Source organism: Rhodococcus sp. NPDC003322 (assembly GCF_053589555.1).
Map to the genome: position 1 here is coordinate 112,754 of NZ_JBSFSC010000007.1, position 57,671 is coordinate 170,424.

At 66.7% G+C, this 57,671-nt stretch carries 46 protein-coding genes and 1 tRNA gene (2 of these 47 running past the window's edge); 27 read left to right on the plus strand and 20 right to left on the minus strand.

Annotated features, from left to right (window positions below; all coding sequences use genetic code 11):
- Positions 1 to 329: the beginning of an IclR family transcriptional regulator gene (locus ACWDUM_RS25455; protein ID WP_450136124.1), read on the minus strand. 490 nt of this gene lie to the left of the window's left edge; 329 of the gene's 819 nt are visible here — the first part of the coding sequence; it begins with the start codon at positions 327 to 329; its stop codon lies off the left edge, out of view.
- Between the two features lie 223 nt (positions 330 to 552).
- On the opposite strand from ACWDUM_RS25455, the gene ACWDUM_RS25460 reads away from it, so the two are divergent.
- The 5 genes from ACWDUM_RS25460 (at position 553) to ACWDUM_RS25480 (ending at position 6,527) form a co-directional block, all read left to right on the plus strand.
- Positions 553 to 1,539 carry a MaoC family dehydratase gene (locus ACWDUM_RS25460; protein WP_450136125.1) on the plus strand — a complete coding sequence of 329 codons (987 nt, stop codon included), beginning with the start codon at positions 553 to 555 and terminating at the stop codon, positions 1,537 to 1,539.
- 44 nt (positions 1,540 to 1,583) lie between these two features.
- The gene (locus ACWDUM_RS25465) at positions 1,584 to 2,501 is read left to right on the plus strand and encodes an HpcH/HpaI aldolase/citrate lyase family protein (RefSeq protein ID WP_450136126.1); all 918 of its coding nucleotides are present in this window, start codon (positions 1,584 to 1,586) and stop codon (positions 2,499 to 2,501) included.
- 7 nt (positions 2,502 to 2,508) lie between these two features.
- Positions 2,509 to 3,657: an acyl-CoA dehydrogenase family protein gene (locus ACWDUM_RS25470; RefSeq protein WP_450136127.1), complete on the plus strand. Its 1,149-nt coding sequence runs from the start codon at positions 2,509 to 2,511 to the stop codon at positions 3,655 to 3,657.
- Positions 3,658 to 3,702: 45 nt separating this feature from the next.
- The gene (locus tag ACWDUM_RS25475) at positions 3,703 to 5,121 is read left to right on the plus strand and encodes an aldehyde dehydrogenase family protein (protein ID WP_450136128.1); all 1,419 of its coding nucleotides are present in this window, start codon (positions 3,703 to 3,705) and stop codon (positions 5,119 to 5,121) included.
- Between the two features lie 182 nt (positions 5,122 to 5,303).
- A complete protein-coding gene (locus ACWDUM_RS25480; protein ID WP_450136129.1) occupies positions 5,304 to 6,527 on the plus strand; it encodes a CaiB/BaiF CoA transferase family protein in 1,224 nt (407 codons plus the stop codon).
- A 795-nt stretch (positions 6,528 to 7,322) separates the two neighbouring features.
- On the opposite strand, the gene ACWDUM_RS25485 is transcribed toward ACWDUM_RS25480, so the two are convergent.
- The 8 genes from ACWDUM_RS25485 to ACWDUM_RS25520 form a co-directional block, all read right to left on the minus strand.
- Entirely contained in the window at positions 7,323 to 8,465 is a 1,143-nt protein-coding gene (locus ACWDUM_RS25485; RefSeq protein WP_450136130.1) for an acyl-CoA dehydrogenase family protein, read from the minus strand.
- Positions 8,465 to 9,319: an alpha/beta fold hydrolase gene (locus tag ACWDUM_RS25490; protein ID WP_450136131.1), complete on the minus strand. Its 855-nt coding sequence runs from the start codon at positions 9,317 to 9,319 to the stop codon at positions 8,465 to 8,467. The genes ACWDUM_RS25485 and ACWDUM_RS25490 overlap by 1 nt, the downstream gene beginning before the upstream one ends.
- Entirely contained in the window at positions 9,316 to 9,714 is a 399-nt protein-coding gene (locus tag ACWDUM_RS25495) for a hypothetical protein (RefSeq protein ID WP_450136132.1), read from the minus strand. The genes ACWDUM_RS25490 and ACWDUM_RS25495 overlap by 4 nt, the downstream gene beginning before the upstream one ends.
- A gap of 424 nt (positions 9,715 to 10,138) precedes the next feature.
- Positions 10,139 to 10,465 carry a hypothetical protein gene (locus tag ACWDUM_RS25500; RefSeq protein WP_450136133.1) on the minus strand — a complete coding sequence of 109 codons (327 nt, stop codon included), beginning with the start codon at positions 10,463 to 10,465 and terminating at the stop codon, positions 10,139 to 10,141.
- A gap of 240 nt (positions 10,466 to 10,705) precedes the next feature.
- Positions 10,706 to 13,741 (minus strand): protein kinase domain-containing protein, encoded by a 3,036-nt coding sequence (locus ACWDUM_RS25505; RefSeq protein WP_450136134.1) that lies wholly within the window; start codon positions 13,739 to 13,741, stop codon positions 10,706 to 10,708.
- A gap of 668 nt (positions 13,742 to 14,409) precedes the next feature.
- Positions 14,410 to 15,912: an aldehyde dehydrogenase family protein gene (locus tag ACWDUM_RS25510; RefSeq protein WP_450136135.1), complete on the minus strand. Its 1,503-nt coding sequence runs from the start codon at positions 15,910 to 15,912 to the stop codon at positions 14,410 to 14,412.
- Positions 15,909 to 17,144, minus strand: a complete 1,236-nt coding sequence (locus ACWDUM_RS25515; RefSeq protein WP_450136136.1) for a cytochrome P450 — start codon at positions 17,142 to 17,144, stop codon at positions 15,909 to 15,911. The genes ACWDUM_RS25510 and ACWDUM_RS25515 overlap by 4 nt, the downstream gene beginning before the upstream one ends.
- A 25-nt stretch (positions 17,145 to 17,169) precedes the next feature.
- Positions 17,170 to 18,060, minus strand: coding sequence for an SDR family oxidoreductase (locus tag ACWDUM_RS25520; protein WP_450136137.1), 891 nt, complete (start codon positions 18,058 to 18,060; stop codon positions 17,170 to 17,172).
- Between the two features lie 351 nt (positions 18,061 to 18,411).
- Between ACWDUM_RS25520 and ACWDUM_RS25525 the strand changes: the two genes are divergently transcribed.
- Both ACWDUM_RS25525 and ACWDUM_RS25530 read left to right on the plus strand, forming a co-directional pair.
- A complete protein-coding gene (locus ACWDUM_RS25525; RefSeq protein ID WP_450136138.1) occupies positions 18,412 to 18,732 on the plus strand; it encodes a 2Fe-2S iron-sulfur cluster-binding protein in 321 nt (106 codons plus the stop codon).
- Entirely contained in the window at positions 18,732 to 19,973 is a 1,242-nt protein-coding gene (locus tag ACWDUM_RS25530; RefSeq protein WP_450136139.1) for an NAD(P)/FAD-dependent oxidoreductase, read from the plus strand. Before ACWDUM_RS25525 ends, ACWDUM_RS25530 begins: the two co-directional genes overlap by 1 nt.
- 62 nt (positions 19,974 to 20,035) lie before the next feature.
- Here ACWDUM_RS25530 and ACWDUM_RS25535 read toward each other — a convergent pair whose 3' ends face one another.
- Positions 20,036 to 21,238 carry a LuxR C-terminal-related transcriptional regulator gene (locus tag ACWDUM_RS25535; RefSeq protein ID WP_450136140.1) on the minus strand — a complete coding sequence of 401 codons (1,203 nt, stop codon included), beginning with the start codon at positions 21,236 to 21,238 and terminating at the stop codon, positions 20,036 to 20,038.
- Between the two features lie 501 nt (positions 21,239 to 21,739).
- Here ACWDUM_RS25535 and ACWDUM_RS25540 point away from each other — a divergent pair.
- From ACWDUM_RS25540 to ACWDUM_RS25575, 8 genes are read left to right on the plus strand one after another with little or no spacing between them, the layout of a single operon-like run.
- Positions 21,740 to 22,123, plus strand: a complete 384-nt coding sequence (locus tag ACWDUM_RS25540) for a Zn-ribbon domain-containing OB-fold protein (protein ID WP_450136141.1) — start codon at positions 21,740 to 21,742, stop codon at positions 22,121 to 22,123.
- Complete coding sequence (locus ACWDUM_RS25545) at positions 22,120 to 23,256, plus strand: thiolase family protein (RefSeq protein ID WP_450136142.1); 1,137 nt, start codon at positions 22,120 to 22,122, stop codon at positions 23,254 to 23,256. Before ACWDUM_RS25540 ends, ACWDUM_RS25545 begins: the two co-directional genes overlap by 4 nt.
- A 10-nt stretch (positions 23,257 to 23,266) precedes the next feature.
- Positions 23,267 to 23,812, plus strand: coding sequence for an SDR family oxidoreductase (locus ACWDUM_RS25550; protein WP_450136143.1), 546 nt, complete (start codon positions 23,267 to 23,269; stop codon positions 23,810 to 23,812).
- 17 nt (positions 23,813 to 23,829) lie between these two features.
- Complete coding sequence (locus ACWDUM_RS25555; RefSeq protein ID WP_450136144.1) at positions 23,830 to 24,642, plus strand: SDR family oxidoreductase; 813 nt, start codon at positions 23,830 to 23,832, stop codon at positions 24,640 to 24,642.
- Positions 24,643 to 24,659: 17 nt separating this feature from the next.
- Positions 24,660 to 25,427: an enoyl-CoA hydratase/isomerase family protein gene (locus ACWDUM_RS25560; RefSeq protein WP_450136145.1), complete on the plus strand. Its 768-nt coding sequence runs from the start codon at positions 24,660 to 24,662 to the stop codon at positions 25,425 to 25,427.
- Between the two features lie 5 nt (positions 25,428 to 25,432).
- Positions 25,433 to 26,932, plus strand: coding sequence for a CoA transferase (locus ACWDUM_RS25565; RefSeq protein ID WP_450136146.1), 1,500 nt, complete (start codon positions 25,433 to 25,435; stop codon positions 26,930 to 26,932).
- Positions 26,929 to 27,909, plus strand: a complete 981-nt coding sequence (locus ACWDUM_RS25570; RefSeq protein ID WP_450136147.1) for a CoA transferase — start codon at positions 26,929 to 26,931, stop codon at positions 27,907 to 27,909. The genes ACWDUM_RS25565 and ACWDUM_RS25570 overlap by 4 nt, the downstream gene beginning before the upstream one ends.
- On the plus strand, positions 27,906 to 29,174 hold the full coding sequence (locus ACWDUM_RS25575) for a CaiB/BaiF CoA transferase family protein (protein ID WP_450136148.1): 1,269 nt from the start codon (positions 27,906 to 27,908) through the stop codon (positions 29,172 to 29,174). Before ACWDUM_RS25570 ends, ACWDUM_RS25575 begins: the two co-directional genes overlap by 4 nt.
- Positions 29,175 to 29,548: 374 nt before the next feature.
- On the opposite strand, the gene ACWDUM_RS25580 is transcribed toward ACWDUM_RS25575, so the two are convergent.
- Complete coding sequence (locus tag ACWDUM_RS25580; RefSeq protein WP_450136149.1) at positions 29,549 to 33,289, minus strand: YobI family P-loop NTPase; 3,741 nt, start codon at positions 33,287 to 33,289, stop codon at positions 29,549 to 29,551.
- Between the two features lie 330 nt (positions 33,290 to 33,619).
- Here ACWDUM_RS25580 and ACWDUM_RS25585 point away from each other — a divergent pair, with 330 nt between their 5' ends.
- From ACWDUM_RS25585 to ACWDUM_RS25600, 4 genes are all read left to right on the plus strand, one after another.
- Positions 33,620 to 34,246: a hypothetical protein gene (locus ACWDUM_RS25585; RefSeq protein ID WP_450136150.1), complete on the plus strand. Its 627-nt coding sequence runs from the start codon at positions 33,620 to 33,622 to the stop codon at positions 34,244 to 34,246.
- 917 nt (positions 34,247 to 35,163) lie between these two features.
- Positions 35,164 to 35,994, plus strand: coding sequence for a hypothetical protein (locus tag ACWDUM_RS25590; protein WP_450136151.1), 831 nt, complete (start codon positions 35,164 to 35,166; stop codon positions 35,992 to 35,994).
- Between the two features lie 146 nt (positions 35,995 to 36,140).
- Positions 36,141 to 36,923, plus strand: a complete 783-nt coding sequence (locus tag ACWDUM_RS25595; RefSeq protein WP_450136152.1) for a hypothetical protein — start codon at positions 36,141 to 36,143, stop codon at positions 36,921 to 36,923.
- Between the two features lie 59 nt (positions 36,924 to 36,982).
- Positions 36,983 to 38,653, plus strand: coding sequence for a hypothetical protein (locus tag ACWDUM_RS25600; protein WP_450136153.1), 1,671 nt, complete (start codon positions 36,983 to 36,985; stop codon positions 38,651 to 38,653).
- Positions 38,654 to 38,897: 244 nt separating this feature from the next.
- Here ACWDUM_RS25600 and ACWDUM_RS25605 read toward each other — a convergent pair.
- A tRNA-Gly gene (locus tag ACWDUM_RS25605) sits at positions 38,898 to 38,971 on the minus strand.
- 93 nt (positions 38,972 to 39,064) lie between these two features.
- Here ACWDUM_RS25605 and dcd point away from each other — a divergent pair.
- Positions 39,065 to 39,643 carry a dCTP deaminase gene (gene dcd / locus ACWDUM_RS25610; RefSeq protein ID WP_450136154.1) on the plus strand — a complete coding sequence of 193 codons (579 nt, stop codon included), beginning with the start codon at positions 39,065 to 39,067 and terminating at the stop codon, positions 39,641 to 39,643.
- A gap of 388 nt (positions 39,644 to 40,031) precedes the next feature.
- On the plus strand, positions 40,032 to 41,324 hold the full coding sequence (locus ACWDUM_RS25615; RefSeq protein WP_450136155.1) for an Hsp70 family protein: 1,293 nt from the start codon (positions 40,032 to 40,034) through the stop codon (positions 41,322 to 41,324).
- 86 nt (positions 41,325 to 41,410) lie between these two features.
- Here ACWDUM_RS25615 and ACWDUM_RS25620 read toward each other — a convergent pair whose 3' ends face one another.
- A complete protein-coding gene (locus ACWDUM_RS25620) occupies positions 41,411 to 42,805 on the minus strand; it encodes a YibE/F family protein (RefSeq protein ID WP_450136156.1) in 1,395 nt (464 codons plus the stop codon).
- A 323-nt stretch (positions 42,806 to 43,128) separates the two neighbouring features.
- Positions 43,129 to 43,737 carry a 5,6-dimethylbenzimidazole synthase gene (bluB, locus tag ACWDUM_RS25625; RefSeq protein ID WP_450114047.1) on the minus strand — a complete coding sequence of 203 codons (609 nt, stop codon included), beginning with the start codon at positions 43,735 to 43,737 and terminating at the stop codon, positions 43,129 to 43,131.
- A gap of 239 nt (positions 43,738 to 43,976) precedes the next feature.
- Between bluB and ACWDUM_RS25630 the strand changes: the two genes are divergently transcribed.
- Positions 43,977 to 45,092, plus strand: a complete 1,116-nt coding sequence (locus ACWDUM_RS25630; protein WP_450136157.1) for a beta-mannosidase — start codon at positions 43,977 to 43,979, stop codon at positions 45,090 to 45,092.
- A gap of 2 nt (positions 45,093 to 45,094) precedes the next feature.
- On the opposite strand, the gene ACWDUM_RS25635 is transcribed toward ACWDUM_RS25630, so the two are convergent.
- The 5 genes from ACWDUM_RS25635 to ACWDUM_RS25655 all read right to left on the minus strand — a co-directional run bounded on the left by ACWDUM_RS25635 (position 45,095) and on the right by ACWDUM_RS25655 (position 53,093).
- Entirely contained in the window at positions 45,095 to 46,744 is a 1,650-nt protein-coding gene (locus ACWDUM_RS25635; RefSeq protein ID WP_450136158.1) for an ArnT family glycosyltransferase, read from the minus strand.
- Between the two features lie 2 nt (positions 46,745 to 46,746).
- Positions 46,747 to 48,273, minus strand: coding sequence for a glycosyltransferase (locus tag ACWDUM_RS25640; protein ID WP_450136159.1), 1,527 nt, complete (start codon positions 48,271 to 48,273; stop codon positions 46,747 to 46,749).
- Complete coding sequence (locus tag ACWDUM_RS25645; RefSeq protein ID WP_450136160.1) at positions 48,270 to 49,769, minus strand: hypothetical protein; 1,500 nt, start codon at positions 49,767 to 49,769, stop codon at positions 48,270 to 48,272. Before ACWDUM_RS25645 ends, ACWDUM_RS25640 begins: the two co-directional genes overlap by 4 nt.
- A gap of 12 nt (positions 49,770 to 49,781) precedes the next feature.
- Positions 49,782 to 51,725 carry a hypothetical protein gene (locus ACWDUM_RS25650; protein WP_450136161.1) on the minus strand — a complete coding sequence of 648 codons (1,944 nt, stop codon included), beginning with the start codon at positions 51,723 to 51,725 and terminating at the stop codon, positions 49,782 to 49,784.
- A 111-nt stretch (positions 51,726 to 51,836) separates the two neighbouring features.
- Positions 51,837 to 53,093, minus strand: coding sequence for a pyridoxal phosphate-dependent aminotransferase (locus ACWDUM_RS25655; RefSeq protein ID WP_450113935.1), 1,257 nt, complete (start codon positions 53,091 to 53,093; stop codon positions 51,837 to 51,839).
- A 196-nt stretch (positions 53,094 to 53,289) separates the two neighbouring features.
- Between ACWDUM_RS25655 and ACWDUM_RS25660 the strand changes: the two genes are divergently transcribed.
- Genes ACWDUM_RS25660 through ACWDUM_RS25670 form a run of 3 tightly spaced genes read left to right on the plus strand, consistent with a single transcriptional unit; the run spans position 53,290 to position 54,704 of the window.
- The gene (locus ACWDUM_RS25660; protein WP_450136162.1) at positions 53,290 to 53,601 is read left to right on the plus strand and encodes a type VII secretion target; all 312 of its coding nucleotides are present in this window, start codon (positions 53,290 to 53,292) and stop codon (positions 53,599 to 53,601) included.
- Positions 53,601 to 54,320 (plus strand): WXG100 family type VII secretion target, encoded by a 720-nt coding sequence (locus ACWDUM_RS25665; protein WP_450136163.1) that lies wholly within the window; start codon positions 53,601 to 53,603, stop codon positions 54,318 to 54,320. The genes ACWDUM_RS25660 and ACWDUM_RS25665 overlap by 1 nt, the downstream gene beginning before the upstream one ends.
- On the plus strand, positions 54,321 to 54,704 hold the full coding sequence (locus ACWDUM_RS25670) for a hypothetical protein (protein WP_450136164.1): 384 nt from the start codon (positions 54,321 to 54,323) through the stop codon (positions 54,702 to 54,704).
- On the opposite strand, the gene ACWDUM_RS25675 is transcribed toward ACWDUM_RS25670, so the two are convergent.
- Positions 54,688 to 55,326, minus strand: coding sequence for a hypothetical protein (locus ACWDUM_RS25675; RefSeq protein ID WP_450136165.1), 639 nt, complete (start codon positions 55,324 to 55,326; stop codon positions 54,688 to 54,690). The genes ACWDUM_RS25670 and ACWDUM_RS25675 overlap by 17 nt on opposite strands.
- A gap of 96 nt (positions 55,327 to 55,422) precedes the next feature.
- On the opposite strand from ACWDUM_RS25675, the gene ACWDUM_RS25680 reads away from it, so the two are divergent.
- Positions 55,423 to 56,823: a carotenoid oxygenase family protein gene (locus ACWDUM_RS25680; protein ID WP_450136166.1), complete on the plus strand. Its 1,401-nt coding sequence runs from the start codon at positions 55,423 to 55,425 to the stop codon at positions 56,821 to 56,823.
- 124 nt (positions 56,824 to 56,947) lie between these two features.
- Positions 56,948 to 57,671, plus strand: the 5' portion of a protein-coding gene (locus ACWDUM_RS25685) for an alkane 1-monooxygenase (protein WP_450136167.1). It continues 419 nt past the right edge of the window; the window shows 724 of its 1,143 coding nt (coding positions 1-724); its start codon is at positions 56,948 to 56,950; the stop codon falls past the right edge of the window.

The window sequence follows — 57,671 nt, forward strand, 5'->3', positions numbered from 1 at the left end:
CGTGGCATTGCCGCATCCCGCAGGCTGCGTGATGGGGCGCTGCGGCGACCGAGTGCGAGCAAGCGGGAGCTCAGTTGCCAGCGGGTGACCGGGTCGTTCGAGGTTTCTGCCCATCCCTCTTGTTGCAGTGTGCGGAGCAGGCGTTGCACCGTCGACTTCGGTAACGCGAGCTGTCGTGACAGTTCACCCACGCCGATCGGTTGGTCCTGACTCGCAATCGATTCGACGATGCGAAGTCCGCGGATCAACGTCTGTGTCCCGGACGGAGAACCAGCAATGTCGTCTGGCTGGCTCAGGGGCGGGTCGGCCTGGGTTCCAGCACTGCTCATGTCAGCCCTACTTTCAGCTTCGGTTCCATGATGAACCGGCCCCTCCATAGGGACAGTGGTTCATTCTATGGCACAGATGGGGCACTGGCCAGAGTTCGCAGTATCCCTGGTTCTCGAATGTCGCAGCGTGGCTCCGTGCTTGACATTTATGTGAGGGGGACTACACACTGGCCGTGCCGCTATGAAGAACGGCATGCCATCTATTGATCCACTGGAGCTCTCTATGGAAGCAGATGTGACGCGTTGGCCCCTGATTCCGAGGGGGACGTACTTCGAAGGTCATGAGGTTGGTCGGGTGTTCGAGCATCACTGGGGCCGCACTCTCCACACCAGCGACAACGTTTCCTTCAGTACTCAGACGCTGGCCTTCAATCCTGTGCACTTCAACCGCGAGGCGGCTCGAGCCGCCGGCCATCGTGACGAAGTGATCAATCCTCTACTGTTGTTCTCGATGGTCTTCGGCCTCAGCGTCGAAGATCTGAGCGAGGTTGGTGGCCCCTTTCTCGGTGCCTCCGACATCCAGTACCTGCGCGATGTCTACCCGGGCGAGACTGTGTACGCCACGAGCACTGTCCTGGATGCGCGCTTGTCGGATTCTCGCCCCGACACCGGCATCGTCACCTGGCATACGGCGGGGACCGACAGTGCCGGCCTGCCTGTGATCACGTTCAACCGCACCAATCTGGTTCGCTGCCAACCTGATTCGGGTGATCTTCGGGAGGTTCCCGATGGCTACGCAGAAGATTTCGGAGTCGGGGATCGGTTCCGTCATGCCCGCACGCGCACGATCACCGACCTCGATCTCAACGGTCTGACGCTTCTCGTCATGAACACTGCACCGGGACACTTCAGCGAGCAGGAAATGGCGAACACCCCGTTCGGGGAGCGCATCAACTTCGGTGGGCTGACCCTTTCACTGACCGTCGGCCTGGCCACACAGGACACAACGGGACAGGCGGTGCGTGAACTCGGCCTCGACGACATACGGTTCCCGGCACCGGTACGACACGGCGACACCATCGGGGCCGCGACCGAGGTTCTTGCCGTCGAGCCCGCCGACGGTGGCGACGCAGTTGTGACGTTTCGGCACGTCGGTGTCAACCAGCGTGGCGAGATCGTCTGTCAGGCCACCCGCCGGGTTCAGATCCGCAGCCGGGCCGCACTCGCTTCCGCGACCACTTCCTCCCATCTCATCTCGACAGAAAGCTGATCACTGTGCTGCAGAATCGCCCCCTCCGCCCGCGTCGTTCCTGCATGGCCGTCCCCGGCAGCAGCGACAAGATGATCAAGAAGGCCCAGGGCTTGGCCGCCGATCAGATCTTCCTCGACCTCGAGGACTCGGTCGCCCCCATTGCCAAGCCTGCCGCCCGTGCGACCATCGTCGAGGCACTCAATCACGGAGACTGGACCGGCAAAACCCGTGTGGTGCGCGTCAATGACGCGGATACCGAATGGGCCCACAACGATGTCCTCGACATCGTCCGTGGCGCCGGAGCCAACCTGGACTGCATCATGCTGCCCAAGGTCGAGACGGTCTCTCACGTCCACTGGCTCGATGTTCTCCTCACCCAGCTCGAACGCGAGCTGGGTCTACCGGAAGGCGGCATCGGTATCGAGGCACAGATCGAGGGCCCCGCCGGCCTGAGCGAGATCGAAGCCATCGCAACCGCCACCGCACGCACCGAAACTCTGATCTTCGGTCCCGGTGACTTCATGGCCGCCATGAAGATGCCCGCCCTGACTATCGGTGCTCCGGGTTCGTCCGGATTCGACCCGTTCGACACCGTCCTGATGACGATCGCCATGACCGCACGTAAGCACGGGCTGCAAGCTATCGATGGCCCCTATGCGCTGATCCGCGATGCCGCAGGCTATCGGGCCGCCTCGGAACGGGCCGCCGCATACGGCTACGACGGCAAGTGGGTGCTCCATCCGGATCAGCTCGCCACGGCCAACGAGGTGTTCGCGCCGACCCAGGAGGATTACAACAAGGCCGAACTGATCCTCGAGGCCTACGCCTACTACACCTCGGAAGCTGGCGGCGGCCGCGGCGCGGTGATGCTCGGCGACGAGATGATCGACGAAGCGAGCCGCAAGTTGGCGGTGCCCACCGCCGAACGCGGTCGGATTCTCGGTATGCAGCGGACTACCCGCTTCGAACCGGGAGCTTGAGCTGGCCATGAAGCGCAACCTGTACGACACCGACCATCAGGTTTTCCGAGAGACTGTGCAGGAGTATGTCACTCGCGAGGTGGCGCCCCACCGAGAACGCTGGGAGCACGCGGGCCTGGTGGACCGGTCGGCGTGGTCGATGGCCGGGTCGCTGGGACTGCTCGGTATCGGTGCTCCCACCGCTCACGGCGGCGGTGGCGTGGCTGACTTCCGGTACCGAATGGTGATCATCGAAGAGCTCTGTGCAGCCGACTCAGCCTCTTTCAATGCCGGACTGTCCGTACAGGACGATCTCGTCCTGCCGTACCTGATCGATCTTGGGACTACCGACCAACAGTCGCGGTGGATATCGGCGATGTGCGCTGGAACTGCGATCGGAGCACTCGCCTTGACCGAGCCTGGTGCCGGAAGCGACCTTCAGGGGGTGCGCACCACAGCCCGAAGAACCGCCGGCGGCTGGATTCTGGATGGGCAGAAGACGTTCATCACCAACGGAATCCTCGCCGACGTGGTCGTGGTGTTCGCACGCACCGATTCCGATGTAGGGGCAAAGGGTTTCACTCTGTTCCTCGTCGATGCAAAATCGCCGGGGTTCCGTCGGGGCCGCAAGCTCGAGAAATTGGGTCTGCGCGGCAACGACACCGCCGAACTGTTCTTCGACGGAATAGTGCTGACCGACGCCGACGTCCTCGGAACCGTCGGGGGAGGATTCGGCCACATCATGGAGAGGCTGCCCCGAGAGCGGTTGTCCATCGCCGCCACCTCTCTCTCGAGCGCCCAGGCGGTGTTCGACTGGACGAAGGCCTACGCCCGCGATCGCAAGGCGTTCGGCCAACGGGTCGACGGTTTCCAGAACACCCGCTTCGTCCTCGCTGAGATAGGCACCGAACTGGATGTGGCGTGGACCTACTTGGATCGACTGATCGTGCTTCTCAACGAGGACACACTTTCCGCTGTCGATGCGGCGAAGGCCAAGTGGTGGCTATCTGATCTGCAACAGCGCGTCGTCGACCGGTGCCTGCAATTGCACGGCGGCTACGGCTACATGCTGGAGTATCCCGTTGCTCGTGCCTATGCAGACGCACGTATCCAGCCCATATACGGCGGTACGAACGAGATCATGAAGGAAATCATCGGTCGCGAACTTGTCCGCTGACACCAGACGCGAGCAGGGAACACCCGAAACAGAGAGATCACAGACATGACGATCAGGTTTGATCACTGGATCAACGGCAAGAGCTCGCCCAGCCGTGGTAGCGACCGTTTGACCACCCACAGCCCAGCCGATGCCAGCCCGGCCGCGGATATCGCGCTGGGCACGGCCGAGGACGTCGAGGACGCCGTCAAAGCGGCGTCCGCCGCGGCCGATGGCTGGCGCCGGCAGAAGCCGATCGAACGCGGCCGCGTGCTGATGCGCCTGGCGGCGACAATCCAGTCCAACGCCGAAGAACTCGCCGCACTCGAGAGTGCCGAGACTGGTAAACCCGAGTGGCACGCGCCCTTGGAGATTGCCGGTGCAGCAGGCTATTTCGAGTTCTACGGCGGGCTGGTGAATTCGCTGCACGGAGAGACGATCGATCTCGGCCCGGGGCATCACTGCTTCACCCGCCGCGAGCCGTTCGGCGTCGTGGGAGTCATTACGCCATGGAACGCGCCGCTCAACCAGGCTGCTCGCGCTGTCGCCCCGGCGCTCGCCGCAGGCAACGTGGTCGTTCTGAAACCCTCAGAGTTCACCTCCAGCACTTCTGTGAGGCTGGCCGAACTTGCGACCGAAGCGGGCATTCCGGATGGAGTCCTCAACGTGGTCACCGGCGATGCCGTCGCTGGCCGAGCGCTCGTGGAGCACTCGCAAGTCCGGAAGCTCGTGTTCACAGGCTCGGTGCGCGCAGGCCGCGACATCGGTCACGTCGCTGCAGACCGCATCATCCCGCTCACGCTCGAACTCGGTGGCAAATCTGCGAACATCGTCTTCAGGGACGCAGACCTGGACCGCGCAGTGAAGGGAGCACTGAACGCATTCTCTCTCAACACCGGCCAGGTGTGTTCGGCCGGCACGCGACTACTGGTTGAACGCGCCGTTCACGACCAGTTTGTCGACAGGCTCGTCGACGCATGCAGATCCCTGACCTCGAGTGGCCGGCTCGGACCGCTGACCACCGCTGCCCAGTACGACAAAGTTCTGGAGTACTTCAAGGTCGCCCACGACGATGGCGCGACGGCAGCACTTGGCGGCGAGCCCTTTTCCGACGACCGCAGGGGCGCTGGATTTTTCGTCCCACCCACCATCTACACCGGTGTCGACAATTCCATGCGGATCGCTCGCGAAGAGGTTTTCGGTCCCGTGCTTGCGGTAATCCCGTTCGACACCGAGGACGAGGCTGTTCAGATCGCGAACGACAGCGATTACGGCCTCGCCAGCGGAGTGTGGACGTCGGATATCTCTCGTGCGCTGCGGATGGCGGACCGACTCGAGGCCGGCCAGGTGTACGTGAACACCTGGCTCGCTGCAGCCATCGAAACTCCATTCGGTGGCTACAAGCAAAGCGGATACGGCCGCGAAAAGGGCGCCGAAGCGCTGCACCACTACACCCAGGTTAAGTGCGTGACGGTGGAACTGTGACGAACCTGCCGCTGTAGGACGCCCTGGATGAGGGGACTGAGGTTTCAAATACGAGCAATTGGTCTCGAAGGCGACCTTGCACACTGCACCCCTTTGTGCGCCCATCCACTGCGAATTGGACGCATTCGTGGACGAGCAGCCGCTCGATCCGCCAGACCCCATCCCTCCCGCTACTGAAACAGGTGATCACATTGACCGGACCGCTCGACGGTGTACGCGTCGTCGATCTGACACACGCGCTGGCCGGACCGTACTGCACCATGTTGCTTGCCGATTTGGGCGCTGACGTGGTGAAGGTGGAGCCGCCAACTGGAGACCTCTCGCGCCGTGCTGGCCCCTACCCCTCGGACGACCGCACCCGTTCATTCGGCGGCTACTTCCAGAGCGTGAATCGCGGCAAGCGCAGTGTGGTGTTGGATCTCAAGTCGCCCGAAGGTGCTGCGACACTTCGCGCTCTCGCCGCCGACGCCGATGTGCTTGTGGAGAACTTCACCCCCGGCGTAATGGAACGACTTGGTCTGTCCTACGAGTCGTTGTCGGCGGAGAATCCCCGGCTGGTCTACGCCGCCCTCCGTGGCTTCGGCGATCCACGCTCCGGCGACAGCCCCTACCAGTCCTGGCCGGCCTTCGACGTCGTAATCCAGGCGATGGCTGGGATCATGGGGATCACCGGCACCGAGGACGGCACCCCTATCAAGGTGGGGCCAGGGGTCGCCGACATTTTCCCCGGAACGATGCTGGCGCTCGGCATCACCTCGGCGCTCTACGAAGCACGGGGCAGCGGCGAGGGCCAGTTCGTCGATGTGGCGATGTACGACGCGGTGCTTTCGCTGTGTGAGCGCATCGTCTACCAACATTCCTACACCGACACTGTTCCCCGGGCCGAGGGGAACAAACACCCACTGCTCAGCCCGTTCGACATCGTGCCGGCAACCGACGGGTGGATCGCGATCGCAGCGCCGAACGACAATCGATGGCGCCGGCTGTGTGAACTCATCGACCGCCCCGACCTCGCGGTCGATCCTGGCTTCGCCACCAATGACCTCAGAGTTTCGAGACGCGATGCGGTCTACGATGCGCTATCCGCGTGGACGCGGTGTCGATCGAAGGACGAGATTCTCGCGCAGCTTGGCGGGCAAGTCCCGGTGGGCGCGGTGCGAGATGCCGCCGAGATCATGGCGGATCCTCATGTGGCAGCCCGCAACATGTCCATCACACTCGAACATCCAGGCAGTTCAAAGTCGTTCGTCGTGGCTGGACAGCCATTGAAATTTTCTCGCACACCGGCCGATCCCCAGAACCGGGCTCCTTTGCTCGACGAACACGGCGCCGAGGTTCGCGCCGGATTCGAGACCGCAGGGGGCCCGTTCGGCGATGCTCACCACCGAGAGCAGCCGGCCGTCTGATCATCGCCCATTCCTGATCTTGTGCGACCCTTGAGAGCGGCGCCGACATGCCTGATGTCGGCGCCGCTCTCAAGGTCACTGGCCGACAGTCTTCACGGACGTCCAACGGCGGAGTGGTATGCGTGGTTGAACGACCTTCGCGAATGAGCTCGCCGCTTGTGCCAGCGAAGGCAGACAGACTTGGTCGACAACCAGACCCTCCGGGTTGCCCAGATGTATGACGTCGTTGCTTGGCGACCGCCGTACAAATGTCCACTGCGCCGCCGCGAAGGACGGACAAGCGTTGAGATCGGCTCGCTACTGCTGCTCTCGATCGATCCGCCGCCCGCTGTGATCCAGATCCGCCGCTGGAGTTGGCACGCAGGAGAATCTGATTTCCTGCGGAGTCGAGCAGGATCCGAGCGCTCTGTCCAGCAGGTTGCCGAGTGGGCGCGTTGGACAATGCCCGAGATCCGAAGTCTGCGGTACGCGCGCAGCGATCCATCCAAGGATGCCTTCGTTGCGCACCCGCGCCCGTTGCTCTCTGGCCACGAGCGAGATTGTGAGCGGACTCTTCTGACTGCTGTGGCCACGCACCGCCCAGGTACAACACGCGCAACTGCATGAGGGCAAATACAGGCCGTTGACATCGAATGGTGAATCTGGAGGCAACCGACCCAACGACCGAAGTGGCAACGAGGTGAGCCGAGAGTATTGTGCCAGACTGCTCCCAGCCTTTCAGGCGAAGCAGGAGACCTCCGAAGCGGCGACCTACAGTCAGCAGGTCGCCGCTTCGGCTGAGGTCTCGGCGTGCGTTCACGACCTCCCGAGAAGATTGTCGGAGATCAGTTTGAGTTGGATCTCGGATGTGCCCTCGAAGATCTTGGTCAGTCGAGCATCTCGCCAGTATCGTTCCGCCGCATACTCACTCGTATAACCGGCTCCGCCGTGGATCTGCAGTCCCTGGCTCGTGACCCACTCGGACATCTCGCTGGCTGAGTACTTCACCATCGACGCTTCGAGATCGCACCTGCCACCCTCATCGATCATCGTGCACACGTGGTGCATCATCTGGCGCTCGGTTTCCACGCGAGTGGCCATCTCGGCGATCTTGAATCGGATGGCCTGCAGTTCACTGATGGGTTGCCCGAACTGGCGTCGCTGCGTTGCGTACACGATCGCGTCTTCGAGTGCGCCCCGGGCCAGTCCGATACTCCGCGCTGCGGTGTGCGCCCGCGCGGTCTCGAGCTTGTTCATCGCGGCATAGAAGCCCTCGCCTTCCTCTCCGATGAGAGTGGATCGCGGCAAGCGGAAGGAGTCGAATGACAGCTCCCAGGTCTTCCAGCCCCGATACCCGATCTTTCGAAGTGGTGTGCCGCTGATGCCGTCGGGAAAACTTCCCCGCGCCTTGTCGATCAAGAACACGCTGATACCACGGTGCCTTCGACGGGGATCGGGATCTGTGGACGTACGTGCGAAGAGCATGATGAAGTCCGCCTGATCGGCGAAGGTACACCACATCTTGCTGCCGTTGATCACCCATTCGTCGCCGTCCAATGTTGCGCGGCAACTGATATTCGCGACGTCTGAGCCGGCCTCGGACTCGGACAGTGCAAACGCTCCGAGGTAGTCGCCGCGAGCCATGCGGGGGAGCAGCTCGCGCTGCTGCGACTCGGTGAACCCAGGCAGCAGTCCGTTGCCGCGTGCCATGAGACTTGCAACGCTCATCCATGCACGCGAGAGCTCTTCGGCAATCATGCAGTACTCGAAGGTGCCGAGTCCCAGGCCGCCGTGCTCCTCGGGGATCAAGATGCCGAAGAAGCCGACGTCGGCCATTTTCTGACGGAGCTCGTCCGGAATCAGTCCGTTCACCGGGTCCAGTTCGTTGGCGACTGGAAGTACTTCGTCCATAGCGAATTCGCGAGCCAGCTTTTGCAACTCGCGCCGTTCCGGGGTCATCACAATGCAGAGGCCTCCTTGAGGATCGGCTCGATGTACTCTTTGAAGCGCACCGGATCTTCGGACATCGGGAAGTGGCCCATACCCGTCATTTCGACGAATGTGCAGCCCTCCACTTGTTCGGCGAGTTCCCGTCCCGCTGTCGGCGGCGCGGACCAGTCGTACTCGCCGCTGAGCACCCACATTCCCACCTTGTTGGTATCGATGCTGGCTGCGGTGTCAGTGAGGTCGTGCTCGATCAGGTAGTACTCCAGGTCTCCCTTGAACACCGGCGGAGCGCCTTGGCTGTAGACCCAAACAGTCTCGCGCACAGAATGTTCCGGGCTGGATGGTGAACAGAGCGTCTGCATCAGGGCGGGCTTGGTGTCATTGCTGATGCGGGGGTGGTACAGCCACGGCAGGATCCTCTCCATGCCATGGGAATGCAGCGCAGCCTCGATGCCGATCACCGCCCGGTAGCGTTCGGGATGGGTGATCGCAAGATCAGCTGCGAGATGGCCGCCCATTGAACAGCCCATGTAGACAGGGCGGTCCAGCTCCAGTGCGTCGTTGAGCGCTGCGTGGAACTCGAACAGGAAGTCCTTTGTCAGCGAGTACTCGGTCTCCCACCACCGCTCCGACTCAGGCGGGAGGGACTTGCCGTGATAGGGGATGTCGGGAGCGATCAACCGATAGTGCGACGTGAAGTCAGGATCCTCGAGCAGATGCCGCCACTGCCGACCGTCGCAGCCAGCGGTGTGCTGGAGCACGACAGGGATGCCGGAGCCCGCTTCCTCGAAGTAGGTGCGATAGTCGACGCCCTGGACCGTAAGTGTCACATAGCGGCCGATGGCGGCCGAGAGTCGAGTTGTCATGCCGCGACCTCCTGTCGGACGACTGCTCGGAACACCTCGAGGGACCGGCGGATGGCCGGATAGTGCGCCATGATCTGTTCCATATCTCCCTCGATCTTGAAGCCGTGATACAGCATCGCGGCGTAGTAGTCCTGGTAGAAGGCCGCAGGTCGGGGCGCGAGCAACTCTGCCCAGTGCTCGGCCGTGCCTGAGAGTTGGAAGCTCCAAGTATCGAATGGGGTAGCGCCGGGATCCACCAGGGATACGGCGCCATCCGTCATATGAATCAGGAGGCTTCGGTCGTCCTCGGTGATACGGAACGTCGTGGACCAGTACCGAGCCTGGAGTCGGAACTCGGGATCCTCGTTCAACGCCCGTCGTAAGTAGGACGGATCAGTGTTTAACAGAGACTGCATTGGCGCTCCTTGGTGTGCTGCAGAATGAAACGGTATACCAACTAGTGGTTCGCGAAAGTGTGCTCCGCATCACTGCTGCGTGTCAAGGTCTGGTCATTGAAGGCGCTACTCGGCAGTTCTTGCAGGTAGGGGTGAAGCCATGCGGATCTATCGACGTTTGATCGGCCTTCTTGTCGAGGTCAGGGTGGAACCAGGTAGGGCTAGGGTGGAATAGGAGACCGCCTGATGGCACCATTTGTCTCGAGTGACCGGAATCGACGCGCAGGCGACGCCGAGCGGGTGGCGGCGGGGACCCGTCAGCAACTACCGAACTGGCCTCCCGCGCGGATCCCCCTCCTCTTCGACCGGGTATCGATTCAACGCGCGCGGATCGAAGATTCGTTCAGAGTGTGTCGTGCTGTGAAGTCTCGCGCGAAGGGGTGGTTCATGCGCCGATTCCGGCGCCCAGGCCGAGCGCCTGACCTCTTTGTCGACGCGACGTGGCCGGTGAACCTATCTGTGCGGCGGCATGGTGCATCGAGGATCGATCAGCCCACTCGGCGCGCGTTGTCGTCGGATGAACAGGTCGGGAACATATTTCGCGACAGTCGCCGAGACTCGGATGCGGGAATTCAACTGGTTGACAATGTATTCCAATCGCCGAAGGATCGCGATCCACCAACATCACTGCGATGCGTTCGAGCATCGGCTCGTGCCACGGAATCGAGTCAGTCGCCGCGAAGTAGTAGTTGCGCTCGTGCTGATTCGGCACGTCTTCATGACTAATGACCGCGGCGGACTAAATGACAATTCGCATCGGCGAACCAGGCTGCGATCTGTGCTCGGGAAGTCGACTCCAGCTCGGCCAAGTCTCACCTTTCTGTCATCGGATTGCTGCGAGAGGGGGATGCTGGTTGCGATTGCATTGTTGGGCAGGGCCTTCCGCGGTCAGCTAGGCGGTCTGTAGGTCGTGTTTTGCTCAGGTGCGCCGGTGTGTGCTCGGCGGGGTCTTCTAGTGCGACCGCTCACCGAGGGCGAAGACGATCGCACCGTCCAGATCCAATGATCCGCCCTCGTGGTAGGCGGTCTCGAATGCTCGCTCGCCGAGTTTCCGACGGACGTTCCGCTCGGATTGTTCGCCGTAGACAAGAACATTGGGGAACAGTACCGATGCTCTGTCCACGGACAGGTACAGTGCGTCGGCGGCTCCCATCAAAACGGCTGCGCGTCCCGGTTCGCGATCGCCGGCTACCCATGCCAGCGCCTGTAGAATCGCCGAGGCCATGAGGGGATCGTCTAACAGACGGGCCAGCCGGAGCCCCTGCTTAAGGTGGTGTGCCGCACTGTCGCGGTCACCCTCGATCCACACGACGATTCCCATGGACCACAGCGCATACGACCGATGCATGGATTCGCCATGAGATTCCGCGATGGACAGCGCCTGCTCGTAGTTGACGCGAGCCCGAGATGTTTGTCCACTCGATTGGTAGGTCCATCCGAGTATCACCAACATCTCGACCCATTCCGAGAGCGCGTGATTCTTCCCGAATATGTCAACGGCATCTTCCAGGCAGGTCCGTGCGCGGTCGAGATCACCGCCGGCGAGCGCGGCCCACCCGTCGGCGGCCGCGACGAAGGCGTGGACCATCGGATCGGGCTTTCCCGTATCGAGAATCCGTCCTTCCTCGACCAGGTCGGTTGCCGCGGCGAGGTCACTCTGAAACACGGCCAATCCGCATGCCACGTAAACCGCCCTGGCTAGTTCCGTGGGTGTCGACCCGGACTGGGGCAGTGCGCGGTCAATCCAGCGCCGGCCCTCGCTGAGCAGGCCCTGGGTAACCCAGAAATAGGCCAGGCCGGCCGCGATCCGGAGTGCGCTCCCACTCTCCTCGGGCAGGCCGAACTCGAGCGCCTCGCGCAGATTCGGCAGCTCTCGTTCGAGGCGCAGCGCCCAATCCAGCTGACGAGGACTGAACCACTCGGCGTCGGCAGCCAGCGCCAACCGCTCGTACCAGTCCCGGTGCCGTCGGCGCAGATCCTGGTACCGGTCGGTGTGCTCGATCGTCGCCCGACCGTAGTCCCGCAGGGTCTCGAGCATCCGGAAGCGGACTGCGCCGTTCGATTCCTCTCGGATCAGAATCGACTTGTCCACCAGCGCGGTCACCGTGTCGAGAACGTCCACCTCGTCGCCGCAGACGTACTCTGCAGCGTCGAGGTCGACGCCGCCGGTGAACACCGACAGCTGGCCCCACAGCTGTTGTTCGGCGGGCGTGCACAGCTCGTAACTCCAGGCGACGCTCCACCGCAGCGTCTGCTGCCGGGTCGGGGCACCCCGGCTGCCGCGGGTCAGCAGGGCGTACCGGTCGGATAGGCGCTGCAGAATCTGCTCGGGCGACAGCGCACGGATCCGTGCCGCCGCCAGCTCGATGGCCAGCGGTAGCCCGTCCAGGCGGACGCAGATCCGGGCGACTGTGTCCCTGTTGCCGTCGGTGAGCTCGAAACCCGGCACGGCGGCCGCGGCGCGCTCTGCGAACAGCGTCACCGCGTCGAAGCGGGACACGTCGTGCTGCGAGGGCGCCCGGTCGGGTGAAGGAACCGTCAGTGGGGGAACCCGGAGCACCGATTCGCCGCCGACACCGAGAGGTTCTCGGCTGGTGGCGAGGATGCGCAGCGCCGGGCACCTCGGCAGCAGCGTGCGGGCCAGGTCCGCCACAGCCTCGACCAGTTGCTCGCAGTTGTCGAGCACCAGCAATATCATTCGCGGGGCCAGGGTGTCGGCGAGAACCTCGCACAAGGCTCTGGTCGACCGGTCGCGCACCCCCACGACGGCAGCGACCCGCTCGATCACCAGCGCCGGATCGCGAAGCTCGTCGAGTTCGACCAGCCACACCCCGTCAGAGAAGTTTCGCTGCACCGTCGCGGCCGCACGCAGCGCGAGCCGAGTCTTGCCGACCCCGCCGACGCCGGACAGAGTGACCAGACGCGCCGCCGACAAGGCATCCTGCACTTGGGACAGTTCGGCCTCGCGACCGACGAAGCTCGTCAGGTCCGCTGGAAGGTTCCCTCGGATCGCCGGAGACCTCTCGCCGACGCCCGCGGCGGTGGCGTCGACCCCGGCCGGCGCCACCGCCTGGTTTTCGCCCCCGGGTCCGGTCCGCGGCGCCACGTCCTCGACGGGCGGGCGGTGGCCACGCTGGATCCGCCGAAGCTCGTCGCCCAACGCCGTCGGGTTCGGGCGCTTCTGCGGGTCGCGCGCCATCGCCGACTCGATGACCGCGCAGATTCCGTCCGGAAACCCGCTCTCCCGCAGATTCGGCACCGGCGCGGTGGTGATCCGCAGGAACTGCGCGATCACCTGCTCGCCGCTGCGGCGTTCGAATGCCGCGTGCCCGGTGAGCGCACAGAACAGGGTGGCGCCGAGTCCGTACACGTCGGAAGCCGGTGTCGGAGAGTCACCGCCGAGAATCTCGGGAGCCGTGAACGCCGGTGATCCGGTGATCGTGCCGGTAGCGGTCCGGAACCCGCCGGCGATGTGGGCGATGCCGAAGTCCGCCAACGCCGGCTCGCCGTAGTCGGTGAACAGGATGTTCGCCGGTTTGACGTCGCGGTGCACGATACCGAGCTCGTGCGCCGTATCGAGCGCACCGGCCAACTTCACCCCGAGCTGCAGGACCTCATCCAGAGGCAGGGGGCCAGCCGTGCGGATCCGCGCGTCGAGGGATCCCTCATTGTGATACTGCATCACCAGGAACGGGTGACCGCTGTCGGTCTGGCCGACCTGCAGGACCCCCACGATGTTCGGGTGACCGGTGAGCCTTCCCATTGCGCGTTGCTCCCGGAGGAATCGCGCCCGATTCTCCTCGTTGGGCTCCGCGGAGAGCACCTTGACCGCCACTGTGCGATCCAGACCCACCTGCGCGCAGCGGTAGACCACACCGAAACCGCCCCGACCGATCTCGTCGGCATCCTCGAACCCGGCCACAGCCAACTCTGCGACCACAGCCGGTTCGACATCGGCCTGCGTCCTGAATGGGTCGTCTTCGACCATGCGGGCACCTACATTCGCCCCCCGGTTCATATTAGTCAGAAGCTGCTGAGGAACCCGGCTGGCTTGGACGGCGAGATTGTGCACCGAGGCTGCGGCGTTCGATCCCCAGCTGCGAGGGTCACCCTGGCCTAGGTGGTTCCGCTAATGATTAGCGCTTCCGGTGTTTCTTCGGGAGATCGACCGGCTGCGCCGGTACCGCAGCTCCTTGAGTCGCTGAGCGAACCGGCCGGGCGTCATCCCGAATTCGACGAGGATGTCAGCGGTGCTTGGACCGCCGAATGGCTCCCAACGTCGTGCGAATTCGAGCAGTTCTTGGTCGTGTGGGTTCATAGGCTCCTTCTCCCCGGAACTTGCAAGTGCACTTTCGGTGGGCCAGGGCTGCCGGGCAGAGACCGCCCCGACCGAACGCCACCACACGCCGCCACCACGGCCTTGCCGTGGCCACTCAACGACTGGGCGTTCTGCTGGGCGTAGTCGTTGGCAGCGCCCGGATCCGCGAGATCCCGGTTGGTGGCCGGTTCCACCGCCATCAACACGCGGAGAAACGTCGCGAGCGCTGTCGCCGCCATTGCACGCGCCGAAGGAGGCCATGCCGAGGTGGCCTCAACATGGCCTCCAGCCCGGCAGCGCGGCGCCCCAACTTGCAGCTCCCGACCCACCGATCGGGTTCAGGCCGGAGCCGCGTGCCCCAGCCAGACTGCCTTGGTCTCCGTGTACTCCCGGATCAGGTCGGGTCCCAGCTCGCGGCCGACGCCGCTGAGCTTGTAGCCCCCGAACGGCACGTTGATGCCGAAGGCCCGCCACGTGTTGATCCACACAACGCCGGTTCGCAGCTGCTTCGACACCCGCGCCGCCCTGTCGACGTCCTGCGTCCAAAGGCCCGACACCAAGCCGAACTCGGACTCGTTCGCGATGGCGACCGCCTCCTCTTCACTGCCGAAGGCGATCACCGATCCGATCGGGCCGAAGATCTCCTCGCGCCGGACCCGTGACGACCTGTCGGGCGTGGCGTAGAGAGTGGGTTCCACGAAGAGCCCGGCGGACCTGCCAGCGAGCGCCGCGCCGGATCGGCCGCCGTGGAGCAGGGTCGTTGTCTGTTCGCTGTCGGCGATGTCGAAGTACCCGGTGACCTTTGCGTAGTGTGCCCGCGAGGCGAGCGGTCCCACCTGCACCCGGGGGTCGAGGGGATCCCCGATCACGACCCTTTCCAGCGCGGCCGTGAGCCGGTCGAGGACCTCGTCGTACACATTCTCTTGGATCAGTACCCTCGAACCGGCGTTGCATGCCTGCCCGGCGCCTGCGATCAAACCGCCTAGGAGGCTCGGCACCGCGCGTCCGAGGTCGGCCTCGGGGAAGACGATCTGCGGACCCTTCCCACCCAGTTCCAGGGTCGTGCGCAGGACCCGCTCGGCGGCGACCTTCGCGATCTGGATCCCCGCCGCCGTCGAACCGGTGAATGCCACCTTGTCGATGCCCGGGTGCCTCACCAGCGCAGCACCGGTCGCTGCCGCACCGGTGACGACGTTGATGACCCCCGCCGGCACGCCGGCCTGGTGTGCCAGCTGCGCCAGTCGCAGGGTCGAGACCGGGGTGACCTCCGAGGGTTTGATGACAACAGTGTTCCCGGCCGCGATCGCGGGGAACAGCTTCCAGGCCAGCAGCAGCAAGGGGTTGTTCCACGGTGCGATCGCCGCGATCACCCCGATCGGCTCCGGCCGAGTCCACGCGTCGTGCCCGGGCAGGGTCGGCTGGAGGGCCGCCCCATGGTCGTTGATCGCGAGCTGGCCGGCGTAGTCGGCCAGCGCCGGGAGCATTGAGGTGACGGCTCGCATCTCGGTGATCGTCTTGCCGTTCTCGTGAACTTGGAGTCGGGCCAGCTCCTCCACGTTCTGACGGATGAGGTTCGCCAAGACCCGCAGTGCCTCCGCACGCACGGCGACCGGGGTCGCCGCCCAGCTGGGGAAGGCGGCCCGTGCCACCCGCACCGCGTGGTCGACGTCGTCGACCGTTGCGACCCGGAGGACGCCCCACTCGGTCTCCTCGTAGGGGTCGAAGCACCGGAAGGTCTCGGTTCCCCTGGATGAAACGGATGCGCCGTCGATGAACAAGTCGTAGAACGACTCCGGATCGATCTCCGGGAACCGGGTCGAGACGGCCTGGACGGCGGTCATCGCGTCACCCGAACCGACAGCTCGAAGAGCTGGTTGATCCAGGTGCTGTTGCCGCGTTGCGGCTCGCCGGCAAGCTCGAAGCTGACGTTGCGCTGAAGAAGCTGCTCAAGGAGGATCCGTCCCTCCAGCTTCGCCAGCACGTTACCGACGCAGCGGTGCGGTCCGGAGCCGAAGGAGAGAGTCGCGGTCTCTGTGCGACCCGGGTTGAAGGCGTGCGGGTCGGCAAACACCTCGGGATCCCGGTTCGCGGCCCCGAACTGCATCTGGATCACGTCACCCTTGCGGACCGGGGTGCCGGCGACCTCCATGTCGGTGGTCGCGATGCGCGCCATGTTCATGGCCGGCGTGATGTGCCGGAGGAACTCATCGACGAGACGACCGGATTCGCCGGTGGCCACGAACTCGCGTGAGACCCTGGCGATCTCCTCGTCGTGCACGATCATGCACATCATCTGACCGATGAGAGTGTGTGTTGTCTCGTAGCCCGCCACGATGCACAGGAAAATGAAGAAGGTGAACTCCTCCTGGGTGATCTCGCCCCGCTCGGCGTACTGCGCCATCACGGTGGTGACGTCGTCCTGAGGGGCCTTGAGCTTCTCCTGCTGCAGTTCGCCGATATAGGCGAAGATCTCCTGGGCGATACCCAGCATTCGAGTCCCGGCGTCGTCGTACTGGGCCACGTGGAAGATCGCGTCCACCCAGTTGACGATGTCCTCACGACGGCTGCGGGGCACACCGAGGACCTGCGCGATGACGCGAGAGGGAACGTACTTCGCGACCTTCTCGACCCAATCGAATTCGTCGTCGGCGAGCGCGTCGTCGAGGACCTCGTCGACCACGTCGCGCACCCAATGCTCGAAGTTGGCCACCACGCGCGGACCGAATGAGGCTGCGACGGCTCGGCGTACGCGGCTGTGGACAGGGGCGTCCATGCGCATCAGCAATGCAGCCCACATCGCGGTCTCCTCCGGCGGCTCAGTGACGCCCGGAACAGGGAAGTTGAACCCGTGCTTGACGGTGATCGCGCTGCCGCGCTTCTCGATGTCGAGAATGTCGGCGAACCGGGTGGCCATCCAGAAGCCACCGCTGAAGGTGCCGTAGGAGGACGGCTGCCAGTACAGACCGGGTAGTTCACGCACTCGGTCGAACGCCCGGTGAGGCACAGCGTCTGCGAACGTCGCAGGGTCGCTGAAGTCCGGCAGGTCCAGTTCGGTCTCAGTGATCGTGGTCATTGCTCTCTCCTGGTGGACGAATTGATCAGTTGGTAGATGCGGTGGTGCCGAGCAGCGAGTGGTCCACAGGGCACTTCGCCGAATCGCCGGTGCCGTCGTGGGCCCACTCCTCGTCGTCTGTGAGCGGGAGGCGCTGCACCTCGGCCATGACGCCGCGCGCGTGCTGCATCGCGAACTCTCGTGATGCAGGGTTGGTCGCGACGATGTAATGCCCGGCCAACATGCCGTCGAAGGCGGCGTGGGCAACGAACTCGCCGGTCTGCGCGTAGGGCGACACCAGCTCTCGGAAATGTTCGTCGGCCTCGATCAGCGACTGCACGAGCTCAGTCAGGACCCATCCGGGCGCGAGCATCGTCACGCCGACACCAGAGCCGGCGAAGTCGCGTCGCGCGACGTCGGTGAATCCGAGGGTCGCGTATTTGCTGACCGTGTAGGGGCTGATCGGCGTGACGTGCGGCGGAACACCGAGTGAATGCTCCGAACCAACGTTGAGAACATATGCCGGCTCACCACGCTCCGCGGCGGCTCGCAGGTCGGCAGCGAACGCCCGGATCCCATTGAAAACACCGAGGACGTTGACCTGAAAGAGCCGCGCGACGAGCTCGGGATCAGCCGTGTCGAGGCCGGCCCCCGGCTCGGCTGACGAACCCGCGTTGTTGATCAGGATGTGCGTGCCGCCTAAGGCATCCCGCACATGGGCGGCGAGGTCGACCATTGCGTGGTAATCGGATACATCGCAGTCAACCCAGCTGGCCAGGCCACCAGCAGCCGTGATCATGTCGACGGACTCGGTGGCGTCGGTGTTCGAGGCGATTACCACGCGGGCTCCACGCCGTGCCGCCTCGATGGCAAGGGCACGGCCTACGCCCGCGCCGCCTCCCGTCACGACGACGTTTGCTCCCTTGAGTTCTGCCATGCCGTTGGTCCTCATCGTGAGTAGTAATCCGGTGTGACCGACGTTACGAAAACGCTGGTACCCGAACATCTCCCGTTGGGGTGCCTTCGATCGCCCGCTCGGGTGATGCCACACGCGCCGCGACGAATGAAGGCCGACCAGGACGGGTCGTCCGAACCAGCGGGTGGCGGCCTGGCTGGGTGCCGAAGGAGCGCCGTGACGAGCCCCACATCGGCCCGATTCGGACCGATAACACCCGTCCGAGAGGCGGAGTGACCACCAGCGAGTGATGATCACACCCCCTTCCGACGCCTAGCGTTCAAGCCGATCAAGTGATGCCGGTCACCCGGCATGCGAAGAAGGAGGATGACAATGTCGCAGGTGGTATTTGTGGCGCCGGACGGCACCCGACACGAGATCGACGCGACCGAGGACAGCAGCGCCATGAACGCTGCACTGGACAACTTCGTCCCGGGCATCCTCGGAGAGTGCGGTGGCGAGCTGTCCTGTGCCACGTGCCACGTGTTCGTCCGGGGAGAATGGAACGCCGCCTTGCCGGTGGTCAGCCCCGAGGAGGACGCGCTCCTCGAGGCCACCGCAACGGAGCGCACCCAAGACAGTCGGCTGGCATGCCAGATCCCTTGCAGGGCCGACACCGACGGCATCGTCCTGCAGCTCCCGGCGGACCAGTGATGACTGAGCCAACCGCCTCCGGCCGCGTCGTAGTCGTCGGCGCGGGCCAAGCCGGCGCCGAGGTCGTCGCGGCGCTACGACAGAGCAACCACCCCGGCCCGATCACGATGATCGGCGAGGAATCCTCCTACCCGTACTCCCGTCCTCCCCTCTCCAAGGCGTATCTCGAGGGGACCTTGTCCGCTGACGACCTCCTGCTGCGACGGTGCGAGGTGTATGAACGGCATGACATCGACGTACGCATCTCCACGTGCGTCGAGTCCATCGATCCGCGGGGCCGCACGGTCGCGCTGGGCGACGGGCAGACGCTGGTCTACGACCATCTCGTCCTGGCCACCGGCGGGCGGGCGCGAACGCTTCCCGGCATGGCCTCGGCCACCAACGTTCACTACATGCGGACCAAGGCTGACGCGGACGCCCTGCGCGACCGCATGGCACCCCGGAGCCGAGCCGTGGTAATCGGCGGCGGGTACATAGGGCTCGAGTTCGCGGCCGTCGCCCGGACGCTCGGAGTCGAGGTGGTCGTCGTCGAGGTCGCCACCCGGCTCCTGGCCCGCGTGAGCTCTCACGTCATCGCCGACTTCTACCAACGCCAGCATGGTGACCGCGGCGTCGAGGTGCTGACCGGTTCCTCCATTGCAGGCTTCGACCACGACGAGGCCGGCGCGGTGACCGCGGTCCGCCTCGCGAGCGGACGGAGGGTGCCAGCCGATTTCGTGGTCGTCGGCATCGGGCTCGTCCCCCGTACGGAGTTGGCAGAAGCTGCCGGCCTCGACGTCGAAGACGGCATCCTCGTGGACGCGCACATGAGTACGTCCGCCCCCGGCGTATACGCAGTCGGCGACGTCGCACGTTTCCCCGACTCCTCAACCGGGTCGCTGCGCCGGCTGGAGTCCGTCCCCAACGCGACCGAACAGGCGAAAGTCGCCGCCGCGTCGATCCTGGGCCGTCCACGTGTCTATGAGGCCCTGCCGTGGTTCTGGTCCGATCAGTTCGACCTCAAGCTGCAGGTTGCCGGCATGCTTGAGCATGGCGACGAGCTGGTGGTCCGCGGCGACCCGTTTGTCGGGACGTCGTTCATGGTGCTCCATCTCGACCGCGGCCGGGTTCGCTGTGCGGAGGTCGTCAACGACCCCGCCGGATTCGCCGCAGCGAAGCGACTGATAGCGAGCGGTCGACTTGTCCCCGTCGAGGCCCTGCGCGCTGAGATGCCGCTCAAGGAAGCGCTGGCGCTCGCCTGACCCATGATGAGGGGTGGAGCCGCCACGACGAGGGCTCCACCTCTATCGCCCTCGACGCGCGGTCAGCGCTGGCCTGCGTTGGCCAGGAGCCACTTCGACACGGCCTCTGCTCGGTTGGCCGCGCCGAGCTTACGCAGGATGTGCTTGACGTGTGTCTTGACCGTGTCTTCCGAGAGCACCAGCCGTGAGGCGATCTGTGCGTTGGTTTCGCCGCGCGCCAGGTGTCGCACGATCTGGAGCTCGCGCCTCGTCAGCTGCTCGGCCAGGACGTCCGTAGACGTCGAGCTGGGCGAGGATTGCCAGCGCGGCGCAGAACTGCGCGGGGCCGTGGGCGGCGCGAGTGGATCCTCCAGCTCGCGATCCATCTCTGTCGGTGCTGACGCCTCGTCAACCAACTGGCGCAGGCTCGAACGGATGCGCTGCAGGCGTGCCTCCATCGACGCTCGCTCGAACGCGAGACTGAGGCCGTCGGCGAACATCGCCAGCATGTCGCGGTCGAGAGAGTCGACGTCACCGCGGTGGAAGACCCGATCGCCATGCACCAGTCCAACGACTTTGGACTGCAGGACGATCGGAGCAGTTACGTAGCTGCGTGAAAGCGATACGTCCGCCAGCGGCCGATGCATCCGGGTTGAGCTCTGGACGTCGTGGACCAGCGCCGGTGCACGACGTCGTACCACCTCCGACTCGGGCATGCCGGCCCCGCGCAGCGGCGCCGGGGTCAGCTGTCCGGCTTGGGTGATGATGTTGGCCCATTCCTCATCGCCGACGACGTGGGACGCCTCGGTGACCCATTGGGCGTCGACGACCCTCGACATGATCGCGCGGTCGAACCCGAGGTTGCAGATGACCTCGGGCACCTGAGTGATCAAGTGTGGCAGCGACTCGGCCGACTGGAGTCGGCTCAGCGACGCGCCTACGGCTCGGAGGATCTCGTGCCCGCGCCGCGCCTCGCCTTCACGGACGACGGCGTCAAGCCGGCGCAGGCGGTCAACGAGTGCCAGCAAGTCACGCACTCCCGAGCTACCCTGGGGCCCAACGCTTTCCATCGCCTGCATCACAATCGACCAGGCGCCCTCAAGCGCTTGTATGGCCGTTGCGAAGTCGTTGACCTTCCCGATCGGGATGCTGGCCTCGTCGGACACCAGATTCAACGCTGCGCGGAGCACCACGTCCAACTCCGCCAGCTCTGCCACGCTCACCGTGCGCTCGAAAGGCGAGGGCAGAAGCGGCCGCAGGCGGCCTTCGAGCGCGATCTGCGTCATGGCAAACCTCCTTCCGGCGACTGTGATGTGCGTCATATTGGAACCGACTAATTGTAGGACGTCAGAGACAAACGCGACGTCCCCCCCAGTGGCCGAAACATCACTCGTTCGGGTGAGTGCTGCGGGCCGGTCGGCCCCATCCCCGAGATGATGGGTCGACGGCACGTCGCCGCTACTCTCCGCGAGGCCTGTAGTGGGCCTGCATCACGTTGCATTCGCGTCGACGCACAGTACGCACGTGCCTTACCGCGATCCACGGGAAAGCAGCCGGCGGCCAGACCCACTTGCGCGGAAGGGCGCGCGCCACGGTGATCGTGATCGGAATCGACGCACACAGGTCCACCCATGCTGTCTCCCCGATTCCGGTTGCAGTGCTGGAGCGCACCGATGACCCGTGAGGGTTGGCTTCCTGCCCCCTTCAAGTCCGAACCATTCCACAGGCACGGACGCTCGCGTTTCATCCGATTCAAGGACAAGTACGACTCGGATCGAGGGTGGCTGATGACGGAGCAGACGGAGCAGAGGAAGGCCGGGGCACCCCCCGGTGTCTGGGTGGGACGGTGCGCCGCGTGCGGTGAGATCGCGGTGCCGCGACCCGAGTTCTGCCCGCGTTGCCTGGGCGACGACGTCGTGGAGGAGCGGCATGACGGCGCCGGTGTCGTGTATGCCGCCACTGCCGTGCGGCGCGGTCCGAAGGGCGTCGCGCTCCCCTTCGGCCTCGCCTACGTCGACCTCAGCGAGACGTTGCGGGTGATGGCTCGCTACGAGCTCTGTGACGCCCCTCTGCTGCCGCAGACCCGTGTCGTGGTGACGCAGACCGGCGCCACCAGAACCGTACCGGTCCTGACCGCGTCCGTGGTCGCCGAGGAAGGAGCGGTGGCATGACAACCGCGATGCTCGCAGGAGCGTTCGCCGTCCCGTTCGTGAAGGCCGGCGACGATATCGCTGTCCTCGGTGCACGGGCCGTGCGTGGTCTCCTGGCGCTCACCGGCGCCGACCGATCGGAAATCGACGTGGCCGTCACCGGAACGGCACTGGGCGGGACGCTGGTCGGCCAGCGCATCCTGAAGCGACTGCACATGACCGGTATGGCCGTGGTCAACGTCGAGAACGCCTGCGCGACGGGCGCGACCGCGGTGCACGTGGCGACGCAGTTGGTCAGCACTGGGCGGGCTCGGGCAGTGATCGCCGTCGGCGCGGAGCAGCTCTCCGCGCTTGGCGGCGGCACCCTCCCGTTGGACGAGACGGATATCGAGGCCGCCCAAGGGTCTGTCATGCCGGCGGTCTACGCGATGCGGGCGAGCCGGTATCTGTGGCAGCACGACGTACGCGTCGAGGACATGGCACAGGTGACGGTGAAGAACCGCCAGGCTGGTGCCCTCAACCCGATCGCCCGGTTCCAGGATCCTGTCACGTTGGACGATGTCCTGTCGTCGCCGATGATCTGCGATCCGCTGAACCTGCTGCAGTGCTCGTCAAACAGTGACGGTGCGGCCGCTGTGCTTGTGTGCTCGCCCGAGTACGCCGCAGGTCTCGCGTCACCTGCTGTCACCATCCGTGCATCGGTGGTGCTCTCGGGTGCCTACTCGAACGGGCCGCGGGACATGCTCACGCCGGACATCTCCGTCCGTGCTGTCGGCCAGGCATACGAGGCAGCCGGAATCACGGCGTGCGACGTGGACGTGGCAGAGGTTCACGACGCCTTTACGATCGCCGAGCTCCTCTATTACGAAACCCTGGGGTTCTGTGCGCCGGGGAAGGGCGCGCAGTTCCTGGCCGACGGTGGGCCCGGGACCGGCGGTTTGGTTGCGGTGAACCCGAGCGGCGGGCTGATCGCCCGCGGACACCCGGTCGCGGCGACCGGCGTCGCACAGATGGTCGAGGCCTACCAGCAGCTCACCGGCACTGCGGGTCCCCGTCAGGTGCCCGACGCCCAGGTCGCGGTGACGCACGTGACCGGTGGCGGCATCGCTGGAGTCGACAACGGCGCGTGCGGTGTGCACGTGCTCGCGAACTGAGGAGGGCGCTGTGGGTACACGGGCACTTATCCTGGGCGACGGTCCGCTCGCCGCGGCCACCGCGGATGAGCTCGGCAACGCCGGGCACATCGTCGAGAGCGACGGTGACTGGGCGGCCGGACCGGTGCAGATCCTCGTCCTCACAGAGGCCGCCGACACACAGCAGGTCCTCGACGTCGTGCGCCAGCACCAGGCGGACCTCGCGGCCTCGAGGCACGGTCGCGTCGTCCTCGTCGGCAGCAGGGACTGGCTCGGTTGGCCGGGGCGTGCGGAGACGGCAGCCGCGACCGCTGCGCTGGTCGGCCTCACTCGGAGCCTGGCCCTCGAACTCGGCCCGCAGGGCATCACCGTCAACCTGGTGTGCCCTCCGGGACCGTCGACCGGCATCGACGAGGACCCGTGGGCCGAGCCGCCGGCACCGCTCACCGGTCCGGTCGAGGACAGCGACGTGGCGTTCGCAATCGCCTTCATGGCCGACGAGCGTTCCGGGTACGTCACCGGCCAGGTCCTTCACATCTCGGGTGGGCTCAGCGTGCTGAGCTCGCTCACCGCCTGATCGACGGAGGAAATACCATGTCCCGACACACATCCGACGACCTTGTGCGGAACGCCGTAGTCACCGGCGCGGCCAGCGGTATCGGCCTCGCCATCGCCACCCGGCTCGCCGATGACGGCGCTCACGTCGTCGTGAACGACATCTCCCTCGAGGCCGCCGAGCATGCGGCCGAGGGGATCCGCTCGAACGGGGGCACCGCGATCGCGGTCGCTGCTGATGTGAGTGATGCTGACGCCGTCGCGGGGCTCGTCGAGCGCTCGGTCAAGGAGTTCGGTGGCCTCGACATCATGGTCAACAACGCCGGCATCGAGGGCGACGCGGCCTTGCGGAAGCTCCAGTCGGAGTTCTGGGACCGGGTGATCGACGTCAACCTGGACGGGGTGTTCAACGGCTGCCGAGCAGCCGCTGCAGTCATGGAGGGCGGTGGCCGCATCGTAAACATTGCCTCCCGAGCCTGGCTCGGCTGGTGGGGCCAGGCTGCGTACGCCGCCAGCAAGGGCGGAGTCGTCAGCCTGACACGTGCACTTGCCGTGGAGCTCGCCTCGAAGGGCATCACCGTCAACTGCGTCGCTCCTGGGTTGATCGACAGCCCGATGCTGCGCCAGGTGCCCCAGTCCATCTACGACAACCTGCTTCGCGCCCAGCCCAGTGGTCGCGCCGGAACTGCGGATGACGTCGCGCACCTCGCCCGTTTCCTGGTCGATGACCGTGCGGGCGCCGTCACCGGTCAGGTCCTCTACTGCTGCGGTGGCAAGAGCCTGTTCGCGATGCCGACCCGTCGTCTCACCGCCAGAGATTCAGCCCCGATGGGCACCGAGGGGGCGGTGTGAGCAGCGAAGTACTAGAGGTGGCTCAGAAGGGGGCCACTCTCGTCCTGACGATGAACCGCCCCGAGGCCATGAACGCGATCGACCCGTCCATGGCGTCCGCGCTGCGCTCCGCATGGCAGCAGGCAGCAGAAGACGACGAAATCCGGGCCGTCGTTATCACCGGAGCTGGGGGGCGGGCCTTCTGCGCCGGCGCGGACCTGAAGCGGACCCCGCCGCCACCGCGCAGCTTCGCACAGACACATCTGAACCGAGAGATCACGGTCACCGCTGTGACGCCACCCGCCGACTTCGTCAAGCCGGTCATCGCGGCAGTGAACGGCACTGCCGTAGGCGGGGGTTTCGAGCTCGTCCTCGCCACCGACATCCAGATCGCCGCAGCGTCTGCCCGTTTCGGGCTCACCGAGGCGCGCATCGGCTCGCTGCCCGGAGCCGGCGGTACGCAGCGCCTGGCACGGCGCGTCCCCATCGGGGTCGCGCAGCGATGGCTCCTCACCGGTGAGGTCTTCGATGCCGACACAGCCCTCCGCTTCGGCCTGGTGTCCGAGCTCGTGGACGCCGAAAAGCTCCTGCCCCGTGCCCTGGAGATCGCCGACGCCATCGCTGCCAACGCACCACTCGCGGTGCGCGCCGGCAAGCGCGCGCTGTACGCGGCGCAGGACCAGTCGCTCGCCCAGGGCCTCGAGTATGAGCAGCTCCTGTGGGGCGCACTCCGAGACACGGAGGACCGACTGGAGGGTAGGGCCGCTTTCTCCGAGAAGCGGCCCCCTCGGTACCTAGGACGGTGACGACGGTGACGACAGAGCAGGTGAACATCACCGGTGAAGGGCTCACGTCCAGTCAGCGGCTGGCCGGAGAAATGTGGGCGGGGCTCGGCGGTCGGGCAGACGCACTGACCGACCTCGCATACGCCGAAGAGGGCGACCTCTCCTCGCCCTTCCCCGTCGTCGACCTCGCCGCGGCGTCCTTCGCCGTATGCGGGGCGGCTGTTGCCGACCTGTACGCGGCGTCGGGCAAGTTGTGCCCGCCGATCACCGTCAACCGCCGGCAGGCCGCGGTGTGGTTCGATTTCCCCCTTGCGCCGAGCCGGCCGCTCGGACCGGCCGGGAAGCACGGGGTCCACTCCAAGTGGATGGCCGAGTTCCCGACGGCGGACGACCGCTGGCTCCGGGTCCAGGCCACCTTCCCCACATTGCGGGCACGGTTGCTGAAGGCCCTGGGCTGCGCCGACGACGTCGATGCGATCGCGGCTGCGGTGGCGGCGCTGCCCGGAGAAGTCGTCGAAGAACGCCTGATCTCGGCTGGCGCGGCGGCCGCGATCGCACGCTCGCGAGCGGAATGGCTCCAGCACCCTGCCGGCCGTGCAGTCCTGACGGAGCCGCTCGCCGCGGTTGCCTCCACCGGCAGTTGCACGGATGGCTGGCTTCCCGCCGCAGGCCGACCGCTTCTCGGGATTCGCGTCCTCGACCTCACACGCATCGTCGCCGGTCCGGTGGCCACCCGCTTCCTCGCGTCGCTTGGTGCGGAGGTACTTCGAATCGACCACCCCGGCGGCGATGAGTTCAAGGTCTGGGGCGTCAACGACCTCGCACTCGGCAAGCGTTGGGCCACCCTCGACTTCCACACCGACGAAGGCTTGTGCGTGCTTCGTGAGCTCATCGCGTCCGCCGACGTACTGGTCACCAGCCACCGCGCCGATGTGCTCGAGCGCATCGGCCTCGGAGCCGAGGAACGGGCCGCACTGCGGCCCGGGCTCGTCGACGTGGCTATGAACGCGTACGGCTGGACAGGGCCGTGGCGCAACCGGCGCGGCTTCGACACCCTGGTGCAATACGCAACGGGGATCGCGCACCGGGTCTCGGAGTGGGCCGCGGAGGACCCGGCCGGCAGGTTGCCGCTGAACGCGCTCGGACACCTCGTCGACGCCAGCCGTCCGCGACACCTCCCAGTCGAAGCACTCGACTTCAGCACCGGATACCAGGTCGCGGCAGCGGCGATCCTCGGGCTCGCGCACCGCGTGCGTGAGCAGCGGGGGTCGCTCACCCGGCTCTCGCTGGCGCGAACCTCGCACCTGCTGAGCGAGGCGGCGATACCGGAAGGACCCAGCTTCTCCCTGCCCTGGGCAGGCGAAGGGCTCGAGTCGGGCGTGTTCGACATGGCCGGCGCCACCACCCGGCGGCTGGCGTCGCCACTCCGGATCGAGGGTGTCCCTCTGAGATGGGATCGCCCGGCCGAGATGCCGGGGTCGTCCGCGCCGCGCTGGTCGACGTACAGAGCAGGAGACAAGTCATGACGAGCCCGACGATCAGCGCGCCACTGGCCGATTTGACGGTCGTCGAGTACGGTGACGACCTCGCGGCTGCCTGGTGCGGCAAGCATTTCGCTGACCTCGGCGCCACCGTGCTCCTCGCGCACGACAACCACCTCGTCCAGGAGCGCGCCGCGCTTCGTGCCTACGTCGACGGTGGCAAGACGGTGCTGCGGGCCCTGCCGGACCGGGTCGACGTCGCCATCGTCCCACAGGGCTCCGGAGGTTCCGACGCGGCAGTGACAGTGCACATCAGCGACTTCGGCGAGACCGGTCCCCAGGCGACCTGGCGTGGTGGTGACTTTCTGGCGCAGGCCTCGAGTGGTGTCATGAGCCTCATCGGGGACCCGAACCGGTCTCCACTCGCGCTGGGCGGCCACCAGATCGACGACACGACCGGATGGATGGCCTTCACCGGCGCACAGATCGCACTGACGGCGATCGAGCTCGGCAACGGTCCGGTGCGACAGGCCATCAGGGTCAGTCGGCTGGAGGCCGCTGCCTACGTCGAGTGGAAGGGCCGCGTCTACGTGCAGGCCGGCAACGATCTGATCCGTGGCGAGCGCTCCGGCCCGGTCGTGATCCGGTGCGCCGACGGGTACTTCGGCTTCTACTACCGGGCCGTCGACTGGGAACGGGTGCTGTCGGTGCTCGACGATCCCGTTCTGCGCAGCGCGCCGTTCGATTCCCACCCGAGCCGTCTGCAGCACCCCGCCCAGCTGGTGGCCCGGCTGGAAGAAATCGTTGCCGGGTACACCCAGGCCGACCTCTACCGGGCGCTGCAGGCTGTTGGGGTGCCCGCCGGACCTGTCTTGACGGCCGAGCAGCTGGTCAACTCAGAGCAGTACAACGCCCGGGACTTCCTGGTTCCGCTCACGATTGACGGGGTGACTGTCCTGCAGCCCGCCGCGCCAGTGACCTTCAACGGGGCGCGGCCCGGACACGAAGGAGTAGCAGGGTGAATGAAGCACTAACAGGCCTGCGGGTGCTGGACCTGGGGATCATCACAGCCGGCGCAGCCACCTCCCAGGTTCTCGCCGACTTCGGCGCCGACGTCATAAAGATCGAGTCCACCACCTATCTCGACCCGTTCCGGAACTGGTCGCAGATCGCAGGCGGTGGGTCGTCCGACATCAATGCGAGTCCGCCCTTCGCCTCGACGAACCGCGGCAAGCGCAGCGTGTCGATCGACCTGAAGACCGGCATGGGCAGGAGTGTCTTCCTCGACCTCGTCGCCACCAGCGACATCGTGGTGGAGAACTTCCGGCGCGGGGTTCTCGAGCGCCTGGGCATCGGCTTCGACACGTTGCGGGAAGCGAATCCGCGCATCGTCCTGATCTCCCTCAGTTCCCAGGGAGGTGACGGTCCGGAAGCCGGCTATGTGTCTTTTGGATCGACGCTCGAGGCGATCGGGGGGGCGATGGCACTGACTGGGTACGGCGACGACACGCCGCCGGTCTGGACGGGTAACAACGTGAACTTCCCCGACCAGCTCGTCTCGGTCTCCTCGCCAGGACTTGTCCTGGCCGCGCTGCGCGCCAGAAACGCGACGGGACAAGCTATCCACGTCGATGCACCCCAGCGGGAGGCGGTGACCGCCGGAGTCGGCGACACGATTGTGGAGTATTCGCTGACGGGCAGGGTTGTTGGGCCGAGAGGTAACCGCCATGAGCGGTTCGCGCCGCAGGGTGTCTATCCCGCCGGTGCCGGCAACGAGTGGATCGCGATCAGCGTCCAGGACGATGTCCAGTGGAAGGCCCTGTGCACGATTCTCAACCTTGTCGCAATAGCTGATGACTTCGGCAGCGTCGAGGCCCGGCATCGGCGACACGACGAGATCGACGCCGCCATCACTGCGGTGACGCTCGGTCAACCCGCCGAGGAGCTTGCCGAGGAGCTGCAGCGCCACGGCATCCCGGCCACACCGGTGCTCCGTCCGCGGGAGGTCCTGGTGCATCCGCAGTTGCGGGCCCTGGATTTCCCGGTCGTGGTACCGGGGGACGAGATTGTCCAGCGCGGGTTTGTCGCTCGGCTGGACGCAATGCCGGGGGCGGTCCGGCGGCGCGCGCCTCGCCTCGGTGAGCACACGAGGGAGGTGCTCAGTGAGGTGCTGGGCATTGACCAGGAGGGGCTCGCCGAGCTGCGCGCGGTGGGGGCGATCCATTGGGATTCCGTAATGGAACCTTATGAGCGAGGTGCCCCGGACTCTGCGGTGGTCCGCGGGTAGCGGGTCGCCGCGGGTACGTGACCGTTGGCGTCGACGATCCCTACTCCCGATCGTCGATATCGCAGGCGGGCCTTAGCGATCGCACCGATCGACAAGGGTCTCAATCTCGCCACAATGCTCTGCGCGCCAATGGAATCGAAGGCGCCCTGGGACTAGCAACATCCGATATCCAGACCCGCTTCACATTCAGTGAGATGCCGAACAGGATTTCTCCGCGATCATCAACAGCACCCACACCGGCGCCCTCGCGGGCTACTAAGCATCAATCAAGGACGTATGTCGAACTGCGAGCTCTAGGTCGAGTTCAGCTCAGTCCTGTTGGCGCTGGAGGGCGGTCGTCACCACTCTCGATCTTGTCGCCCCGCGCCAACTGGTCACGGTCGCTTGACGACGAGGATGTCCTCGCGCAGCTTCTTGTTGGTCTTGCACAGGCCCGCTTCCTTCATGATCTTGAACACCGCCTTGTGCGCGTCGTCGTTCGGGACCTCGAACTCGCTTCGCTCCCAGGTCGTGAGGTAACTGTACTTGCCGCCCAAATCGTTCAGAATTACCACGATCTCAGCCGCGGTGGGAGCTGCGATGTGGAGCAGTCGAACAGTGAGATCCGCGTCCTTGCTGGTCGTGGCGACCCGGCGAATTTGCTCCACAGGAAGGCGAGTGTTGCCTTTGATGGCAAACCGGGCCGCGGCCGCCAGGGCCTTGCCGTCGTCGGTCGGGACGAAGTTCGCCAGGCCCTGGAGTATCTGCTGGCCAAGCTTGCTGCTGGTCGCAGGATCCTCGAAGAGGTCGGTGACCATCCCGTCGACTAGGCCGGGGGTAAGGAACTTGTCGACCTCGTTCGAGGCGACAATGGCGGGGCCGAGGGCAGCCCATCCGCCCTGGCGAAGGTGTGTGAAGGTGGCGACATCGTCCGGAACCAGGTCGCCTTTGACGAGGAGCGCGAATAGGTTGCTCTTTTCCGGGGTGATCTGTGTGGCCGGGAGCCACTCTTCGAGCCCGAGGCTTTGTACGAGCTGGACTCGGTCCTCCGGGCGTGGGATGCCATGCGCGGCGTTGAGCACGGCGACGGCAGCCGCGGCGGCGGCCTCCTCGTTGCGGGGGGCATCCGACCCATCGTCGGTGTAGATCACCCCGCCGGCGAGCAGGAGTTGGCCGAGGCTCTCGTCGATGACTCCGACTTCGGCGCGGTAGGCGTCGAGATTGGCCAGCGATGCACGAAATAGCTTGGCTGACGCCAGCGCTGGCCAGGTTGACGTGGGTGCGTCGCCCAGCTGCCGCAGCGAGCTGTCGGGAGACGCAGTCGCGGTGAGCCGCTTAAGTGTCTTGTCGTCCTCGACCGCGGCCTCGAGTGCATCAATGAGTGTCGCTGAGGTCAGCGTCGAGTAGTCGGTGTCGGCGTCGGCTTCGACGGCGTCGAGGTAGGGACCGAGGTTGGACAGGCAGTACTGGTAGATCGTGTCGTTGTCGCCAATACGGTCCAGCGTCACCTCGCCGGCGACGTTGAGCGCGGTGCGCAGGTTGTCGGCAGTCATCTCGTACAGGTTGTTGTCAACAATGAGTATCCGCAGCACTTCGTGAACGCCGTCGAGGCTGGGCAGAAGCACCTTTGCGCGTTGCAGCACGGCCACGACCGAGTCCAGATCAGACCTGGTGTGGGGCTCGGTAAAGGCTGGCATCTGCTTGTACTGCGAGACCAGGAAGTCGCCGACGTCGGACCCGAGGTCGTAGGCACTGTCCGGGTCGGCGGCTACGAGTGCGGCATCTACGAGTGCAGTGCGTGCGTCAGCGGGCACGCCCTCGTCGGAGACGAGGTAGGTGAACACGTCGTGCCACTGCTGCCGGCTTAGCTGCGCTGCCAGTCGGGTCCGCCCGACGTTCGAGGTGAAGAAGGCCGCCAGGAACTGCCTGGCTTCGCTCCCGAAGTTCGAGATCAGGTGCTTCACTACCTCATCCGCCCGCTTGACGTCCTCGACGAGAAGGTGATCGACCAGCTCAACGTTGTAGGCGCTGATGGTGCGAGTGAAGTCTTCGTCAGCTTCGGCCAGAAGGTTCGCGAACGCGCCGGGGCTGGTGAATTGGTAGTTGATGTCCATGCTGTTGGTCTGAACGGTCTGCACGATGAACGTCGCCACGTCGACGCCGGTGAAGTCGCCATAGAATTGCGCAGCGTAGAGGGCGAAGTTCCGGTCGATGTAGCCCTGCTTGACGAGGTCGCGTGCCAGACCTGACTTCAGGGTCCTGTCCATGAGCTGCGCGAACGTCAGATTCTCGGTCTCGTCGTCCTCGTCCTTGTTCGGGACGGTGATCGTGAACTTGTCGGCGTTGATCAGGTCGCGGAAATCGGCGCCGCGGAGTTTTTCGATGGCGTGGTCGAGCTCCTGGAGCTCCTCATTGAGCGCCTCGGTGTCCATGGCCTCCCACCGACCGCGCAGGACTTCCGGGAAGAGGTCCTCGAGATGGCTCTGAGCCAACGTGATGAGATGGTTGTGGCTTCCGTATTGCGGGCTCTGCGTCGCTCCGAGGTTGATTTCGGGCGAGGCGACGACAGCTTCCCAGAATGAGGGCGCGGTCACTTGGTCAGAGCCGTACGTGTTCGATGCGACGATGAAGCTCAAATCCAGTTGAGTCCAATTCGCCCGGTCACGTTCGGCCTTCCCGATCCCTATAAGCCGTCTGCCAAGCTTCTTCGCGAACGGGTCGAAGGTCGACGGTGGCCTATTCCTTGCCAGCAAGTCTCGCTTGGCCTGCTCGCGGGTCGCGACCGACGTTGCGACAAGCTCACGGTGATAGTCGTACAGGCGGTCGAGGTCGCTGGAGCGCCGCGAGATGTTCTCGAAGTCTTCCAAGTGGAAGTTCTTGTAGGCGACCAGCGCGAAGAGGTGGCTGGGAGACAGTCCGGGTGCGACCTTGCCCGACTGCAGTAGGCGTTCGGCGAATACGAGGTACTCATTGCGCATGTTCAGTAGGAGGCGCTTGTCGGTGGCGTGCTTGGCGACTAGTTCGATCAATGGACGCTCGATGCCGGCGACGCCCGCCTCCTGCAGGAGCTGATGTAGGTGTTCGCGGGCAGTGCGGTGCGAGATGAATGGCACGATCGGGATGACGATTTCGAAGAACTTGGTTCGGTTCGCGCGGACGGTCTCGGCCCGAGCGGCGTCGTCACCATCCTCGGCGGTGTCCTCGCCGATCTTCTCGAACAGGCTGTCGCGCATTGCGTAGATGAATCGGAGCGGCTTCTTGTCCTTCTTGATCTTCTTGAGCCGCTTCGGGGTGTTGTTGAGGAGGGTGTTGAGCTCACGAAGCGCCTCGAAGATCTGGGGGTTGTTGTAGCGGTCCAGGTCCTCGAAGATGACGATGTCCGTGGGTTCCTGGTCGAAGAAGCGGACGATCTCGTCGAGGTGTTCGTCGAAGTAGGTGTGGCTCGGCTCCGACAGTGTCAGGGCCGCGCCTGCTGCGGACACGTTGGAGACCGTGAACCGGTTGTAGGTGACTGTCCGCAGAACCGAGAGCACTACGACGAGTAGGGCGGCCACCCCTGCCCACACCAGCGCCTGCTCGACACCGGAGTGATCAGGTCCGGTTGCCATCTGCGAGGGCAGGCGCCCGAGAAGTGTCAGCAAGCCCCCGAGCACGCCGACGAACAGGACGGACTCAAGAACTGGCCGCCACCACGGCCGGGGGCCACGCAGGCTGAACCGCGAGTGGCGGAGTGTGCGTGTTCGGGCGCTGTAGATCAGTTGCTTGAGTACCTCCTTCTGGATGCGGTTGGTCAGCGACACGTCCTCCGAGTCGGGCGCCAGGGTGGATACAGCTAGCCGAAGCGACGAATCTGCATGCTTTTCCTGGAACTCATCGAGCACGCTTGACTTGCCGGTTCCGTACCGTCCACTGAGGGCAATGTTGCGGTTCTTGGGATCCTGGACCGCCTTCTCCAGATGGTCCAAGTAGGTCTTGTGCTGGGCCGCATCATATTGTGGCGCCAAGGATTTCAGTGTCACCTGGGCAGTGATCTTGCTCGGCGTCTTTTGCTGCAACGCCGTGGCCGCATCAGGCGCACCTGTAATGGCACCCGACGATCTTCCCGGGGCGTTTGCGCGGCGCTTGACGTCGCTCACTGACTTCCTTTCGAATGGGGTCGACTTTCGATGACTGTCTGCTCATTCCAATGGGCGAAACGACCACCGCACCGCGCTGATCGAGCTGCGCTCAGGGTAATCGAGACCAAACGTCGGAGGACCCTGAGTGTGTCGGTCGCGAGCCCCGGATGTCATCGTCTGCCTCCGAGTCGGACGGATACTCGGGGTGCTCGGTCCACTACAACCAAAGAGGCGGTGCCGGCAGGGGCCAACCGCACTGTTCTCGTGCGGTAGACGAGTGTGATTGAAGGAGTGTGGGGCTAGCGTTGGAGTGCGTCCGAATCTCGATTGAAAGGTCGGTTGGTTGCGATGGGCGAGAGGACGAACGAGAGGGTGGAAGACCGCTATCTGCGCGGTGAGATCGGATTCGAGGATGCGTTGCGGGAGGTTGCTGGTATCGACATTGATCGCGGAGACCTTGCCCAGATCCTCCGCGGCCTCGCCGGCCGCAGTCCCGGTAGTCCTGAGATCTCCGACCACGACGCCGGCGTCCTCGTCAGCGCTGGGTTTGTCGAGAACCCGATTGCAACCACCGCAGCGCGGGTGGACCGCGACATCCGCATGCAGGACCTGGTCCGCAGCTCGCTCTCGGTCGCCGACGCCGCGCAGCGTCTCGGGGTCACCACAGCCCGGATCCGTCAGCGCTTGGCCGAAGGCACCTTGTGGGCGTTCACCTCGGGCCGCCACCGGCTGCTGCCGCCCGCCCAGTTCACCGCCGACGGCGTGGTCCCGTTCCTCGATCAGGTGCTGCCGCTGCTGAGCAAGGAGCTGCACCCGCTCACAGTGCAGGCGCTGCTCACGGAACCGCAGCTGTCTCTGAGTGTGAATGGTCGTCCGGTGTCGATCGTGGCGTGGCTGACGGGCAGCGCGGGCGCCGCCTCGGACATCGAGGAGGCCGCCGACGTGATCACTGCCGCAGACTGGGAATCGGCGTAGATCCGACCATCTCGCCTACGGAAGCTGGTATGGCGCAGCCAGTCCCCGCTGCGCGCTGGTCGAACTATCGGTCGCCGATCCACGGCGGTCGCTTTCCGGATTGGATCCACACACGCTGAATCCGGAAGAGCCGGATGACCGCGGAGACACGTCACCCAGTGGCAGCCGATGGTCGATGTGGGGTGTCGCGGGACTGCTTCTTAGGCAGATAGAAATCGAGCTTCGATGAGCGTGTTGCGCGGATGGTGGCGGGATGCCGGGCGCCGTCCCCAACTCGACGCCCGATGTTCGCCAAGCAAGCAACGTCGGGGTCCCTCCAGTGGCGTTGCAAGCCACGTCGCCCCGTTGTGGCGGCGCTTCGGGTGATTCGCTCGCAATATCAGCTGCGGACCCGCTGTTTCAAACGTAGGCGCGCATCGAGTAACACGATGAGATTGGTTGCAGCCGTGGTCCTGTGCGGCGGTTTGTTCGCTCGCGATTTGTTCTGTGGAGGGTGTTTCGCGATTCGGAGTTGGGGACTAGCGTGGGTGTTGGCACCACCCTGAGTAATCCGACAGCTCGGTGCGCGTCCGCGCACACCGAGTTCCGAAGTCGGTCTTTGTCAGGGTGGTGATCACTATTCGTCTCTGATACCTCGAAGGACACCGAGTCGTAGTCGGTGTCCTTGTTTATCCGTCAGCCAGGATCCTGCGGGATCGCATGTGACTCATGAGGTTGTGACCACTCATGACAGTACTCCTCTGCGCCCGAACGGCGCCAGGAACTCCACGATGCACCGCGCGCATCGATGGTCGAGGTAGTCGGTGATGGCCTCGTATCGCCGCCGCACCGATGACTCGGCCTCGATTGCGGCGTGTATCAGGTGTTTTGAACCACGATCGGTCGATCCGGAATCGTGGTCGGCAGTGGGGCCATGGGTGCGCGAGACGGTGAAGCTGTCGGAGCCGACACTGCACAGTCAGGCCACGAACGCACTCAAGGTGCTCACCCGACTGGCGGCGTGGGCGATCGATGTGGGGTTGGTCCTCGACCGTGAGGTAGTGCTGACTCCCGAGGTGCTCGAGCGGTACCGGGTGACCGGCATGCGGCAGTTGGCCCCGACATCACGGTCGGCGGAGATCTCGCGACTGCGTACGTTGGCGAGGTCGGTGACGAAGCGGGCGCCGTGGCCCGGGCCGGACGAGCGAGGGTCGCGGCAGGGTTTGTCGCCGCCGTACGCGCGCGAGCAGATCGAGGCGTACTGGAAGGCTGCGGCATCGCAGAACGGCCCGTTCCGAGTCCAGGCGATGAAGGCGATTCTCACGCTCACTGTGGGTGTGGGTGCTCGTTCGGGTGAGCTGTTCGCCGTCGTGACCTCGGACGTGGTCGATGTCGGCGGCGTGGTGGCGGTCAGGCTCGGCGGGGGCGCTAAGGGGCGGGTGGTTCCTGTGCGGGCCGGTTGGGTCGATCGACTGGAGAAGGTCTCTGCGGGGGCGGGGTCGGGGCCATTGGTCGCGTCACGTCGGACGGGCCGTGATCAGGCGGCGGCGCTGCTCGCGTCGTTCGAGTACCCCGCTGGGATGCCCCGACTGATGGTGCCGCGTCTGCGGTCGACATGGCTGGCTGGGGTGCTGTCCGATTCCGGTGTCGCGGAGATCTTCTCGGCTGCAGGGATCGTCAGCGGCAAGGCGTTCTCGGACCTTCTCCCGTATCTCCCGGCGCCGCAGGTCGGTTCGCCGAGTTGGTGCCGGTTGGGAGGGCAGCAGTGATGACGCCTCGGACCCCGGAGGAGATTGTCGAGTTGTACACCCCGCACATGCCGGAACAAGAGTGGGAGGCGATTAGGCCGTTCGTGGTTGACGTTGTCCGGCGAGGGTTCGCGGCGACGAAGGTGTCGCAGACGGCGGTGGACCGCATGGTTATGGTGACTTCCCTGGTGCGGTGGGCGGTCGAGCAGGGTTTGCCGCTCGACGTCGAGCAGGTCTTCCACCCTGCGACGGTGAACCGTTACGCCGTCACGGTTCCGGGGTTGTCCGAGGCGACGCGGTGTACCCGCCGAGCCACGCTGACGTCACTCTCGCGTCGGATCACTCGTGCCGCGCCGTGGGAGCCGCACCGCGTAGTGCTGCACTATCCCCATGGAGCGAAGCCGTACACGTTTGCGCAGGTCTCTCGTCTGCTGTGGTGGGCTCCACGGCAAGTGACCGCGATCCGTCGACGAGGGCTCGCTGCGGCGGTGGCGCTCGGTGCGGGTGCGGGACTGCGGGGCACCGAGATGATGTCGGTTCGCTCGTCGGACGTCCGGGAACGCAGCCCCCATGTGATCGTCACCGTACGCGGTCCGATGGCGAGGCAAGTTCCGGTACGTCCGGCGTATGCCGATGCGGTGCTCGAAGCGGCAGACAATGCGCACGGTGGTCCGTTGTTCCACGATCCACTGCCCCCGGTCTGGGCCGTTGGCGAACTACTGATCAACTGCGACGTCCCCGAGACACTGAGGCCGCTAACGTCGACCCGGCTGCGGTTGACGTGGGAGTGCGCGATGATCCAGGCCGTCCCGTTGCCTGTGTTCATGAGGATGTCCGGGCACACCGGGACGCAGCGGCTCACCGACACCCTGGGCGCAGCGCAACTGTGTACCCGACCGTGGTGGACTGCAGCGGAACTTGACGCACTAGCGCGGGCGGTGCCGTGGTGACTAGGAAGAAGCACACACCTCACCGCCGCAAACGTGGTGGAGGAGTGGGCGCTGGCAGGATGCGGCGTCTGCACGAGGTGAGCGGCGCCGTGTACCGCACCGAGCCCTGGCAGTTCAAGCGGGTCATGGCCATGATCGCACACTGCGCCGCACGCGATTTCGTGCACGAAATGTTCGATCATCATCGTGGTGCGCACCGGGTGTTCACCGCAGACGCTTTCCTGGCCGCCTACGTGGTGACGCCGATGCTCGGTATCGCGATGCATCAGACGAACGTGACCGCAGTGGTTCGCGGGTGGACCGCATCGCAGCGGCGAACGCTGGGTATCCCGCCCCGTGCGGACATCAAGTACAAGTCCGTCAACGACGCTCTGCGCAGGTTGACGTGGGCGTGCCGGTCATCCCGGTATGAGGAGTGGGACGAACGCGCTTTCGCGCAGGCACTGCTGGACGCGTCCCTGTGGTGCCATCCACCGACCGGTGCCGTCGCTCTGGACTCGACCGATGTCTCGACCTGGGGGAGGGTTAAATACCGCAAACCGCTCGTCGACGCCGATCCCGATGGGATGCCGCCGCCAGATCACCCGCTCGCGCCACCGGATCCCAAGCATCCACATGCCCGCCGACGGGGACACCAGCTCCCGAATGCTCCCGTCTGCAAGGACGACAAGCGGTACATCTACACAGTCGATCTCGATGCTCGAATGGGCTGGCGCAGTACTGAATTCGAGGAGTCCTGCTACTTCTGCGGTTACGACCTGCACGTGATCACCGATGTCCCATCCGCCCCAGGCCTCGGTCCGGTGGTGCATGTTGTGCGTGCGATGAATCTCACGCCAGCGGGATCGCACAAGGGCGTCGGAGGACTCGCCGCCGTGGTGGCTCTGGGAGAATCGATCCCGGATCCGCGTCAGTTGATCGCGGACCGTGCCTACAACAACGTCAAGAACAGGATCTTCCCGATCCCGGCCTGGAGGCTCGGATACACCACCATCTACGACCTGCATCCCAATCAGCGCGGGCTACATCCGGGACCCGAAGGCACCCACACCATCTGGATCGACGGCGTCCTGTATGCGGATAGGCTCCCGGAAGGTCTGTATGACATCGACCCAATCGCGACCGACATGTCCGACGACGAACGCGAGCGCCTCGAGCGACGCCATCAGGCGCGTCAGGCGTACGCCTACGTCCCGCACGACGCCCTCCAGCCCGACGGGACTCGGCGCTACCGCGGGCCGGCCGCCCAGCCCGCCCGAGTACGGTGTCCGAACAACCCCGTCTCGATGCGCGCACCGCACAGCCTGCCGACGACGTCGTGCATCCGCGGCGAGGACTGCGGATGCGGGCGCACAGTCACACTGCGGGACACGGACTACCCTGACCTGCGGATGCCGTTCCAGCACGGGACCCTCGCCTGGGAGGCTTCGTATCACCGCAGGGTCGGCATCGAGAGCCTGTTCGCAGACTTGAAGCAGAACAGGCTGCACGTGCACCGCGGGTACTTCCACGGCTTCGGGATCAGCCGCTACACACTGCTCGCCGGATTCACCCTCGCCGCACTCAATTTACTGATCCTGCACGACTGGTACTCCAAGCGCGAGCGCCTCGACCCATGGGGTCGGTACCTCGGCGAGCCGGAACCGGAGCACACACCACAGCGACGACTGCGTCGCATCTCCTCTGGGCGTCACGAGAAGTCCTCAGCGCCCGCTGGACCTGGCAGATAGCGACCCCGCCCCGGTAGCGAGATCCACGGATTCCGCGGTCAAACCTCGACCAAACTGCGGAAACAACCGTAGGTAGGCGTCTCGAGCGCACGATTCGGCCCGATCTGTGTGGGAATCACGCGGCAACGACCCCGAGAATCCGCCAAATCCGACCGTTGGGCGGAGTCGTGACGGAAATCGAGGCCAAATTTCGGCCGCAGACCCAATAGGTGAACTCAACCGGACTCAATGGGTGAACACCCTTTGGAGCCGATGACGGGAATCGAACCCGCGTATTCAGCTTGGGAAGCTGATGTTCTACCATTGAACTACATCGGCACGCTGGGCATTTCCGCCGAATCGGCGGTGTAACACCCTGCGAGCGGCAACTCTAGCAGACGTCCCGATGTTCGTGCGTCTACCCTCTAGATCGTGCTTCTCTCCGATCGTGACATCCGTTCCTCCCTCTCCAGTGGCCGCCTGGGCATCGATCCGTTCGACGAGTCGATGGTGCAGCCGTCGAGTGTGGACGTCCGGTTGGATCGCCTGTTCCGGGTCTTCAACAACACGAAGTACACGCACATCGACCCGGCGCAGCAGCAGGACGAGCTGACCAGCCTGGTCGAGCCGGCCGAGGGGGAGCCGTTCGTGCTGCATCCGGGCGAGTTCGTGCTCGGGTCGACCCTCGAGTTCTGTTCTCTGCCGGACGACCTCGCGGGCCGCCTGGAGGGCAAGTCCAGCCTCGGTCGTCTCGGTCTGCTCACTCACTCGACGGCCGGGTTCATCGATCCCGGCTTCAACGGGCACATCACCCTCGAGCTGTCGAACGTGGCGAACCTGCCGATCACCCTGTGGCCCGGGATGAAGATCGGCCAGCTGTGCCTGTTCCGGCTGACGAGCCCGGCGGAGAACCCGTACGGCAGCGCCGCCGTCGGCTCGAAGTATCAGGGCCAGCGCGGTCCCACGCCGTCGAAGGCGTACCTGAACTTCGCGAAGGCCCCGACGCCGTAGCCGCTCGCGCCATGCGGATCGGCGCCGGTGTGGAGACGCCGGCCCGAAGTTCGGGATTCGCCGGGCGTGCCCGGAGTCACGTCGAATTCGAGTCGAAGCTTCGGGCAACTCGTGGCGACACCTCCCGCGACGGAATGGCGCGAGGCGGCGCGGTCGAGGTATGCGACCTGGTCACATGCTCCACGTCGCCCGGCGCCCGGTGTCGTACCGCGCGAGCCCACGGATGCAATGGCTAACGAACGGTTAATGAAGTGGGTGGCGTGAGCCGCCCCCGCCGAGTCTGATCTGCCCGAATCTGGGGCTGGTGCCGAGGCGACGGTTCGATAAGCTGCCCCGGGTTTCGCGTGCGCGCAATCGGGGGCGCACACCGTCAGACAAGGACGACTCGATGAGTGCGGTACTGGGAGTGTCGGTGGGGGCGAGTGCTGTCCGCATGGCCACCCGGTCCGGCTTCGACAATCCGCCGGGAATGCCGGCGGGCTTCGACCAGCAGGCCGTCGAGGTCGTCTCGGGTCCCGTCGAAGACGTCGCCGCCCAGTCCATCGGGGTGCTGCTCGAACATCAGTGGCACGGCAACCTCGAGGCCACCGCGGTCGCATACGGGAGCGTCGTCGAGGCCGACGCGATGCACGACGCGATGGCGCGGCAGCGCCTGCACAACTATCACCTGGTGCCCGAGTCGGCGGCCGTGGTCACCCTGCTCGAGAGCGTCGGCCAGCTCGGCCCCGACACCCACACCCTCGTCCTCTACGACCTCGGCAGTTCGGGCGTCACCATCAGCGTCGTCGACCGGTACTCCCGCAGCGTCATCGCGTGCGAGCGCAGCGACGTGGTCGGCGGCGACGTCTTCGACGCGTTGATCGCCGAGCAGCAGGTGCGGGAGCGGGGTCTGACACGTCCCGTCGACACCTGGGCGGCCGCGGAGCTGACCGCCCGCTGCCGCACCGCGAAGGAACAGCTCTCCACCGGCGGCGCCGCGTGCGTGCCCGGCGACGGCGGGCTGATCCTGCTCAACCGGGAACGCTTCGAGGCGCTCGTCCGGGTGCCGGTCGAGAGCTCCGCTCGCCTGGCCCGCGAGGTGATCGCCGCCTCCGGACGGCATCCCGACGTGCTGGTGCTGCTCGGCGGCGGCGCGCGCATCCCGCTCGTCCAGGGCGTCCTGCAGGGCTGGCTGGGATTGCCGACAGTCCTGCCACCCGAGCCGGAGATGGTCGCCGCGCAGGGTGCCGCCCTGTTGGCCACGCCGGTGGAAGTGCCACCCGAACCCGAACTGCCCGAACCGAACTGGAACGACGTCGCCCCCGTCGCCTCGCATCGGCGGCAGCGCGGCGCGTCCCGGCGGCAGCTCGCGCTGGCCGGGTCGGCAGCGAGCGGACTGCTGGTGGTCGCGGCCATCGGGCTGACCCTCGACCGTGGAGACGACGCCACCAGCCAGCGGGAACCGGCGGTCGCCGAGGCCACCGTGGCGCCCACCACGACGAGGCCGACGACGACGGCACCGACGACCACGACCACACCGTCCCCGACGCCCGTCGCCCCGGTCGTCACGTCCGAGCCCGAGCCGACCTCGGTCGCCGAGGCGCCGCCGGCGCCGCCCGGGCCGCGGTATCTGAACCTGCCGCAGCCGATCCAGATCGAGGTCCCGCCGGGTATCCAGTTGCCGCCCGGCATGATCCGCTGACCGCTGACATCGACACGGCCCGCGGTCACCGAATCCGCCGAGTGAACGGAAGTGTTCGGTCGATCTGATCGACCGAACACTTCCGTTCACTCGCGACGGGCGTGGCGGCCGCTGCCGCTGGCGGGCCGGGGCCGGGGTGCGGGGGGTCGACCGGGTGCGGTGGGTCCGCCGGGCGCAGGGGCGACGGCCGGGATGTGCGGGTGCGTGGGCAGGACGCGTGCGGTGGGGACGGCCGGTGCGGGTGCGGCGAGGGGGACCTGCGAGCGCGGCGGCCGGGCCAGGGCGACGGCGATGGCGGTCGTCAGCGGCACCGAGAGGGCCAGCGCGATGCCGCCGACCGCGGAGCGCAGGATCTCGATCGCGACGGCGTCGCCGGTGAGCACGTCGGTGATCGAGCGGCCCGCCACCGAGAACAGCAGCAGCAGCGGCAACGCGCCGCCCGCGTAGGCGAGCACGAGGGTGTAGACGGTGCTGGCGATGTGGTCGCGGCCGACCCGCATCGCGGCGGAGAACACCGACCGCCGGTTCGCGTCGGGGTCAAGGTGGGCCAGCTCGAACGCCGACGACGCCTGCGTGATCGTGACGTCGTTGAGGACACCGAGCGAGCCGATGATGAACCCGGCGAGCAGCAGCCCGGTGATCGAGACGTGCCCGATGTAGGTCTGCACGTTGGTGTTCTGTTCCTCGGACAGCCCGGTCAGGTGCGTCATCTCGATTGCCGCCCACGACAGCACCGCCGCCAGCGCCATCGACGCGAGCGTGCCGAGCAGGGCCGAACTGGTCCGCAGGCTCACCCCGTGCGCCAAATACAGCACCGCGTACAGGATGATCGCGCCGCCGACGAGCGCGACCGGCACCGCGGGCTTGCCGTCGAGCAGCGCGGGGAGCATGAAACCGACCAGTACCGCGAACGCCACCAGAATGCCGAGCAGGGCACGGAATCCACGCCACCGCGCGACCACGATCACGACGATCACGAACACCAGCACGACCGCGAGCAGCGACCAGCCGCGCGCGTAGTCCTCGAACGAGTACGCGGTGGCGCCGGTGTTGTCGGTCTGCCGCACCAGCCGGATGTTCTCGCCGGCCACCAGGTTCGGTTGTCCCGGTCCCGGTCCGATCTCCAGCAGGGTGCGGGTGCCCTCGTTCGGGCCCGACTCGATCGCGACGACGCTGCGCTGGCACTCGTACGAATTGTTCGGTGGGGGAACCGGATTGCCGGTGAACGGGCGCCCGACCGAAGGGCTGCCGCAGGGGCCGAAGTCAGAGGTGACGACGGATCCCGCCTCGGTCACCACGGCGCCACCGCCTGCGGTCTGGAACGGGAGGGGGATCTCGACGCTGTGCCGGCTGGGCCACAGCGCGATCGCGCCGATCACCACGGCGAGCCCGATCGCGGAGAGCAGGCCGACCACCACGCGGGCGGCGACGGGGCCGACGGGGACGGGACCGGTGTGGCCGTGGCCGTGACCGTGGCTCATCGAGTGGATGCCTGACTCCGCATGGCGTCAGGGTACCGAGCGCCCGGGGACCGTCCGGTCGGCGGGAACGCGGACCGGACACCACGAGGGCGGAGGTGAAAGAGAGGATCCCCCCAGCAGGGTGGCGGGGTACAGGGGGGTGTCTCCCCGCCACCGGCCCGATTGCACACAGGGGGGGAGGTGCAATCGAGCGTGCTGGACACCATTGGTGTCGTGTCCGAATCTACCGTGTCTTTCCGGATCTGTCTCACGGGGGGTCGAATTTCGTGTCGGAGTTCAATCGATACGCCGTGAATCCGGAACTGTCGACCCGAGATCGCAGGTCAGAACGATTCGCGGTGCACGGCCTCGGAGAGCGGACGGCCTTCACGCCACCCGAACCGCACCAGGTCCGGGGTCTCCTGGAACTCCGAGACCGGCCCGACACACAGCCACGCGATCGGCCGGATCGGGGCCGGGACCTTCACCAGCGACGTCAGGTAGTCCTCGTCGTAGAACGAGACCCAGCCCACGCCGATCCCCTCGGCGACCGCCGCCAGCCAGATGTTCTGGATCGCGAGCACCGCGGAGAACACTCCGGTGTCGTCGACGGTGTGCCGGCCGAGGATGTTCGCCCCGCCCCGGCTCGGGTCGTAGGTGACCACGACCCCGGTCGCGGACTCGCGGATGCCCTCGATCTTGATCGGGCTGAACGTCTCGCGACGCTCCGGCGGCAGCGAGTCCGCGAAGTTCCGGCGGCAGGCGGCGACGTGATCGGCGAACGTGTCGAGGGTGTCGGGATCCTGCACGACGACGAAGTCCCACGGCTGCGTGTTGCCCACGCTCGGGGCGTTGTGACCGGCCTGCAGGATCCGCGTCAGCTGCGCGTCCGCGATGCGCTCCCCGGTGAACTCCGCGCGCACGTCGCGCCGCATCCGAATCGCGTCGTACACCGACAGGGTGGGGCCGGACTCGCTCGGCTGGGCGGGGCTGCTGTTCACATCGGAGGACACGCGATTCACGGTAACCGATCCGACCCCGCGGCCTGTCCCGGCAGTCGACCCGTTCCCCGACGGTAGCCTCGAGCGGTGGTGTTCCCGACGTTCGACGTGCCCTGTCCCACGGCCCGGCAGATCGTTTCGGCGGAGCCGATCACCGCGACGGTGACGACCGGTCGGGATACCCTGCCTGCGTGGTCGGGTCACAGGTCAGACGGTGGATCGGTATCTGCGCGGCCGTCGTGGTCGCAGGTGTCGCCGTGCTGACGGGCGGCGCCGCGAGCGCCGACCCGGCCCCTGCCCGGGTGGGCGCCGACGGCACCGCGCTCACCCTCGACGGCGAGCCGTGGTGGCCGGTCGGGCTGAACGCCTACCAGCTGGCGACGAACTGGTCGATCAACCGCGGGTGCGGCGCCCAGGTGGACCTCGACGCGTACTTCTCGTCGCTCCCAGGCATGACGCTCACCCGATTCAACGCCTTCTCGGCGCTGGCCACCAACAAGTTCACCGGTGCAGTGGATTTCGCGCCCATCGATGCGGTGTTCGCCGCGGCGGAGCGGCACGGACAACTCGTCGTGCCGGTGCTGACCGCGCAGGACGGCGCCTGCGAGGACGGCATGTTCAAGCAGCGCGACTGGTACGCCAGCGGCTGGCAGCAGCAGGCGCCGGGTATGACGATGTCGTTCGCGGACTGGGTGGACACCGCCGTGCGGCGGTGGCGGACGTCGCCGGCCCTCGCCGCGTGGGAACTCGTCGGCGAACCCGAGACCAGCGTGTGCCCCGGCGGCGACTGCGACTTCGGGAACCGGGTGTGCCCGCCCGACGCGGCCGAGGTCCTGCGCGCTTTCATGGACCATGCCGGTGACCGGGTGCGGGCACTGGACCCGCAGCGGCTGATCACGGCCGGCCTGACCGGAGGCGGGCAGTGTGGGACACAGGGCGACGAATACGGGTACATCGGTCGGTCCCCGAATGTCGACGTGCTCCAGTACCACGACTACGGCGCCGACGGCGTACCCCTGCCCGGCGACCAGTGGAACGGGCTGGCGCGCCGGATCGACCAGACGGCGGCGCTCGGCAAGCCGCTCCTCGTCGCGGAGATCGGTCAGGCCGCGGGTAGCTGCCTGTCACTGTCGCAACGAGCGCTCGACGTCGGGACCAAGATCGCCGGGCAGCGTGCCGCGGGCACCGCCGGTGCGTTGCTGTGGGCGTTCGTGCCCAACCCGCGTCACGCCGAGTGCACCTTCGACATCGGTCCCGGCGATCCGTTGTTCCGGCTGCTCGGGCCGGGGAGGCCCGGACCCGTCTGATCTCACTCGGGTTCGGTCGGGTTGTTCAGGACCCGGTACAGCCGCCAGTCCGGTTGATCCGCACCGTCGTTCGGGATCGCCAGCTCGAGCATCGCGATCTGCGCGCCGTTGTCGTAGATCGTCGGGTACCGCCGGTTGACCGCGTCGGCCGTGCCCCGTCCCTCGTTCGGGACGGTGAGGATGTACTGCACGCCGTGCTCGGCCGGCTCGCTCAGAGCGGACACGAAGTCACGGTCGGAGGGCAGCACGAACCGCTTGGGATGGTCCGACGCCGCGACCACGGCGAACCCGTAGAGCGTGTCCACCAGGATCGACCCATCCGGCAGATCCATCGCGTCGAGACGATCGGCGATCTCGCGTTCGGTGGCGAACGACCGCAGGATGCTCAGCTGCCGGTCCTGCTCGGTTCCCTCCTGGGGATCGAACGGCAGCAACGCCCCGACGGCGTACTGCTGCACGGACAGTCCGCGGCTCTCCATACCGACCGCGGTCAGCGGCACGCTCACGGCGAGCAGCACCGTCGCCGCCACCGCGACCCCACGCAGACGTGGGCCCTGCATCTCGTGTGGCACCGTGAACGCGCCCGGCCGCCGCGCACCGAGGTCGCCGCGCGCGGGGCTGATCTGGAAGGCGTAGATGCACATCAGCGGGATGACGCAGATGTAGAAGCGCAGGAACGGGAAGGTCGTGCCCGTCGCATACGAAACCACTTGGAACGCCAGCACGGAACCGAACAGCAGCGTCGCCGCCAGCACCTCGAGATCCCGGCGTCGCACCGCGAGCACGGCGACCGCCGGGACGAGCAACGGCAGCGCGGGCGCGAGCACCAGCAGCTCGGCGGCCGAGTACGCGAACGTCGCCTGCCCCGCGGTGGCCGGTCCGCCGGACTGTTCGAGGATCGCCGTGTTCCCGTAGACGGAACTGAACTGCGCGAAGGCCTGACCCGTCAGCAGCCAACTCGTCGCCGCCCACGCCAGGAACGCCAACGCGCCGGGAGCCGCCAGGATCACACCGTCCATCAGCGCGGTCTGCCACCGGTGCGTCGACGCCCGCCGCCAGGTCACCAGCGCGACGAAACACGCGCCCAGCGCGATCGGCACGACGGCGTCGTACCGCGTCAGATACGCCAACCCGAGGGCCACACCCGAGCCGATCAGGTCGTGCACGTCGTCGGTCGTGCTCCACCGGATCAGCCGCCGCGCCGCCCAGCACATCAGGAACACGAACGGTGCTTCGCTCATCCCGGTCGCGCCGTAGAACACGATCATCGGATTCGCGACGAACAGCACGGTGATCACGATCTGCTGCCAGCGCGGCACACCGCGGTCCCCGCCGATCGCCCAGATCTGCACCGCCGCACCGGCCATGAACAACGCCGACATCACCACACCGGCCATCCCGTACCGCGTCAGGCTCGGGAAGTACGAGTTGAACGCGGCCAGCGGCACCTCGACCAGCGCCGTCATCGGCGTGAAGATGAAGCCGATGCTCGCCAGGTGGGGGTCGCGGCTGAACAGGACGCCCTGCGCCGACTGGACCCGGCTGAGCGCGTCGCCGAGCAGGAAGCCGTTGTGCACGGCCAGCACGTATCCGACGACCAGATACAGCAGGGCACTCGCCGCGTACACGATCAGGGCGGGGCTGCGCAGCATCCTCATGGCGTCGGCCCGCCCGCCCGCGTGGCGGCCGCACCGGCGTGGTCGTCGACCCCGCCGCTGTCGAGACCGTGGAACGTCTTCTCCCAGTACGACGGACGGAACAGCAGCTGCCACACCCCCTTGATCGCGGCGATGCTCATCAGCAACCAGTACAGCGGCACCGTCAGGCACGACAGCAGCAGGCGCGGCGTACCGGTCTCGCGCGCCCCGATCAGGTTCATGTACATCGTGGCGGCGTTACCGAACACCAGGCACACCAGCGCCGGGTAGTACACGGCGGGCGGAAAGATGCTGCCGATCAGGATGGGTTGTCCGAGCAACCACGCGATCGTGATGAACCAGAACACCATGTTCAGGCAGGCGATCAGCGGCGTCCCCGCCAGCAGCAGGGTGAACCGGACGAACGGCCACGCGCCGATCGCCCGCCACAGCTTCACCGGGTGCCGTGTGTGCACCAGCCACGTCTGCAGATAGCCCTTGTACCAGCGCGAGCGCTGACGCAACCAGTTGATCGGGTCGCTGTTCGCCTCCTCCAGCGTCGTCGACTCCAACACCGCGGTCGTGTAGCCGTTGGCGGCGATCCGCACACCCAGATCGGAATCCTCGGTGACGTTGAACGGATCCCACGCTCCGATGTCGTCGAGGACGGCGCGGCGCAGGTGATTGGACGTGCCGCCCAACGGGATCGGTGCCTTCAGCCGCATCAGCCCCGGCAGCAGGTAGCTGAACCAGACCCCGTACTCGACCGTGAACCAGCCCGTGAGCAGATTCTGCGAGCCGTTGCGGTACGCGAGCTTCGCCTGCACACACGCCACCCGATCATCGAGCATCGCGAACGTCGCTGCGACACGGCGCAACTGGAGCGGCTCGGGCAGGTCCTCGGCGTCGTAGATGGTGATGATGTCGCCGGTCGCGAAGTGCATACCGTAGTTGCACGCCTTGGGTTTCGTGCGTGGCTGGGACTCGGGAACCAGGACGACGGTGACGATCTCGTCGACACCGACCGCGCGGGCGGCCTCGATCGTGACGTCGTCGTCCTCCTCGAGCAGCAGCAGCACCTGCAGCTTGTCGCGTGGATAGTCGAGGCGGGCGAGCGCGCCGATCAGCTGCCCGATCACCTCCGGCTCGTGATATGCGGGCACGAGCACCGTGTACGGGGGCAGGTCCTCGTCCGCGATCGCGCGGGCCTCGTCGTCGGTGACCCGGATGATGGCGTCCGCGGCCAGTCCCTTCCGGAAGATGACCAGACGGTCGCCCAGCGTGAGCACGTACGCGATCGTGCAGATGCCCGTCATCAATGTCAGTGTGCCGAGCGGGGACACGACCATGCACACCACGAAGATCGCCACCAGCACGATCAGCAGGTTCCGCTGCCACGGCGCGAACGCGACCGCGGCGGACGCGTCGGGGTTCCGCTCCCGCAGACCCTGCACGGCGTCGTGCAGTGCGCGTTCGCGGAACTCGGCGGACGCTGTCGCCGGATCATCGGGTGGCTGCACCCGGCCGACGTCCGGAGAGGTCATCCGAACTCCTCCCACTGCCGGGCGACCACATCGCGGCCCAGGGCGGACAGCAGGTCGACATCCTTGTAGTCGGGGTTCGCGTCGACCTCGACGGCGTTGCCCCGGAACAGCACGTTCACCGTCTGAGATGCCACCGATGCGGCCTCCGGGTCGAGATCGGGGAACCGGGCGTCGGGCTCGTGGTTGTCGACGGCGATGAGGTTGACCACCTGGACCGTCCCGTCACCACGAGTCCAGTCGAAGTGAAGCTTCGTCCAGGTCAGGAACAGGTCCTGATCGACGATCGTGTACAGCAACCCGGTGACCCCCGAGCCGAGGTCGACCCGCACAATCGGAGACCGGCGGCCGCTCAGCGTCGAATACAGGGTCTCACCCGGAAAGATGTTGAGCGAGTCCGGATCGTGGGTGAGCAGCGAGTCGACGACCACCGTCCGGCGCCGGCCCTTGTCGTCCCAGGCCGGATCGACCTCGTCCGCGGTCCAGGTCTGCCGGACGATGGCCGCGTCCGGGCCGAAGTACCGGTCGGCCCAGTCGTACCCCGCGAAACCGGTCTGCGTCCAGCCCGAGGGAGTCGCCAGGCCGGGGGCGTCCGCCGGGGGAGGGCCTTCCGCGATCGGGATGTTCAGCTCCTTGGGAAGAGGAATCATCGCCAGCACCGCCGCCGTCGCGGTCACGAACAGGCCTGTCTTCCACGGCCGGGTCACCGGCGACGGCCGCTCGGGGCGCAGGGACCAGTTGACGTCCCGTCGCCGCACCGACCGTCCGAGCATCGTGAACGCCACCACGGCTCCGGCCGTGACCGGCGCCAGCCGCGAGGACAACGGGCCGAGCAGTTCGGGCCGGCCGGCCAGCAGCTGGACGGCGAGCAGCGCAAGCGAGAGCGTCAATGTCCCGAAGAAGCCGATCCAGCCCAGCCGATCGGTACGAGCGACGGCAACCCCGATGCCGATCGAGATCAGCAGCGTCGACACCAGCGCCACCGAAACCCACGTTCCCCCGAGCCACGTGACGGCGATCCGGTAGCCCAGGGGCGAGACGAGGACGAGCAGGAACCAGATCGGCCAGAACCGGCCGGCGGGGCGCAGTCCGAACAAGAGGACACACGCGCCGAACACGAAGAGGAGCAGGGCGAACAGGTCGGTCCGCAGCAGATAGAAGGTGTCCCGGTAGCGGGGGACGAGCAGCCCGTATGTCGCGACCGACAGCGCCAGCGCGATACCGCCGACGATGACATCCACCTCACGATCGTGGATCGGAAGCTCGTCGTGCTTGCGGCGAGTGATCCCGATCGCCATCGCCAACACCACGAGCGGCATCATCAGCAGATAGCCGAACAGGCCGCCGGGCAGGGTGTCGATGGTGGTGCGGGTGAACGACTCCCAGAAGGCGACGGCCGTGAGGACCGCGATCAGCGCGAACCGCGCGACGATCGTGCCCAGCACTCGGTTGCCGGTCGGCTCCGGCGCCACCGGCACGGGCACGGACGTCGTCGTCATGGAGCGCTCGACTCAGGACTTCGATCGGCGCCGGGTGCGGATCAACAGGGCCGTCGCGGCGGCCATCCCGGCGAGCAGCAGGAGTCCGCCGGCGACGAGCACCCCACGGACCACCCCGGTGGTCTCGTCGACCGCCGGCGCGGGTTGCTCGGCCGACACCGTCACCGGGTCGCGGTCGCCGGTCTGGAACAGCGCGTCACCGGACAGCGACGACCACCGGTTCCGGTCCGCCGACAGCCAGTCGAGGATTCGGTCCACGCTCTGCGGCGCGTCGGTGGACGTCGCCACCAACAGCATCCGGTCGTGGTCGTCGTCCCACGCGGCCTGGAGGGAACCGAACCGCAATCCCGGCACGTCCACCGTCTCGGGCGCGGTGTCCGCGGTCAGGTTCGTCAGTTCCACCGTGTCGTCGCCGGTCACCCGCAGCGGCAGCGGGACCGAGTCCGGCAGACCGCCGTCCGCGGCGATCAGGATCGCCGGGCTGTCGGAGTTCACGGCCGTGTCGAGGTCGACCAGCTCGGGCCGGAACGGGGTGACGGTCAGCCCCTGCAGGCCGGTGACGATCGTCATCGCCCGCCGCGCATCGGCGAATGTGCCGTCCTGCAACCCGATCTGGGTGGTGGGCATCAGCGACTGGGGCAGGGCCTGGAAGCCTCCCGGCTGCGGTGGGAGCGTGGTCTCGCTCCGCACCGCGCCCGCGGGATCGAGGCTCAGTGTCACCGGCTGGGTCGACCCGCAGGTCATGGCGCCCGCCACCTGCAACGTGACCACGAGCTCGGTGTACCGCGACATCGACTCCGGAGGAATCGTCACCCAGCGGTCGATGCGGCCGTCCGCGTCCACCGGCCACCGGTCGAGGGTCGTGTCGCCGACGGTGACGGTGATCTGCCCGTTCTGGGTGTTCGGCAGCGGCGTGTAGTTGCCGATCAGGTGTACGTCCACCGGTCCTGACGGTCGGCCGAGCTTGGTCTGGTCGATCCCGATCCGCACCTGGACGCGGCCGGTCGACGTCGCGGTGAGCTTGCTGGCGCCCAGGTCGCCGAGCGTCGTCAGGGAGGGTGCGATGCCGGGCGCTGCGGCCAGGGAACCCGCGGTGGCCTCCGTGGCGACCGTGATCGTGGAGAGGTTGCTCGTCAGCAGCCGCGTCTGATTGAGCAGTCCGTCGGCCCTACCGGTGAGCGTCAGCACCGGAACCCCGGCCGGTGACGTGGTCAGGGTGGTGGAGTTGACGTCCGACTCGGTCACCACGACCTGGCGCTCCAGCCGGCCGACCGGATCGGTGGGCAGTGCCGCGCCGGGTGCCAGCGCCCGCAGTTCGATCGCCGGGTCCTGGTTGGCGTAGCGGGCGGCGATCGCGGCGCCGAACTCGAGCGCGGCCGCGGTCACGTCGTGCGTCGGCTCCGGCGGCACGTATATCGACAGGCGCGTGAGCACCGGCGGGAGGTAGTCCGCGAGAACCGTCGGCGGCGCCTCGTCACCGGTGTAGTCGACGGTGGCGTTCACGATCGACAGCGACCCGTCGGACCAGTCGTCCGCGCACCAGAAGTCGTCCACCGGTACGAGATACGAGCGGAGCGTCACCTGCGCGGCGTTGTTCACGACCGCGGCACCCGCCAGCGGCAGCGTGACCTGTGCCGTCGGTTCGCCGGACGGCACCTCGACCCGCCCGAGCACCCGGCCGCCCGACAGCACGTCGACCCACCCGCGACCGGCACCCGCCGGCACCTGCAGTGTGCCGCGCAGGGCTGCCGGAATGAGCCCCTGCGGGACCGGGATCTGGAGTGTCACCTCGTCGGTGCGTCCCGAAAAACTCAGTGTTCCAACGCCGCTGACCGTCGACAGGGGCAGCGACGCGTCCTGCCGGACGGGGGCGGCCTGTGCCGTCGGCGGGACAACTGCCACCATTGCGGCAGCCACACCCGCGACGACGATCTGAGGCACGAGTCGAACTGTCATGCGTGCAGCGCTCCGTACTGGGTAGGGGGCGGTTCGCGAAACACCCTACGGTCGGGACCATGCGCATGAATGTCCGACGCGCGGACTCACGGTGAATCCGCTGCGGAATCGTTACTGGCTGTAGCTAGCGAGGAAGTTGCCGAATCGTTCGATCGCGACGGCCAGATCACGGGCCCACGGCAGCGTCACGATCCGCAGGTGGTTGTGGTCGATCCAGTTGAATCCGGTGCCCTGGACCATCAGGATCTTCTCCTGCAGCAGCAGGTCCTGCACCAGCTTCTCGTCGTCGTGGATCTCGTACACGTCCGGGTCCAGCCGCGGGAACGCGTACAGCGCGCCACGGGGTTTCACACACGAGACACCCGGGATCATGTTCAGCCGCTCCCACGCCACGTCCCGCTGCTCGAGCAGCCGGCCGCCGGGCAGGATCAGATCCTCGATGCTCTGGTAGCCGCCGAGCGCCACCTGAATCGCGTGCTGCGCGGGCACATTCGGGCACAGTCGCATCGACGCCAGCAGGTTCAGGCCCTCCAGGAAGCTGGTGGCGTGATCCTTCGGGCCGGTGATCGCCACCCAGCCGGACCGGTAGCCGGCCACCCGGTACGCCTTCGACAGGCCGTTGAACGTCAGGCACAGCAGGTCCGGCGCGAGCGTCGCCAGGGAGATGTGCTTGGCGTCGTCGTAGAGGATCTTGTCGTAGATCTCGTCGGCCAGCAGCAGCAGCGAGTGCTTGCGCGCCAGCGCGACGATCTGGGTGAGCACCTCCTGCGAGTACACCGCGCCGGTCGGGTTGTTCGGGTTGATCACCACGATCGCCTTGGTGCGCGGCGTGATCTTCGACTCGATGTCCGCGATGTCCGGGTTCCAGCCGTCGGCCTCGTCGCACAGGTAGTGCACCGGGGTGCCGCCCGCGAGCGACGTCGTCGCCGTCCACAGCGGGTAGTCCGGCGCCGGAATCAGCACCTCGTCCCCGTTGTCGAGCAGCGCCTGCATCGTCATGGTGATCAGCTCGGACACGCCGTTGCCCAGGTAGACGTCGTCGACGTCGAGATCCGGGAAGCCCGGCACCAGCTCGTAGCGGGTGACGATCGCGCGGCGCGCCGACAGGATGCCCTTGGACTCCGAGTAGCCCTGCGCGGTGGGCAGCGCGGCGATCATGTCGCGCATGATCACGTCCGGCGCCTCGAACCCGAACGGGGCGGGGTTGCCGATGTTCAGCTTGAGGATGCGGTGCCCCTCCGACTCCAGCCGTGCGGCGTGCGCGTGTACCGGGCCCCGAATCTCGTACAGCACGTTCTGCAGCTTCGCGGACTGGTTCAGGACGCGCGGCTGGATGTGGGCGTGGTGGGAGGGCTCCGATGCGGTCACCCGACCATCGTGCCACTGTCGGTAAAGCGATTTTTGGCCGGGGGAGCGTCGCGGGCGGCACAAAACGGCCGATCGGGGCAGTTCAGGCGTGGTCGCGGGGCGGTTCTGCACCAGGCGAAACGGGGCCGCGCCGGTGATAGATTGCGCGCGGGAGTGCGCGGGCTCGCGCGCTGGGGGATGTAGCAGGGGGACACACATGTCGGAATTCAGGGTCGACCCGGACGACGTGGATTCGTTCGCGGCGACGCTGGCAACACTCGCGTCGCAGACCCAGCAGGCCAAGGACTACCTGCACAAATGGCTGCAGATCGGCTACGCGGAGGGGCGGATGTTCGCGCCCGTCGTCGAGAAGGTCTCCGACGTGCTCGCGGAGCTCGACCCCGCGTACACCGGCCTGGCCACGCTGAGCGCCGACGCCGGCGCCGAACTGAACCGCGCGGCGCGGTCCTACCGCGAGATGGAAGCCGCCAACGCGGCGAACCTCGACGCCGCGTACGAGGTGGCCTGATGGCGCCGAACCCGCTCGAGCACCTGACGGACCCCGCCGCGACCGATCCGGTGCCGGACCTCGTCGAGAACATCATCGGTGGATCGCAGTACATCAGCGCGTCGTACTGGGTCGGGCAGGTCGCGGACCTCGTCTGCGGCACCAACCCGTGGGAGTGGGTCGCCGAACAGTTCGCCGGCGACTGGGAGGTCGTGAGCAAGGCGGGGCACGCACTGGCCAACCTCGCCGAGTACAACCGCACCTGCGCCGACGTGATCCGCAGCGGTGTCGACGGGGTACGGCACACCTGGGACGGCAACGCCGCCGATGCGGCGGCCGCCTACTTCGCGGAGCTCGGTGCTGCCGTCAACGACCAGGCGAGGGTGGTCGAGCAGATCGGTGACCAGCTCACGGCCATGGCGACCGGCATGTACGAGGCCGCGCAGGGGCTCAAGGGGCTGTGGGAATTCCTGATGGACCTCCTCATCCAGGCTGCCGTGGAGATGGCTGCCGCGGCGGCGACCGGGACCACGGTGATCGGGCCCCTGCTGGTGGGCGCGGTTGCCGCCGTGACGATCACCAGGGCGATGGGTGTGTGGGGTGAGGTGCTGACCCTTCACTCGAACACCTGGAACGCGGTCCAGGGTGGCGTCGGCGTGATCGCGGGCACGCTCGGGGGCCTCCACGATCTCGATGCCAACCGGCTCCCGGTCCGTTCCTACGACCATCCGGGGGTCTAGATGACAACGCCGGACGAGACTCCGCTCGATGTCGCGCGTGGTGACCGCGCCGTGTCCGCTCACCTCGCATCGAGTCTGAAGCTGCTGGCGGCGAAGAGCCGTGACGCGGACTTCAGCGCAGCGACCGCGGAGGTCGTCGCGGGCAGGCGCAGCCTTCGCGACCTTGCCGCGTCGCCCGTCTTCGATCAGGTGCTCGGTCCGCTGGTTCGATCGTTCGCCGAGCAGTACCGGCAGTTCGACGAGTCGGACCGGGAGGCGTTGGCGGACGAGGGAGGGCGCAGGCTCGACGAACTGGGGCGAACACTCGACCGGCGTCGTGACGCGGCCACGTTCGACGACGACGGCGACCGCCCGATCCGAGGCATCCTCAGCTCGGATTGGTGACCGGGTCACCAGCGGATCGAGTCGATCCACCCGAGGCGAGCGCGGCCACGAACTTCGGGTCCGGATCCTCCACGATCAGACCCGAGCCGTCGGGCGCCGCGTGAATGCGCATCAGCCGCGGCAACGATCCGACGACGAACGGGACGACCGAACCCAGGGCCAGCGCCAGGCACGCGACGAGCGGCCATGCCAACGCCGGGTTCGGGCCGGAGGTGACCGCGACCGCCGCGGCGCCGATCCAGCCCAGCAACGCGCCCACGAGCATGGCCAGGAAGAGCGTGAAGTAGCCGCGGCGACGACGGTCGCACGTTCGGCACACCGGCCAGCGCGTTCTGACGACGACGGCCCGCTGCGCGTCCTCGGAGAACCCGGCCGCGGTCGAGAAGATGTTGGCGGCGAATCCGAAACGCCGCGCCGGGGTACGCGAGGCCACCGGCCTCGTCCGCGCGCCCACCGAGATCCGTCGAACCTGCGGAAGTCCGTGTGCCGTGCAGACCTTCGGCGTCCGACAGGCAAGGACGTACCAGTACGGGCCCCTGCCGTGCTCGGGTCCCTCGGGCGGCACCCCCCGCCCGGCGAGCGCTCGAATCGGCAGCACGATCGTGTTCCCTGTTCCCCCCATGCCCGACATCTTGGCCTATTCCGCGTGACCGGCGGTCAGCGGAGGAGGATTCTGGATTGTGGCGCCACGTATGGACCACACGGAAGCGGCAATCCCATGAGTGCACCCGGCATTCCCCGTCCCGCCCCGGTCGACCTCGCCCACCACACCCATCTGACCGGGGTGTTCGCGCCGCAACGCGAGGAGGTCGACGTCCACGACCTCGACGTCGTCGGCGAGATCCCCGCGGACCTGCACGGCGCCTACCTGCGGAACGGGCCGAACCCGCGCTTCGACCCGATCGGCCGGTACGTGTACCCGCTCGACGGCGACGGCATGGTGCACCGGATCGAACTCGTGGACGGCCACGCCCGCTACACGAACCGGTTCGTGCGGACCCCGATGGTCGTCGCGGAGGAACGTGCCGGGCACGCCATCTGGGGCGGGGCCACCGACCTGTACACCCCGGACGCCGACGAGGTCGGGCCCACACTCGCGGGCACCGCACGCGAACTTCCCGACATCAACGTCGTCCGGCACGGCGGCCGTCTGCTCGCGATGGCCGAGACCACCCGGCCGTACCGGCTCGACCCCGACGACCTGACCACCCTCGGCCCGGACACCTGCGACGGGGCGATGCCGATCGGCAGCACCGCACACCCCAAGATCGACCCCGTCACCGGCGAGCTGGTGCTGTTCAACTACCTCCTCGAGGCGCCGTACCTGACGTGGTCGGTGGTCGCCGCGGACGGGTCGCTGTCGCGTCCGCCGACCGTCGTCGACGGCCTCGACCGGCCGCTGATGATCCACGACATGGCCCTGACCGAACGGTATGTGGTGCTGGTGCTGTGCCCCCTGGTGTTCGACATGGCCGGCATCCTCACCGGCGGCTCACTGCTGGACTGGCGGCCCGACGACGGAACCCGCGTCGCGTTGATCCCGCGGGACGGCGGACCGGTGCGGTGGGCGAGCTGCGAGGCGTTCTGGGTGTGGCACTTCGCCGGCGCCCGGGACCTGCCCGACGGCCGGGTGCAGGTGGACTACGCGCAATGGGAGTACCCGGCCGCCTTCACGACCGCGGAGGCGCAGTGCCGCGGCGGTCTGGTGCGCGCGCGGATCGACCCCGACCGCGGCAGCGTCGACCGCGAGGTCGTGTGCGACCGCGACATCGAATTTCCGCGCGTCGACGACCGGACGCTGACGCGGGCCGCCGGGCCGCTCGCGTCGATCGGCAAGCGCGGCTCCCGCGACGGGCACATGGACTCGCTGTGGTTCTTCGACCCCGACGCCGGCACCGAGACGTCCTGGGACGCGGGTGCGCTGTCCGTCGGTGAGCCGATCTTCCTCCCCGGCGCAGAGAACGACTACTGGGGCATGCTCGGCACCGACCGCGGCACCGTCACTTCGTGGTTCGTGATCCTGCCCGCCGACGCCCCGGAATCCGGGCCCATCGCCAGGGTTCGGATGCCGATCCGCGTGCCCTCCGGGCTGCACGGGGCCTGGCTGCCCGCGCTGTGACCCATTCGTCGGGTTGGACGGCTTGTGGGGTCCGCCGCGGTTAGCGATACTTACCGCCGCGTTAAACAAGCACAGCGCGCGGACATCGGGGGGATGGAGTGACGTGACGTCGGATCTTCGTGCAGTGGGTGGGAACCTCACGCCGACGACGCCTGGGGTGCCGTGGCGGGATTCCAGGCGCTATCTCTGGTTGCTCGGGCTGCTGGCGCCGCTGAGTCCGTTCGCGGCGTGGGCGCTGGTGGAGCTGTTCGGGCTCGGGTTGTTCTGGGCCGCAGGTGCAATCCTGCTGGTGGTGATCGTTCCGCTGGTCGACCTGGTCTCCGGGCTGGACAAGTCCAACCCGCCCGAGCACGTCATGGCCGCGCTGGAAGCCGACCGGTTCTACCGCTGGTGCACCTATCTGTTCCTGCCGTTGCAGTACGCCGGCCTGGTGTTCGCCTGCTACATGTGGACCACCGCACCGATGGGCTGGCCGGAACGGTTCGCGATGGCCGCGTCCGTCGGTGTCGTCGCGGGCGTCGGCATCAACGCCGCCCACGAACTCGGCCACAAACGTCCCCGGCACGAACGGTGGTTCGCGAAAATCGCGCTCGCCCAGTCCTTCTACGGGCACTTCTACGTCGAGCACAACCACGGGCACCACCTGCGCGTCGCGACCCCCGAGGACCCGGCGTCCGCACGCTACGGCGAGTCGTTCTGGGCGTTCCTGCCGCGGTCGGTGGTCGGGGGCGTCCGCTCCTCCTGGGGGTTCGAGAAGACTCGACTGGCCCGGCGTGGTCGACGCACGTGGAGCATCCGCAACGACGTCCTCAACGCCTGGGCGATGAGTGTGGTGCTGTTCGCGGTGC

Coding starts and splice junctions, on each gene's coding strand:
- ACWDUM_RS25680 (WP_450136166.1), top strand. CDS start 55,423: ATGAGTGCACCCGGCATTCCCCGTCCCGCCCCGGTCGACCTCGCCCAC.
- ACWDUM_RS25545 (WP_450136142.1), top strand. CDS start 22,120: ATGACAACCGCGATGCTCGCAGGAGCGTTCGCCGTCCCGTTCGTGAAG.
- ACWDUM_RS25570 (WP_450136147.1), top strand. CDS start 26,929: ATGACGAGCCCGACGATCAGCGCGCCACTGGCCGATTTGACGGTCGTC.
- ACWDUM_RS25665 (WP_450136163.1), top strand. CDS start 53,601: ATGGCGCCGAACCCGCTCGAGCACCTGACGGACCCCGCCGCGACCGAT.
- ACWDUM_RS25635 (WP_450136158.1), bottom strand. CDS start 46,744: ATGCTGCGCAGCCCCGCCCTGATCGTGTACGCGGCGAGTGCCCTGCTG.
- ACWDUM_RS25670 (WP_450136164.1), top strand. CDS start 54,321: ATGACAACGCCGGACGAGACTCCGCTCGATGTCGCGCGTGGTGACCGC.
- ACWDUM_RS25615 (WP_450136155.1), top strand. CDS start 40,032: ATGAGTGCGGTACTGGGAGTGTCGGTGGGGGCGAGTGCTGTCCGCATG.
- ACWDUM_RS25535 (WP_450136140.1), bottom strand. CDS start 21,238: ATGACGCAGATCGCGCTCGAAGGCCGCCTGCGGCCGCTTCTGCCCTCG.
- ACWDUM_RS25540 (WP_450136141.1), top strand. CDS start 21,740: ATGACGGAGCAGACGGAGCAGAGGAAGGCCGGGGCACCCCCCGGTGTC.
- ACWDUM_RS25485 (WP_450136130.1), bottom strand. CDS start 8,465: ATGACCCCGGAACGGCGCGAGTTGCAAAAGCTGGCTCGCGAATTCGCT.
- ACWDUM_RS25505 (WP_450136134.1), bottom strand. CDS start 13,741: ATGGTCGAAGACGACCCATTCAGGACGCAGGCCGATGTCGAACCGGCT.
- ACWDUM_RS25530 (WP_450136139.1), top strand. CDS start 18,732: ATGACTGAGCCAACCGCCTCCGGCCGCGTCGTAGTCGTCGGCGCGGGC.
- ACWDUM_RS25645 (WP_450136160.1), bottom strand. CDS start 49,769: ATGACGACGACGTCCGTGCCCGTGCCGGTGGCGCCGGAGCCGACCGGC.
- ACWDUM_RS25510 (WP_450136135.1), bottom strand. CDS start 15,912: ATGACCGCCGTCCAGGCCGTCTCGACCCGGTTCCCGGAGATCGATCCG.
- ACWDUM_RS25555 (WP_450136144.1), top strand. CDS start 23,830: ATGTCCCGACACACATCCGACGACCTTGTGCGGAACGCCGTAGTCACC.
- ACWDUM_RS25650 (WP_450136161.1), bottom strand. CDS start 51,725: ATGACAGTTCGACTCGTGCCTCAGATCGTCGTCGCGGGTGTGGCTGCC.
- ACWDUM_RS25490 (WP_450136131.1), bottom strand. CDS start 9,319: ATGACAACTCGACTCTCGGCCGCCATCGGCCGCTATGTGACACTTACG.
- ACWDUM_RS25515 (WP_450136136.1), bottom strand. CDS start 17,144: ATGACCACGATCACTGAGACCGAACTGGACCTGCCGGACTTCAGCGAC.
- ACWDUM_RS25470 (WP_450136127.1), top strand. CDS start 2,509: ATGAAGCGCAACCTGTACGACACCGACCATCAGGTTTTCCGAGAGACT.
- ACWDUM_RS25460 (WP_450136125.1), top strand. CDS start 553: ATGGAAGCAGATGTGACGCGTTGGCCCCTGATTCCGAGGGGGACGTAC.
- ACWDUM_RS25465 (WP_450136126.1), top strand. CDS start 1,584: ATGGCCGTCCCCGGCAGCAGCGACAAGATGATCAAGAAGGCCCAGGGC.
- ACWDUM_RS25675 (WP_450136165.1), bottom strand. CDS start 55,326: ATGGGGGGAACAGGGAACACGATCGTGCTGCCGATTCGAGCGCTCGCC.
- ACWDUM_RS25620 (WP_450136156.1), bottom strand. CDS start 42,805: ATGAGCCACGGTCACGGCCACGGCCACACCGGTCCCGTCCCCGTCGGC.
- ACWDUM_RS25495 (WP_450136132.1), bottom strand. CDS start 9,714: ATGCAGTCTCTGTTAAACACTGATCCGTCCTACTTACGACGGGCGTTG.
- ACWDUM_RS25640 (WP_450136159.1), bottom strand. CDS start 48,273: ATGACCTCTCCGGACGTCGGCCGGGTGCAGCCACCCGATGATCCGGCG.
- ACWDUM_RS25660 (WP_450136162.1), top strand. CDS start 53,290: ATGTCGGAATTCAGGGTCGACCCGGACGACGTGGATTCGTTCGCGGCG.
- ACWDUM_RS25585 (WP_450136150.1), top strand. CDS start 33,620: ATGGGCGAGAGGACGAACGAGAGGGTGGAAGACCGCTATCTGCGCGGT.
- ACWDUM_RS25525 (WP_450136138.1), top strand. CDS start 18,412: ATGTCGCAGGTGGTATTTGTGGCGCCGGACGGCACCCGACACGAGATC.
- ACWDUM_RS25475 (WP_450136128.1), top strand. CDS start 3,703: ATGACGATCAGGTTTGATCACTGGATCAACGGCAAGAGCTCGCCCAGC.
- ACWDUM_RS25520 (WP_450136137.1), bottom strand. CDS start 18,060: ATGGCAGAACTCAAGGGAGCAAACGTCGTCGTGACGGGAGGCGGCGCG.
- ACWDUM_RS25595 (WP_450136152.1), top strand. CDS start 36,141: ATGGTTATGGTGACTTCCCTGGTGCGGTGGGCGGTCGAGCAGGGTTTG.
- ACWDUM_RS25600 (WP_450136153.1), top strand. CDS start 36,983: ATGCGGCGTCTGCACGAGGTGAGCGGCGCCGTGTACCGCACCGAGCCC.